Annotated in this window: 50 protein-coding genes and 1 tRNA gene (2 of these 51 running past the window's edge); 24 read left to right on the plus strand and 27 right to left on the minus strand. The window is 70.8% G+C overall.

Annotated features, from left to right (window positions below; translation table 11 throughout):
• A protein-coding gene (locus ID574_RS26535) for a sensor histidine kinase (protein ID WP_188191677.1) crosses the window boundary here: on the plus strand, positions 1-180 show its 3' portion. The gene continues 765 nt to the left of window position 1, outside the view; 180 of the gene's 945 nt are visible here — the last part of the coding sequence; its start codon lies beyond the left edge, outside the window; its stop codon occupies positions 178-180.
• Here the strand turns inward: ID574_RS26535 and ID574_RS26540 are convergent.
• Positions 177-761 (minus strand): sigma-70 family RNA polymerase sigma factor, encoded by a 585-nt coding sequence (locus tag ID574_RS26540; protein WP_188191678.1) that lies wholly within the window; start codon positions 759-761, stop codon positions 177-179. The genes ID574_RS26535 and ID574_RS26540 overlap by 4 nt on opposite strands.
• A 251-nt stretch (positions 762-1012) precedes the next feature.
• Between ID574_RS26540 and ID574_RS26545 the strand changes: the two genes are divergently transcribed.
• Positions 1013-2086, plus strand: coding sequence for a PLP-dependent cysteine synthase family protein (locus ID574_RS26545; protein ID WP_188191679.1), 1074 nt, complete (start codon positions 1013-1015; stop codon positions 2084-2086).
• 184 nt (positions 2087-2270) lie between these two features.
• Here the strand turns inward: ID574_RS26545 and ID574_RS26550 are convergent, their stop codons facing one another.
• Both ID574_RS26550 and typA read right to left on the minus strand, forming a co-directional pair.
• Positions 2271-4784, minus strand: coding sequence for a hypothetical protein (locus ID574_RS26550; RefSeq protein WP_188191680.1), 2514 nt, complete (start codon positions 4782-4784; stop codon positions 2271-2273).
• Positions 4785-4992: 208 nt separating this feature from the next.
• Positions 4993-6843 carry a translational GTPase TypA gene (gene typA / locus ID574_RS26555; RefSeq protein ID WP_188191681.1) on the minus strand — a complete coding sequence of 617 codons (1851 nt, stop codon included), beginning with the start codon at positions 6841-6843 and terminating at the stop codon, positions 4993-4995.
• 309 nt (positions 6844-7152) lie between these two features.
• Here typA and ID574_RS26560 point away from each other — a divergent pair, with 309 nt between their 5' ends.
• The 5 genes from ID574_RS26560 (at position 7153) to ID574_RS26580 (ending at position 13492) form a co-directional block, all read left to right on the plus strand.
• The gene (locus tag ID574_RS26560) at positions 7153-7896 is read left to right on the plus strand and encodes an AMP-binding protein (RefSeq protein ID WP_188191682.1); all 744 of its coding nucleotides are present in this window, start codon (positions 7153-7155) and stop codon (positions 7894-7896) included.
• An 83-nt stretch (positions 7897-7979) separates the two neighbouring features.
• Positions 7980-10400, plus strand: coding sequence for a LuxR C-terminal-related transcriptional regulator (locus ID574_RS26565; protein ID WP_188191683.1), 2421 nt, complete (start codon positions 7980-7982; stop codon positions 10398-10400).
• 56 nt (positions 10401-10456) lie between these two features.
• Complete coding sequence (locus ID574_RS26570) at positions 10457-10822, plus strand: AMP-binding protein (RefSeq protein WP_188191684.1); 366 nt, start codon at positions 10457-10459, stop codon at positions 10820-10822.
• A complete protein-coding gene (locus ID574_RS26575) occupies positions 10819-12621 on the plus strand; it encodes an ATP-binding protein (protein WP_188191685.1) in 1803 nt (600 codons plus the stop codon). The genes ID574_RS26570 and ID574_RS26575 overlap by 4 nt, the downstream gene beginning before the upstream one ends.
• Positions 12622-12631: 10 nt before the next feature.
• Positions 12632-13492: an alpha/beta hydrolase gene (locus ID574_RS26580; protein WP_223167079.1), complete on the plus strand. Its 861-nt coding sequence runs from the start codon at positions 12632-12634 to the stop codon at positions 13490-13492.
• Between the two features lie 180 nt (positions 13493-13672).
• On the opposite strand, the gene ID574_RS26585 is transcribed toward ID574_RS26580, so the two are convergent.
• Positions 13673-15106, minus strand: coding sequence for an aldehyde dehydrogenase (locus ID574_RS26585; RefSeq protein WP_188191686.1), 1434 nt, complete (start codon positions 15104-15106; stop codon positions 13673-13675).
• A gap of 120 nt (positions 15107-15226) precedes the next feature.
• Positions 15227-18253: a M14 family metallopeptidase gene (locus tag ID574_RS26590; RefSeq protein WP_223167080.1), complete on the minus strand. Its 3027-nt coding sequence runs from the start codon at positions 18251-18253 to the stop codon at positions 15227-15229.
• Between the two features lie 201 nt (positions 18254-18454).
• Here ID574_RS26590 and ID574_RS26595 point away from each other — a divergent pair, with 201 nt between their 5' ends.
• A complete protein-coding gene (locus ID574_RS26595) occupies positions 18455-19351 on the plus strand; it encodes a VldE C-terminal domain-containing protein (RefSeq protein WP_188191688.1) in 897 nt (298 codons plus the stop codon).
• On the opposite strand, the gene ID574_RS26600 is transcribed toward ID574_RS26595, so the two are convergent.
• Positions 19333-20634, minus strand: coding sequence for a GH1 family beta-glucosidase (locus tag ID574_RS26600; protein ID WP_188191689.1), 1302 nt, complete (start codon positions 20632-20634; stop codon positions 19333-19335). The genes ID574_RS26595 and ID574_RS26600 overlap by 19 nt on opposite strands.
• A gap of 91 nt (positions 20635-20725) precedes the next feature.
• On the opposite strand from ID574_RS26600, the gene ID574_RS26605 reads away from it, so the two are divergent.
• Positions 20726-21364 carry a TetR/AcrR family transcriptional regulator gene (locus ID574_RS26605; protein WP_188191690.1) on the plus strand — a complete coding sequence of 213 codons (639 nt, stop codon included), beginning with the start codon at positions 20726-20728 and terminating at the stop codon, positions 21362-21364.
• Between the two features lie 646 nt (positions 21365-22010).
• Here ID574_RS26605 and ID574_RS26610 read toward each other — a convergent pair.
• Complete coding sequence (locus ID574_RS26610; protein WP_188191691.1) at positions 22011-22934, minus strand: aldo/keto reductase; 924 nt, start codon at positions 22932-22934, stop codon at positions 22011-22013.
• Between the two features lie 79 nt (positions 22935-23013).
• Between ID574_RS26610 and ID574_RS26615 the strand changes: the two genes are divergently transcribed.
• From ID574_RS26615 to ID574_RS26635, 5 genes are all read left to right on the plus strand, one after another.
• Entirely contained in the window at positions 23014-23376 is a 363-nt protein-coding gene (locus ID574_RS26615; protein WP_188191692.1) for a MerR family transcriptional regulator, read from the plus strand.
• A 36-nt stretch (positions 23377-23412) separates the two neighbouring features.
• Positions 23413-24864, plus strand: a complete 1452-nt coding sequence (locus ID574_RS26620) for a penicillin-binding transpeptidase domain-containing protein (RefSeq protein WP_188191693.1) — start codon at positions 23413-23415, stop codon at positions 24862-24864.
• Between the two features lie 528 nt (positions 24865-25392).
• The gene (locus ID574_RS26625) at positions 25393-26655 is read left to right on the plus strand and encodes an ABC transporter substrate-binding protein (RefSeq protein WP_223167130.1); all 1263 of its coding nucleotides are present in this window, start codon (positions 25393-25395) and stop codon (positions 26653-26655) included.
• 51 nt (positions 26656-26706) lie between these two features.
• Positions 26707-27663, plus strand: a complete 957-nt coding sequence (locus ID574_RS26630; protein ID WP_223167081.1) for a carbohydrate ABC transporter permease — start codon at positions 26707-26709, stop codon at positions 27661-27663.
• Positions 27660-28520, plus strand: coding sequence for a carbohydrate ABC transporter permease (locus tag ID574_RS26635; RefSeq protein WP_188191696.1), 861 nt, complete (start codon positions 27660-27662; stop codon positions 28518-28520). Before ID574_RS26630 ends, ID574_RS26635 begins: the two co-directional genes overlap by 4 nt.
• A gap of 5 nt (positions 28521-28525) precedes the next feature.
• Here ID574_RS26635 and ID574_RS26640 read toward each other — a convergent pair whose 3' ends face one another.
• From ID574_RS26640 to ID574_RS26680, 9 genes are all read right to left on the minus strand, one after another.
• A complete protein-coding gene (locus ID574_RS26640; RefSeq protein WP_188191697.1) occupies positions 28526-29530 on the minus strand; it encodes a 2-hydroxyacid dehydrogenase in 1005 nt (334 codons plus the stop codon).
• On the minus strand, positions 29527-30144 hold the full coding sequence (locus ID574_RS26645; protein WP_188191698.1) for a histidine phosphatase family protein: 618 nt from the start codon (positions 30142-30144) through the stop codon (positions 29527-29529). The genes ID574_RS26640 and ID574_RS26645 overlap by 4 nt, the downstream gene beginning before the upstream one ends.
• Complete coding sequence (locus tag ID574_RS26650; protein WP_188191699.1) at positions 30141-31634, minus strand: FGGY-family carbohydrate kinase; 1494 nt, start codon at positions 31632-31634, stop codon at positions 30141-30143. Before ID574_RS26650 ends, ID574_RS26645 begins: the two co-directional genes overlap by 4 nt.
• The gene (locus tag ID574_RS26655; protein ID WP_188191700.1) at positions 31631-33106 is read right to left on the minus strand and encodes an FGGY-family carbohydrate kinase; all 1476 of its coding nucleotides are present in this window, start codon (positions 33104-33106) and stop codon (positions 31631-31633) included. The genes ID574_RS26650 and ID574_RS26655 overlap by 4 nt, the downstream gene beginning before the upstream one ends.
• The gene (locus ID574_RS26660; RefSeq protein WP_223167082.1) at positions 33106-34338 is read right to left on the minus strand and encodes a sugar ABC transporter permease; all 1233 of its coding nucleotides are present in this window, start codon (positions 34336-34338) and stop codon (positions 33106-33108) included. The genes ID574_RS26655 and ID574_RS26660 overlap by 1 nt, the downstream gene beginning before the upstream one ends.
• A gap of 34 nt (positions 34339-34372) precedes the next feature.
• Positions 34373-35134 (minus strand): ATP-binding cassette domain-containing protein, encoded by a 762-nt coding sequence (locus ID574_RS26665; protein WP_188191701.1) that lies wholly within the window; start codon positions 35132-35134, stop codon positions 34373-34375.
• 7 nt (positions 35135-35141) lie between these two features.
• Entirely contained in the window at positions 35142-36233 is a 1092-nt protein-coding gene (locus ID574_RS26670) for an ABC transporter substrate-binding protein (protein WP_223167083.1), read from the minus strand.
• 142 nt (positions 36234-36375) lie between these two features.
• Complete coding sequence (locus ID574_RS26675) at positions 36376-37344, minus strand: sugar-binding transcriptional regulator (RefSeq protein WP_188191702.1); 969 nt, start codon at positions 37342-37344, stop codon at positions 36376-36378.
• Positions 37345-37415: 71 nt separating this feature from the next.
• Positions 37416-38393 carry a winged helix-turn-helix domain-containing protein gene (locus tag ID574_RS26680; protein WP_223167084.1) on the minus strand — a complete coding sequence of 326 codons (978 nt, stop codon included), beginning with the start codon at positions 38391-38393 and terminating at the stop codon, positions 37416-37418.
• 59 nt (positions 38394-38452) lie between these two features.
• Between ID574_RS26680 and ID574_RS26685 the strand changes: the two genes are divergently transcribed.
• Complete coding sequence (locus ID574_RS26685) at positions 38453-39808, plus strand: MFS transporter (RefSeq protein ID WP_188191703.1); 1356 nt, start codon at positions 38453-38455, stop codon at positions 39806-39808.
• A gap of 86 nt (positions 39809-39894) precedes the next feature.
• Here ID574_RS26685 and ID574_RS26690 read toward each other — a convergent pair whose 3' ends face one another.
• Positions 39895-40887, minus strand: coding sequence for a LacI family DNA-binding transcriptional regulator (locus ID574_RS26690; RefSeq protein WP_442939326.1), 993 nt, complete (start codon positions 40885-40887; stop codon positions 39895-39897).
• A 68-nt stretch (positions 40888-40955) separates the two neighbouring features.
• Between ID574_RS26690 and ID574_RS26695 the strand changes: the two genes are divergently transcribed.
• Complete coding sequence (locus ID574_RS26695; protein WP_188191704.1) at positions 40956-42128, plus strand: CynX/NimT family MFS transporter; 1173 nt, start codon at positions 40956-40958, stop codon at positions 42126-42128.
• A 15-nt stretch (positions 42129-42143) separates the two neighbouring features.
• Entirely contained in the window at positions 42144-42800 is a 657-nt protein-coding gene (locus ID574_RS26700) for a hypothetical protein (protein ID WP_188191705.1), read from the plus strand.
• A gap of 16 nt (positions 42801-42816) precedes the next feature.
• On the opposite strand, the gene ID574_RS26705 is transcribed toward ID574_RS26700, so the two are convergent.
• Both ID574_RS26705 and ID574_RS26710 read right to left on the minus strand, forming a co-directional pair.
• A complete protein-coding gene (locus tag ID574_RS26705) occupies positions 42817-43350 on the minus strand; it encodes a cysteine dioxygenase (RefSeq protein ID WP_188191706.1) in 534 nt (177 codons plus the stop codon).
• Positions 43347-44213 (minus strand): amidohydrolase family protein, encoded by an 867-nt coding sequence (locus tag ID574_RS26710; protein WP_223167085.1) that lies wholly within the window; start codon positions 44211-44213, stop codon positions 43347-43349. The genes ID574_RS26705 and ID574_RS26710 overlap by 4 nt, the downstream gene beginning before the upstream one ends.
• 271 nt (positions 44214-44484) lie before the next feature.
• On the opposite strand from ID574_RS26710, the gene ID574_RS26715 reads away from it, so the two are divergent.
• Complete coding sequence (locus ID574_RS26715) at positions 44485-45474, plus strand: LacI family DNA-binding transcriptional regulator (RefSeq protein ID WP_188191707.1); 990 nt, start codon at positions 44485-44487, stop codon at positions 45472-45474.
• A gap of 421 nt (positions 45475-45895) precedes the next feature.
• On the opposite strand, the gene ID574_RS26720 is transcribed toward ID574_RS26715, so the two are convergent.
• A complete protein-coding gene (locus ID574_RS26720) occupies positions 45896-47380 on the minus strand; it encodes an aromatic amino acid ammonia-lyase (RefSeq protein ID WP_188191708.1) in 1485 nt (494 codons plus the stop codon).
• A gap of 6 nt (positions 47381-47386) precedes the next feature.
• Positions 47387-47767, minus strand: a complete 381-nt coding sequence (locus tag ID574_RS26725; RefSeq protein ID WP_188191709.1) for a phage holin family protein — start codon at positions 47765-47767, stop codon at positions 47387-47389.
• Positions 47768-47902: 135 nt separating this feature from the next.
• Here ID574_RS26725 and ID574_RS26730 point away from each other — a divergent pair, with 135 nt between their 5' ends.
• Entirely contained in the window at positions 47903-48172 is a 270-nt protein-coding gene (locus ID574_RS26730) for a hypothetical protein (RefSeq protein ID WP_188191710.1), read from the plus strand.
• Here ID574_RS26730 and ID574_RS26735 read toward each other — a convergent pair.
• Both ID574_RS26735 and ID574_RS26740 read right to left on the minus strand, forming a co-directional pair.
• Entirely contained in the window at positions 48169-48900 is a 732-nt protein-coding gene (locus ID574_RS26735; RefSeq protein WP_188191711.1) for an FAD:protein FMN transferase, read from the minus strand. The genes ID574_RS26730 and ID574_RS26735 overlap by 4 nt on opposite strands.
• Positions 48901-49013: 113 nt before the next feature.
• Entirely contained in the window at positions 49014-49715 is a 702-nt protein-coding gene (locus ID574_RS26740) for a ferredoxin reductase domain-containing protein (protein WP_188191712.1), read from the minus strand.
• 107 nt (positions 49716-49822) lie between these two features.
• On the opposite strand from ID574_RS26740, the gene ID574_RS26745 reads away from it, so the two are divergent.
• The 3 genes from ID574_RS26745 to ID574_RS26755 all read left to right on the plus strand — a co-directional run bounded on the left by ID574_RS26745 (position 49823) and on the right by ID574_RS26755 (position 51506).
• A complete protein-coding gene (locus tag ID574_RS26745; protein ID WP_188191713.1) occupies positions 49823-50212 on the plus strand; it encodes an OsmC family protein in 390 nt (129 codons plus the stop codon).
• 250 nt (positions 50213-50462) lie between these two features.
• Positions 50463-51389 (plus strand): nucleoside hydrolase, encoded by a 927-nt coding sequence (locus ID574_RS26750; protein WP_188191714.1) that lies wholly within the window; start codon positions 50463-50465, stop codon positions 51387-51389.
• A gap of 43 nt (positions 51390-51432) precedes the next feature.
• Positions 51433-51506 (plus strand) — tRNA-Lys (locus ID574_RS26755).
• Positions 51507-51556: 50 nt separating this feature from the next.
• Here the strand turns inward: ID574_RS26755 and ID574_RS26760 are convergent.
• Genes ID574_RS26760 through ID574_RS26770 form a run of 3 tightly spaced genes read right to left on the minus strand, consistent with a single transcriptional unit; the run spans position 51557 to position 54515 of the window.
• On the minus strand, positions 51557-52375 hold the full coding sequence (locus ID574_RS26760; protein WP_188191715.1) for a carbohydrate ABC transporter permease: 819 nt from the start codon (positions 52373-52375) through the stop codon (positions 51557-51559).
• On the minus strand, positions 52372-53268 hold the full coding sequence (locus tag ID574_RS26765; protein ID WP_223167086.1) for a carbohydrate ABC transporter permease: 897 nt from the start codon (positions 53266-53268) through the stop codon (positions 52372-52374). The genes ID574_RS26760 and ID574_RS26765 overlap by 4 nt, the downstream gene beginning before the upstream one ends.
• Complete coding sequence (locus ID574_RS26770) at positions 53265-54515, minus strand: extracellular solute-binding protein (RefSeq protein ID WP_223167087.1); 1251 nt, start codon at positions 54513-54515, stop codon at positions 53265-53267. The genes ID574_RS26765 and ID574_RS26770 overlap by 4 nt, the downstream gene beginning before the upstream one ends.
• A gap of 111 nt (positions 54516-54626) precedes the next feature.
• Here ID574_RS26770 and ID574_RS26775 point away from each other — a divergent pair, with 111 nt between their 5' ends.
• Both ID574_RS26775 and ID574_RS26780 read left to right on the plus strand, forming a co-directional pair.
• A complete protein-coding gene (locus tag ID574_RS26775) occupies positions 54627-55394 on the plus strand; it encodes an IclR family transcriptional regulator (protein ID WP_188191717.1) in 768 nt (255 codons plus the stop codon).
• Positions 55391-56335, plus strand: a complete 945-nt coding sequence (locus ID574_RS26780; protein ID WP_188191718.1) for a sugar kinase — start codon at positions 55391-55393, stop codon at positions 56333-56335. Before ID574_RS26775 ends, ID574_RS26780 begins: the two co-directional genes overlap by 4 nt.
• 77 nt (positions 56336-56412) lie before the next feature.
• Here ID574_RS26780 and ID574_RS26785 read toward each other — a convergent pair whose 3' ends face one another.
• Positions 56413-56465, minus strand: partial view of a hypothetical protein gene (locus ID574_RS26785; protein ID WP_188191719.1) — the 3' end only. 259 nt of this gene lie beyond the right edge of the window; the window shows 53 of its 312 coding nt (coding positions 260-312); its start codon lies off the right edge, out of view; the stop codon is at positions 56413-56415.

Here is a 56465-nt window from a genome sequence, read left to right on the forward strand (position 1 = left end):
TGCGAGGTCGCCGACCCCGGCGGCGCCCTGGACGACCCCTTACCCGGCTACATACCACCCGAGCCCGAATCCCCCCGGGGATACGGGCTCTGGATCAGTCGTCAGCTCTGCGACCTCGTGGAGCTGCGCGCGGAAGGCGGCGTGTTGCGCGTCCGCCTTCACGTCTCTATGGGGTCCTAAGCGGCGCGCTGGGTGGGGACCCGGAGCGCGCCCTCCTCGCGGGCGTACTCCTCCAGCATGACGCGGAGCTGCCGGCGGCCACGGTGCAACCGGGACATGACCGTGCCGATGGGCGTGCCCATGCGCTCGGCGATCTCCTTGTACGCGAAGCCCTCGACGTCGGCCAGGTAGACGGCCACGCGGAAGTCCTCGGGGAGGGAACGCAGGGCGTTCATCACGACGTTGTCGGGGAGCCGGTCGAGCGCCTCGGTCTCGGCCGACCGCAGGCCGGTCGAGCTGTGCGACTCGGCGGCGTGCAACTGCCAGTCCTCGATGTCCTCGGCGGCGGACAGCTTGGGCGAGCGCTGCTTCTTCCGGTAGTCGTTGATGAAGTTGTTCGTCAGGATCCGGTGCAGCCAGGCCTTGAGGTTGGTGCCCTCTCTGAACTGGTGGTACGACGTGTACGCCTTCGCCACTGTCTCCTGCACCAGATCCTCCGCGTCGGCGGCGTTACGGGTGAGGCGCATGGCGGAGGCGAACAGCTGCGACGTCACGGGCACGACATCGCGCTCGAACCAGTCCTGACGCTGCTCATCGGTCATGGTGATCAAAATTTCATTCCCCCTTGCGCTATCCCCCGTTTCGGCACAGGCCGCCTGCCGACGGTTCCATCATGGCAAGTCCCAGTTAAGGGACGCGTTAGCGAGGTTCCGCCTTGGTCAGAAGGGGTTTCCGTCCATCTGCTCGCGGCGTGCGTGGTCACGTCCACGGCCGGACAAGTCTCAGTATCATAACACTACCCATCCAAATGTGTAGTTCTAGTGGCCAAAGTCACATGGGATAGCGTAAGGACATGGATTTCGTGGACCGTCACGACACGGGGACACGTCGCTGGGTGGCGGAGGCCATACGTACCGTCGAGGCCGACGCCAACCGTAGCTGCGACACGCACCTGCACGTCTTTCCGCTGCCCCCGGACTGGGGTGTAAACCTCTACTTGAAAGACGAATCGGTGCACCCAACCGGTTCACTGAAACATCGACTTGCCCGTTCCCTATTCCTGTACGGCCTGGCCAACGGCTGGATCGGGCCCACGACCACGATCGTCGAGGCGTCCAGCGGGTCCACGGCCGTGAGCGAGGCCTACTTCGCCCGGTTGCTGGGGCTGCCGTTCATCGCCGTCATGCCCGCCTCCACGTCGCCGGAGAAGTGCCACCTCATCGAGTTCTACGGTGGGAAATGTCACCTCGTGGCGGACCCCGGCACGATCTATGACGAATCTCACCGTCTGGCCGCCGAGACCGGCGGCCACTTCATGGACCAGTTCACCTACGCGGAGCGGGCCACCGACTGGCGCGGCAACAACAACATCGCTGAATCGATCTATTCACAGATGTCGATGGAGCCGTACCCCGAGCCCTCCTGGATCGTGGTCGGGGCCGGCACCGGCGGCACGTCGTCGACCATCGGCCGCTACATCCGCTACCGCCGCCACGCCACCCGGCTGGCCGTCGTCGATCCTGAGGGCTCGGCCTTCTACCCGAGCTGGGTCTCCGGCGACGCCTCCGTCACCGCGCCGGGCTCGCGCATCGAGGGCATCGGCCGCCCGCGGGTGGAGCCCTCCTTCCAGCCGTCCGTCATCGACCGCATGATCGCCGTGCCGGACGCCCGCTCGATCGCCGCCATGCACTGGACTCGCGAGGTCACCGGCCTGGACGTGGGCGGCTCCACGGGCACGAACATGGCGGCCTGCGTGGAGCTCATCGACGAGATGCGCCGGACGGGGGAGCGGGGCAGCGTCGTCACGCTGGTCTGCGACAGCGGAGACCGCTACAAGGGCACGTACGGCAACCCGCGATGGCTGGCCGACCAGGGCCTGCACATCGAGCCCCACCTGGACGAGCTACGCGCCTGGCTCCCCACCTGAACGGCCCTCCGCTCCACCCTCCGCTCCACGGCCACCCGCCCCTCTTCCCCAAGGGACCTCCGCCTCTCTTCTCCGAGGGGACCTCCGCCTCTCTTCTCCGAGGGGACCTCCGCCTCTCTTCCCCAAAAGGACCTCCGCCGAAGTACGGTCGTGACGGAGGAGCGGAGGGGCACCCGTACCGGCCCTAGCGCGGGGCGGTGGTCGTCACCTGGTCGCCCTTGAGGATGCGGTCGACCGTCTGACCGGCCGCCGACGTGGCCACCGTCGTCCCGGCGGCCAGGACGAGGGCCAGGGTCGGCGCCGCCAGGCTCCGCACGCTGCGCAGATTGCGCACCCGGGCCCAGGGCTCGTCCGCGAGATGCATGATCCGCCACTCCCAGAAGAGCCCGAGCCCGATGCACACCACCATGACCTGCCCCACCACGATGCCCACCACCTGCGCCTTGTCCATAGCCCCGATGTCCGGCTCCGCCAGCGTCGAGAGGTAACCGGACAGCTCGGTCAGGAGGGCGGCGGCCGTGAGGTGCAGGGCCTTGGTCATCGGCTGGGTGCCGCGGACGCGCGGGTAGAAGTAGCCGAACAGGAAGCCGAAGGCGGGCAGTGTGATCAGGTAGCGCCCGTCGAAGACCAGGGTGGTCAGGTCCACCCCCTCCGGCAGCCCGAACACGACGGTGAACGGCAGGCTCAGCAGCAGGCTGACGATGAAGGCCTGCACGCCGTTGTGCCACGGCGTGCAGGCCGCGGCCGTGGCGAACGCGGTCTCGGGATGCCGCCCGTGCTGGTGCAGCGCCGCCTCCAGGGCGCTGCGTTGCTGGTCGAAGTCGGCCATCGACATGTCGCCGGCGCCGATCCTGCCCCGCCCGACGCGATACAGCTCCTGCTCGGCGACCAGCAGCAGGCGCTTGTGGATGGCCGCCCTGATCAGCTGCCGGTGCTCCTCCTGCGTGACGGGCTCCACGATCGCCGTCTGCGGCCCGCTGAGCAGCCAGCGGGCGGTCGCCCAGGCCACGATCGAGGTGATCGCCAGCAGCGGCAGCGGCACGTCGATGTCGGCCAGCGTCGTGCTGCCGCTCGGCGTGATGTAGAGCACCATCAGCACGGCGATCATCGTGGACTCGGCCACCGGATCGTCGATCGCGGACAGCTGCCCACCGAGCCGCCGCAGCCGCAGCACCAGCATCACGAACCCGAGCAGCATCAAGCCGAGCACGCCCCGCACGATCGGGTCGAGCGGCAGGGTGCCGATGGCGGGCACCGGGCGCGGCACCGCCAGGCTCCACGACCCGGCGTCCAGCCACTCGGTCGGCCACCCCTGCACCAGCAGGCTGACGAGCACGGCACCGACGACCGCGCCGCGGCTCCATCGCCTGGTCGCCACCGCGATGGCCGCGATCGGGATCATGGCCCAGCCGAGCGCCAGCACCAGTCGGGTGCTGTCGGGCGGGTAGACCCCGTCCAGGAGCGCCCGCAGCCACAGTGCCAGCGCCAGGAGCCCGATCGCGGCCTCGGCCGACAGCACGGCCAGCCGGACGATGACCGGCCGGACCCCGAGGTCCACGCTGAAGGCGATCGCCGCCCCGGCCGCCGCCAGCGCCGCCACCGCGCCACCGGCCAGCAGGGCCTGGCCGGACAGCTGTCCGTGCAGCCACGACCAGATGAGCATGCCGAGGCCGACCACCACGCCGAGCCCGGTCACGATCAGCAGGTCGCGGGTGTTCCACGGCGGGCTCGTGGGCAGCACCCGTCCGGCGTGCCGCAGCGCGAGCGCGGGCACGGCGACGAAGAGGACCACGTACGCGACCGCCGACCAGTCCTTAGCGAACAGTGGGATCAGCAGCGTGGGCGCGGCCAGCGCGAGCCCGACGACCAGCTCCCTGTTGGGCAGCCGCTGCCACCACCCCTGGCCGAGCGAGCGCAGCAGGAAGACGACCAGCGCGGCCGCGGTGAGCACGCCGAGCGCGGTGGCCCACGAGAAGTCCTCCGGCGTGACCACGTCCGGGAACCCGTAGGAGTCCGGTGCCAGCGTCATGTTCACCGGATAGGCGCCCACGGTGAACTCCAGCCGCTCCTCCTGCTCCCGCTGCGGCGTGATGCCCTCCTGCCGCAGCACGGTCCACTCGCCGGGCAGCACGGCGATCGATCGTGAGGTGACGATCAGCGGGAAGGCGTTGGGGGCGTTGAAGTCGAGCTTGAGCAGCGCCTCCTCCTCCAGCTGCCGCAGCAGGGTCACCGTGAAGGCGGCCGTGGTGCGCTCGGCGTCGGAGGTCAGGACCGGCGCCATGCGGGTCGTGGGCGCGAGGCCGGGGCCGTCCACCTTGACGGCGCCGAACGCGGCGTCCGTGACCTGCTGAAGCGTGCCGGGGAACCCGCTGCCCTGGCGTAACGCCTCGATGAGCGGGTCCTGGCGGGCCATCTGGAGCCGATGGACGACGGTCACCTTGATCTGGCGCTGCCGGGGGTCGAGCCGCCCCTCGGGCACGGACTTCAGGTCGTCCTCGTCCGCCCTGGTGAGCAGGACCTCGGTGGTGGCCCTGCGGGCCCAGCCCACCTCGGGGTCGGCGCGGGCGGCGGCCGCCACCCACGGGTTGGGCTCTGCGGTGCGCCTAGGAGCCGCAGAACCCGCTACTGGTCTGGCCGCAACGGTGCACCAAACGATCGCCCCCAAAGACACCAGCGCCAGCCCGAACGCGATTGCCATCCGGAGCTTTCCCACAATTTGGATGATTCTCCGGCATACGCGATTGTTCTATCTCGTGCGGTAACGGTGTGATTACAGCTGCTCCCATAACAGCTTTTCTTTACGGCATGACACGGGAGCCGCCGGTGCATCGCACGTGGCCGGATGCGGTCACTTACTGCCCGCACTTACCGAAGAACGGCGCTTGGCTCAGTAAAAAGGAAAAAGTTCACGCACGCTTGGCGCGGGCGGCCGCACGGCCGCGGGTGGCGGCGTCGAGCACCACCTTGCGGATGCGTACGGCGTCCGGAGTGACCTCCACGCACTCGTCCTCGCGGATGAATTCGAGCGCCTGCTCCAGCGACAACACACGCGGCGGGATCACCTTCTCCGTCTCCTCGGAGGTGGAGGAGCGCATGTTGGTGAGCTTCTTCTCCTTGGTGATGTTGACGTCCATGTCGTCGGACCGGGAGTTCTCGCCGATGATCATGCCTTCGTAGACCTCGGTGCCCGGGGAGACGAACAGGGTGCCGCGCTCCTGCAGGTTGAGCATGGCGAACGCGGTCACCGGACCGGAGCGGTCGGCCACCAGCGAGCCGCTCGCGCGGGTGCGCAGCTCGCCGAACCACGGCTCGTACGAGTCGAACACGTGGTGCACCAGGCCGGTGCCGCGCGTCTCGGTCAGGAACTCGGTGCGGAAGCCGATCAGGCCGCGCGCCGGCACCACGAACTCCATCCGGATCCAGCCGGTGCCGTGGTTGGTCATGTGCTCCATGCGGCCCTTGCGCACCGCCAGCAGCTGCGTGACCGCGCCGAGGTATTCCTCCGGGCAGTCGACCGTCAGGCGCTCGACCGGCTCGTGAACCTTGCCGTCGATCTCCTTGGTGACCACCTGCGGCTTGCCGACGGTCAGCTCGTAGCCCTCGCGGCGCATCTGCTCGACGAGGATGGCCAGCGCCAGCTCACCGCGGCCCTGGACCTCCCAGGCGTCGGGTCGCTCGGTCGGCAGCACGCGCAGCGACACGTTGCCGACCAGCTCCTTCTCGAGGCGGTCTTTGACCATGCGGGCGGTGACCTTGGCGCCCTTGGTCTTGCCCACCAGCGGCGAGGTGTTGGTGCCGATGGTCATCGAGATGGCCGGCTCGTCCACCGTGATCAGCGGCAGCGGGCGCGGGTCGTCGGGGTCGGCCAGCGTCTCGCCGATCATGATCTCGGGGATGCCGGCGATGGCGATGATGTCGCCGGGGCCCGCCTCCTCGGCCGGCTTGCGCTCCAGCGCCTCGGTCATCAGCAGCTCGGTGATCTTGACGCGCTGGATCGTGCCGTCGATGCGGCACCAGGCCACCTGCTGGCCCTTGCGCATGACGCCCTGGTGGATCCGGCACAGCGCGATGCGGCCGAGGTAGGAGGAGGCGTCGAGGTTGGTCACGTGGGCCTGCAGCGGCGCGTTCGGGTCGTACGTCGGCGCGGGGATGGTCGACTTGATGATGTCGAACAGCGGCTCGAGGTCCTCGGAGTCGGGCATGCCGCCGTCCTCCGGGCGGTTCATCGAGGCCCGGCCGGCCTTCGCCGAGGCGTACACGATCGGGAAGTCGATCTGCTCCTCGGTCGCGTCGAGGTCCATGAACAGCTCGTAGACCTCGTCGACGACCTCCTTGATGCGGGCGTCGGGGCGGTCGACCTTGTTGATGCAGAGAATGACCGGCATCTTGGCCGACAGCGCCTTGCGCAGCACGAAGCGGGTCTGCGGCAGCGGCCCCTCGGAGGCGTCCACCAGCAGCACCACGCCGTCGACCATGGACAGGCCGCGCTCGACCTCGCCGCCGAAGTCGGCGTGGCCGGGCGTGTCGATGATGTTGATGGTCATGCCGCCGTGCTTGACCGCGGTGTTCTTCGCGAGAATGGTGATGCCCTTCTCGCGCTCCAGGTCGTTGGAGTCCATCACGCGGTCGTCGACGTCCTGGTTGGCGCGGAAGGCCCCGGACTGCCACAGCATGGCGTCGACCAGTGTGGTCTTGCCATGGTCGACGTGCGCGATGATCGCGATGTTCCGCAGGTCGTCGCGGCTGTTCAAAGGCATGATGACGTCTCGCTCTGTGTGTCGTGGGGGCGGCCGCGCGAAGTCGCGACCTCATAAGTCTAGTTGATCCCTTCTGATGGCAAGAGCGACATCGGGTGACGGCGAGCGTAAGCGCGGGCGTCCATACAGATGCGGGCGAGTCCCCCGGATTACGGTGTGTCACGTTCGGCGAACTGCCGCGGTCGCGGGGTTCGCACCTACGGTGGGTCGCGTTCGGCGAGCCGCCGCAGGTCGCGGGGGTCGCACCTACATAGCGGGTTGCACAATTGTGCGCATGGCAATCGCGGGCGCGGTCCCTAGATTGTCGGCATGACGTGGACAGAGCTGGTTATGGCGTCGGCGCCGACGAAGGGTGACCAGCCGGCGGTGAGCGACGTCAGGACCGGCGAGGTGTTGTCGTACTCCGCGTTCGTGCGGCGTGTCACGCGGGCCGCGGCGGGCCTGCGCCGCCAGGGGCTGCGCCAGGGCGACCACGTGATCGTCGACGTTCCGCTCGGCGCGTCGCTGCCCGTGGCGGTCCACTGCGTGGCCTGGGCCGGCGGGATCGCGGTGCTCGGGTCCGCGGGCCGGGCCCGCATGATGATCACCCAGCGCTCCTACGACCCGGCCGCCGTGAAGGCCGATCAGGTCTTCTCCTTCCGGCCGGCGCCGGGCACCAGGCCCTTCGGCGAGCTGCTGGCCAACGGCTCCGTCGAGTTCGGCCCGCTGGCCGGGCCGGCGATCACGCTCGACGGCCTGCGCATGTTCGACCACATCGAGCTGGCCGGCGACCTGCGCAGGCTGGCGGCGCGCCTGGTGGTCGCCAAGGACGACGTCGTGATCAGTGCGGTGAGCGAGCCGTTCAGGGGCCTGCGGGTGATGGACCTGGCGATGATGTCCGGCGCCCACGTCGTGGTCGCGCACGGGCCGAGTCTGGTCGGCTGCCGGGTGCTGGCCAAGGAGCGCCGGGCAACCATGGTGGTGGCCCCCTACGACCTGGCCAGACGGCTGCTCGGCGATCCGATCCTGCGCGTCGTGGACGAGAGGGCGGTCGTGAGCTCGCTCGGGTTGTGAAGGTCTCTTCCTGACGGAATCAGGGCTCGGAAAAGTGCGACACTGTGGGAGAGTGTGATCCTTCCGCGACGCAGGGTGACCACATGCCAGAGCCCCCCAGGCACAACCTTCCAGCAGAGCCCAACCGGTTCGTGGGTCGCGAACGCGATCTCGACGATCTGCGCGGGCTGTTCGGCCAGACGCGCGTCGTGACCCTGTGCGGGGTCGGCGGCATCGGCAAGACGCGGCTGGCCCTGAGGTTGGCCGCGGGGCTGGTGCCCGCCTATCCCGACGGGGTCTGGCTGATCGAGCTGGCCAGGCTCAGCCGGGCGGAGCTGGTCGTGCCGGAGCTGGCCCGCGTGCTGCGCGTGGGCGAGGAGCCCAACCGGCCGCTGTTCGACACCGTGGCGGCCAGGCTGCGTGACCTGCGCTGCCTGCTGCTGCTCGACAACTGCGAGCATCTGGTCGACACCTGTGCCGAGGTGACGGCCGGGCTGGTGGCCGCCTGCCCGCGGCTGAGCGTCCTGGTCACCAGCAGGGAGCCGCTGCGCATCGCCAGCGAGCTGATCTGGCGGGTTCCGCCGCTCGACCTGCCGGATTCGGAGGGCGCCGACGCGGAGTCCGTGCAGCTGTTCTTGGACCGTGCCAAGGCCGTCGGCACCCGGCTGGGGCCCGGCAGCCTGCCCGACGTCGTACGCCTGTGCCGGGCGCTCGACGGGCTGCCGCTGGCGCTGGAGCTGGCGGCGGCGCGTACGAGCCTGCTCAGCCCCGGACAGATCGCCGACCGCATCGACGACCGTTTCTCGCTGCTCACCACGGGCGGCCGCACCGCCCCCGCGCGGCAGCGCACGCTGCTGGCGGCCGTCGACTGGAGCTACGACCTGCTCTCGGCCAAGGAGCAGGTGTTGCTGCGGCGGCTGTCGGTGTTCGCCGGCGGCTTCGACCTCGACCTGGCCGAGCAGGTGTGCGCCGAGCGGCCCATCTCGCGGGCGGAGATCCTCGACCTGCTGGGCGGCCTGGTCGACAAGTCGCTGGTGTCGTGCGACGAGAGCCGCACCCGCTACCGGCTGCTGGAGACCATCAGGCGCTACTCGGTCGAGCGCCTGGAGCAGGCCGGCGAGCGCGAGGTCCTGCGCGAGCGGCACCTCAAGGTGCTCTGCGAGCTGCAGGAGCGCCATTTCGCGACGGAGATGGTCGAGCCAGGCGTGCCGTGGCAGGAACGCCTGCGCGCCCTGACCGCGAGCAGGATCCTGCTCGACGACCAGCGGTTGGCGCTCGACTGGGCCGCCGAGTCCGGCAACGTGCCGCTGGGCCTGCGGCTCTGCACCACCAGCACGGGCCTGCTGCCGGTCGGCGGCAATCCGGCGGAGATCGTGGGCTGGATCGAGCGGCTGCTCGCGCTCGACGTGTCCGGCGTGACCGGCGAGCAGATCGCGCACGTCAAGTCCTTCCTCGCCTACGGCCTGGAGTCGCGGGACGAGCTGGGCCGTTCGCTGGAGGTGGCGCGGGAGAGCCTGGCGGGCATGTCGCCGGACAACGTGTTCGGGCGCTGCGTCACCCACAGTCTCCTCGTCGTGGTGCTGCTGCGCATGGGCCGCGCGGACGAGGCGCTGCACCACGCGGAGGAGGGCCTGGCCGTCGCCATCCGCTCCGGCGACACCTGGAACCAGGCGGCGGGCCTGGCCGGGCTGTCGGCGGTGGCGCTCATGCGCGGCCGGTTGCGCGAGGCGCAGCGGCACGGCGAGGAGGCGCTGGCCCGGGCCCGCGAGCACGGCCACCGCTGGATCATGGCGAGGACCGCGACCCAGCTCGGCGCCGTGGCCGAGGCCCGCGGCGACCTGGTCACGGCCAGGGGCCAGTACGACCTGGCCGTCCCGTGGCTGCGCGAGCTGGCCAACGACGCCGACCTGGCGCGCTGCCTGGCCAGGAGCGGCCGGGTCGCGGCCATGCTGCACGAGTTCGGCACCGCCAGGGAGCGGCTGGCCGCGAGCCTGGCGCTGAGCAGGGAGACCGGGCAGCGCCAGGGTGTGGCCCGCTGCCTGGTGGGGCTCTCGGTGCTGGCCGAGCACGAGGGCGACCTGGAGGGCGCCGTGCTGGCCGCCGCGGCGGCGGCCACGCTCCGCGAGTCGATCGGGCAACACTCCGCCACGACCAGGATGGAGGAGCTGCTCGCCAGGGCCCGCGCCAAGCTGGGCGACGGCCGCACCACGTCCCTGTGGTCGCGGGGCCGGGCGATGAGCCCCGACGACGCGGCCCGTCACGTGCTGGAGGGCGAGCGGGCGGCGCCGGGAGGGCCGCCCGCGGTCGCCGAGCCCGTCAGGCGCTCGCTCCTCACCGCCCGCGAGCAGGAGATCGCCCATCTGCTCACGCGGGGGTTGTCCAACCGGGCCATCGCGGAGGAACTGGTCATCAGCCCGGCCACGGTCGCGCGGCACATCGCCAACATCATGGAGAAACTGGGCTACACCTCCCGCGCGCAGATCGCGGTGTGGGCAGCCGAACACCCTTCGGACTCTTCTGCATAGGGATCTGCATATTCCGCCCCATGTACGTACGAGACGCCCTCCCTACGGTGGTCAGCATGGATGAGCGCATCGTCATCGTCGACTCGGGCACGGGCCTGAAGCTCACCGAGGAGCAGCTGGACGAGAGGTCCGCCATCGCGATCGTCCAGTTGCGGCGCCGTGGGGTGCGGTCGGGCGACACCGTGCTCATCTGCCTGCCCGTCGGTCCCGACCTGCTGGTGGCGACCGACGCGGTGATCGCCGCGGGCGGCGTGGCCTGGCCGGTGTCCGCCGACCTCGACGCGGACGCGCTCAGGGAACGCATCAGGGACAGCGGCGCCCGCGTGCTGATCTCCGACCTGCCGCGGGCGCTGGAGGCGGCGGAGGAGTCGCGGGTGCGGATCGTCATGAGCGTCGCGGACCTGTGCGCCCTCTCCACATGATCGCGCATGCCCCCCACAACCTCCCCGCCGAGCCCGACCGGTTCGTCGGACGCGCGCTCGACGTGGCCGCCTTGAGCGCGCTCCTCAGGCAAGAACGGGTGATCACGCTGATCGGGGCGGCCGGCATCGGCAAGACCCGCCTGGCGCTCCGCGTGGCGGCGCGGGCGGCGGCGTGGTTCCCCGACGGGGTGTGGCTGGTCGAGGCGGCCCGCGTCCGCGACCCCGGGCCGGCCGTCACCGAGCCGGCCGAGGCGCTCGGCGTCCGGGACGAGCGCGCCGGGCGGCTGTTCGACAGCCTGCGTGAGGCCAGGGCGCTGGTCGTGCTGGACGGCTGCGATCACGGCCGTGAGCGTTGCGCCTCGCTGGTCGCCGAGCTCGTCGCCGGCTGCCCCGGACCGCGGTTCCTGCTCACCTGCCGTGAGCCTCTGTGCGTCCCCGGCGAGCTGGTGTGGCGGGTTCCGCCGCTCGACCTGCCCGACGACGACCGCCCCGACGCGGAGTCCGTGCAGCTCTTCGCCGAGCGGGCGGCGGCGGCCGGCGCCCGTGGCGTGTCCTCGGGCATGGCCGACGTGGCGCGCGTGTGCCAGGTGCTCGACGGCCTGCCGCTGGCGCTGGAGCTGGCAGCCGCCCGCACCGCCCTGCTGAGCCCGGGCCGCATCGCCGACCGGCTCGGCCTGCTCGTCAGGCGCGACCGCCGCTCCCTCCCGCACCGGCAGCGCGTCCTCCTGCTCGCCGTCGAGTGGAGTCACGACCTGCTCCAGCCGAAAGAGCGGGTGCTGCTGCGCCGGTTGTCGGTGTTCGCGGGCGGCTTCGACCTCGGCCTGGCCGAGCGGGTCTGCGCCGACGGCGGCATCCTGCGCGAGGCCGAGGTGCCCGGCCTGCTCACCGGCCTGCTGGACGCGTCGCTGGTGCGCCGCCACGCCGCCGGCGGCCGCTACCGGCTGCCCGAGACCATCAGGTGCTACGCCGCAGAGCGGCTGGCCGAGGCCGGCGAGGACGCCTGCCTGCGCGACCGCCACCTGGAGGCGGTCTGCGAGGAGATGGAGCGCTGCCACGAGGCGGGCCGGCCGGGCCGCCGGACGCCGTGGAGCGAGCGCCTCCCGCACTTCGTCAGGGCCCGCGGGCTGCTCGACGACTGCCGGATCGCCGTCGACTGGGCCGTGGAGTCCGGCGCCCCGGCGCTCGGCCTGCGCCTGGCCCGCGCGGTCCTGGCCGTGCGCGGCCAGCCGGCCGAGAGCGTCGGCTGGCACGAGCGGCTGCTCGCGCTGGACCTGACCGGCGTGCCCGCGGACCTGGTCGCGGCGGGTGAGGTCGGGCTGGCGTACGGGCTGGTGCTCGGCGGCGAGCCGGCCGCCGCCGAAGAGCTCGTCGTGCGGGCCGTCGAGGAGCAGAAGCGGCACCCGTACACGCATTGGACGGGCGTCACGTACGGCGTCGCCCTGACGGTGCTCCTCCGCACCGGGCAGAGTGAGCGCGCGCTGCGCTGCATGGAGGAGCTGGAGGCGGCGGCGACCGCCCACGGCGACGTGGCCGGGCTGGCCACCGTCAGGATCGCGCAGCTCGAGCTGGCGCTCTCCAAGGGGCAGCTGCGGTACGCGCGGCGGCGCGGCGCGGAGGCGCTCGCCCTGGCCAGGGAGTCCGGTCACTGCCGGACGCTCGCCAGGGCGCTGACCCGCCTGGGCGCGGTGGCCGAGGCCGCAGGCGACCTGGACGGCGCGGCGCTGGCCGCCGCCGCGGGCACCGCCCTGCGCCGGTCGGAGGAGGCGGCCCTGCGGGTGCTCGACGGCGAGCGAGCTTAAGCTCGTATTCATGCCTCTCGCGCGCCATTTCCCCGTCATGCTCAGGACCGAGGACGGGGTTCGCCTCGACGCCGCCCACACCCCCTTCGCGCGCACGCGAGGGAGCGCCGACGCCTGGAGGAGGAGCGCCGGGAGCGCGACCAGAGCGACGGGGGAAGGCGGCGGCATCGAGGCGACCGAGCCCGCCTCACGGAGTGAGGCCATGGACGTCGGGATCGTGGTGGCGCACGGTTTCACCGGATCGTGGCGGGAACGCCCGGCACGCCGCATCGTGCACGTGCTGAGCCGATACGGCGGCGTGGTCGCCTTCGACTTCCGCGGCCACGGCCGCTCCGGCGGCGAGACGACCGTCGGCGACCTGGAGATCCTCGACGTGGAGGCGGCCGTCAGGCACGCCCGCGTGGTGGGCTACCGGAAGATCGCGGTGGTGGGGTTCTCCATGGGCGCGGCGGTGGCCGTACGGCACGCGGGGTTGCGCGGCGGGGTGGACGCGGTGGCGGCGGTGAGCGGTCCGGCCCGCTGGTACTACCGGGGCACCAAGCCTATGCGCCAGGTCCACTGGGCGATCGAGCAGCCGTTCGGCCGCTGGGCGGCCCGGGTGGCCAAGCGCACCAGGATCGCCCGCGGCCGGTGGGACCCGATCCCGATGCCGCCCCACGAGGCCGCCGCCCTCATCTCACCGACGCCGCTGCTGATCGTCCACGGGGATGCCGACACGTTCTTCCCGCTGGAGCACGCACACCAGCTGTACGCCGGCGCGCGCGAGCCCAAGGAGCTGTGGATCGAGCCCGGATACGGTCACGCCGAATCCGCCGCGACGCCCGAACTCATCCGGCGAATCGGTAAATGGATCTCGTCGAACCTTTCGTGAGTAAAACACGTCTACCTAGGACGGATGGAAGAAAACCGCCGGGAGAAAGCCCCTGAGGATGAAAACCGCCGATGCGGCGGGCGTGGGACATACTTCAGGTGTCAGGCGGTGTCTACCCCATGTAGCGAGGTGTGCACCTAGCGTCGCGGGGGCGCGCTGGGTGCACACTCGCATGTCGGCTCAGCCCAGCCGGGCGATCGACTTGTATTCGAGGTAGCCCTGCAGGCCTTCGGGGCCGAGCTCGCGGCCGATGCCGCTGGCCTTGAAGCCGCCGAAGGGCGAGTTCGTCTCCAGCATGAAGCAGTTGACGCCGTACGTGCCGGCGCGCACCTGGCGGGCCACCTCCATGCCGTGCTCGGTGTCGCTCGTCCACACCGTGCCGGCCAGGCCGTAGTCGCTGTCGTTGGCGATCCTGACGGCGTCCGCCTCGTCCTCGTACGGGATCACGACCAGGACGGGGCCGAAGATCTCCTCGCGGGCGATGCGCATGTCGTTGGAGACGCCGGCGAAGACGGTGGGGGAGACGTACCAGCCCCGGTCGTACGGCCGGTTGAGTCCGCCCACCACGACCTTGGCGCCCTCGTCCATGCCGATCTTGATGTAGCCCTCGACGCGGTCCTGCTGCCGCTTGGCCACGAGCGGGCCGATGCCGGTCGCCGGGTCGGCCGGGTCGCCGACGGGCTGGGAGCCCACCATGTCGGCCACGGCCTCGACGACCTCGTCGTAGCGGTTGCGGGAGGCCAGGATGCGGGTCTGCGCCACGCACGCCTGCCCGTTGTTCATGAGGGAGGCCATCGACAGGAAGCCCATGGTGCCGGCGAGGTCGGCGTCGTCGAGGATGATCGCCGCGGACTTGCCGCCCAGCTCCAGGCTGACCCGCTTGAGCTGCTCGCCGCAGATGGCCCCGATGCGCCGGCCGGCGGCGGTGGAGCCGGTGAAGGCCACCTTGTCCACGCCGGCGTGCGAGATCAGGTGCTCGCCGACCTCGCGGCCCGCGGGCACGACGTTGAACACCCCGGCGGGCACGCCCGCCTCGGCCGCCCACTCGGCCAGCAGGAACGCGTCCAGCGGCGTCTCCGGCGCCGGCTTGAGCACGATCGTGCAGCCGGCCAGCAGCGCGGGCGCCACCTTCGTCATGGTGACGAACTGCGGGACGTTCCACGGCACCACGGCCGCGACCACGCCCACGGGCTCACGCCGCACCGTGACCGGGCCGAACAGGCCGGGCCGCTGCTCCTCCTGCTCGTACGTCTTGCCGAGCTCGGCGTAGTACTGCAGCATGCCGAGCGGCTGCGGCGCCTGGGCCAGGTTCGAGAACGTGATCGGCGAGCCCATCTCCTCCGTGATGAGCTGGGCCATCTCGCCCTGCCGCTCGTTGTAGATCGCGGCCAGCCTGCCGATCACCTCGGCCCGCTCGGCGAACGTCATCCGCGGCCAGGGCCCGTGGTCGAACGCCTCGCGGGCGGCCGCCACCGCGCGCTCCATGTCCGCGGCCGTGCCGTCGGGCACCCGGCCGACGAGCTCCTCGGTGTGCGGCGAGATGACGTCGATGGTGGCCGTGTCCGCTGGGGCCACCCATTCGCCCCCGATGAACAGCGTGTCGTGCTGGCGCATGTCGTGACCTCCCGGCCGAACGCTTGCTTGCTAACGGTACGCCTCAAGGCGACCGAACCATGTTCTGTCCAGACACGCAAGAGGGGCGCGACGCCACGGCGCCGCGCCCCTCCGAAGGCCTCAGCGAGAATCGCCGAGCAGGTGCTGCATGGACCGCTTGACGAGGTCCGTACGCGTGGTCTGGTCGGCTACGCTCTCGACCCCGAACCCGAGGTAGACGGTGTCCTCGGTGACGATGCCGCCGCCCTCCTCGAAGATCTGGTCCGTCCTGAACCAGTTGTTGACCGACGAGGAGCTCCCCTCGGGCGGCGCCCCGACGGTCCAGCCGCCGAGATCGGACTCGAACGAGGTCTCCTCGGCCGTCGCGCCGTCCAGCGTGACCTTGAAGTCGTCGAGGAAGACGCCCGCGCCCTGGGTGCCCCAGTCGCTGATGTAGGAGATGGACAGCTCGACCTGCTTGCCCGCGTACGGGGTGAGGTCGATCTTCCACTGCTGCCAGCCGGCCGAGTTGCCCGAGGCGGCGTTCCATGAGCCGGAGGTGCCGGTCGGCTCGCAGTTCGGGCCCTGGTAGCGCTGCGTGAACGGATGGATGGTCCGCCAGCCGTCGCCGCCGCTCGGCGGGTCACAGCTGCTGCCCGTGACCTGCGAGGTGTGGCCGTTGGCGTCGGGCAGCGTCGTCCAGTCGTCCCCGCCCGCCGTGCGGGCCTCCACGGTCAGGAAGTCCCATTCGGCCTCGGTGTCGTACGACGTCCAGAACGACAGGTCGCCGCTCGTCTTGCCGGTCAGGTCGATGGTCTTGGTCAGCCGCTTCCACGAGACGTCGGCGATGCCGCTGTAGACGTCCCAGGCGCCGGTGTGCGGGTCGAAGGGGCCGCCCGGGCGTACCCACTTGACCTGGGCGGAGCTCGCGAACAGCGGGAACTTGTCCGCGGGCAGGATGGCCGAGGTCGCCACGAAGGAGTTGGTGTGGCTCGGCTCCAGCGTGGCGTTGAAGCCGTCGAACCGGCCGCCGTTGCCCTTCAGCGGGAACGGCTGCCCGGTGTCGTGGTCGGTGCCCGCGTCGTCGAAGAAGACGTAGGCGCCCAGCCAGTACTGCTGGAAGTCGTTGAACACCGGGATGCACGGCGGGTCGTCGTCGACCGTGCACTCGGGCTGCGCGGGGTAGTCGGGCTCGTAGTAGTACGCCCCGTTGTTGTTGGCCGCGAACGACGGGTACTTGCCCGCGTGCAGCAGCTTGCCGCCCTCGTTGAGGTAGTCGCGCACGGCCAGCTCGGTCTCCACGCCGCCCTTGGACGTGGTGCCCGGCACCTGGCCGACCGACCTCGGGATGATGTCGTCGCCGGTCTCCCACACCACGGCGTCGTAGTGGCTGAGCACGCCGAGCGGGTGCGGGGCCTTGCGGCCCATCTTGTCCATGTCGTAGACGTCCGAGGTGTAGCCGGCCGCCTGGAGCGCGGCGGCGTAGTCGTCGGCGTACTTGGCCTCGGTCACGCCCTGCGCCGGGCTGATGCCGGTGACGTCCTCGGTGGCCAGGACCAGCACCTTCCCGCCGATGTCGGCGGCCACGGTGTAGGTGAAGTCGGCGCTCTTCCTGCCGATCGAGGAGAACCAGACCTTCACCTTGTCACCGGGCTTCGTGCCGGTGATCTTGCCGCGCATCCAGTGGTAGTAGCGGTTGTAGCCCTTGCCGTAGCGCTCGCCGCCCTTCCACTCGCCGGTCAGGACGGTCTTGGTGCGGCCGCCGTTGACCTGGTAGTTCAGGAAGACCGGGCCGAGCTTGCGTTTGGCGTTGACCTGGACGACCTGGTCCTTGCCATGGCTGACCTCGAACGGGTCGAGCACGAAGTCGGGGGTCTTGTTGCCCAGGTGGCTCACCGGCTCGACCGGGTTGACCGCGGACTTGGCGACGTCCAGGGCGAACGGCAGGTTCTTCTCGAACTCCGCCTGCACCAGGGCCTCGTCGTCGGGGAAGACGAACCCGCAGCCGTCGCAGCCCTCGTTGAGCTCAGGTGTCCAGGACAGCGTGCCGTACCGGAAGTGCGCCTGGTCGTTGGTGTCGCCGTTCGTCGTGTACAGCTCGGCGCCGAGGTCCGGGTCGAATCCGGGCACGGCCGGCTTCTCGTCGGTCCCGGTGAGAGCCTCGTAGATCGGGTTGTCGGCCGTCTCCGTGGCGATCTGCACGCCGATCGGGTAGAGCAGCAGCGGGCCGTAGGAGTGGTAGTTCAGCTGCATCTCGAAGCCGACGCGCTTGAGCAGACCGTCCATGGCCTTGGTCTCCGGCTCGCTGGCCGGGCCCGCGCCGCGGTAGGTGTCGCTGCTGGGGACGCTCGAGGAGCCTTCTTCGTCGTAGTGGAAGTTCGTGGGGAAGTTCCGGTTCGGGTCGACGCCGTCGCCGACCGTGATCTTCCCGTCGCCGTTGACGTCACGCAGGTTCTTGCGCCACAGGCGATTGCCCTCGGTGAACGTGAAGTCGTAGCCGTCGGGGTTGGCCACCGGCACGAACCACAGCTCGGTCTTGTTGAGCAGATCCTTCAGCTGGGTCTTGTTCGCGATCACGTACTTCAGCAGCCGCATGTCGACCTCGGTGGTGATCCACTCGCGGGCGTGCTGCGTGGCGGAGAACAGCGTGGACGGCTTGAGGCCGTCGGGCAGCAGCCGGGCGCCGGTGGTCACCTTGGCGGCCAGGATGTCCTTGCCGTTCAGGGACTTGCCGATGGACTGCAGCTTGACGATGTCCTTGTTGGCGTTCGCGATGGCCTTGAGCTGGTCGGCGATGCCGCCGGGCTCGGAGTACGACTTCCAGACGGTGTATCCGCCGGTCGCCTGAGCCTTGGCGGCCTCCAGCTGGGTCTGGCCCTGGGGGTTGCGTACGGGTTCGGGCTTGTAGCCGAGCTTCTTGAGCCCGGCGAGGTCCGCCTGGGCCGCGGTCAGTTCGACGTGCTCCTTGTCGCCCTCGGCCTCCTGCTGGACGACGTCGAAGCCCTTCTCTCGAAGCGTCTGTCCGGTGCCCGGCGCGCCGTCGAGCTGGTAGAGCTCGATCTGGTCGCCGGGCGGCAGCGGGGCCGCGGACACTTGGGCGGGGATGGCCACGAGGGACGTGCCTAAGCCGAGGATCACGGCCGTGGCGAGGGTGATTGATCGAGACACGGTCTGCCCCTTCGCAGAGACGAAGTCGATCGCCATCTCAGACGGTTGGAGCGATCTCCGCAAGACCCAATCTTTAGACTTGTCTTAATTCGGACAAACTTCGTCAAATATCACCAAGGGTGCAGCAGTTCCGTCGTTCGGATGACAGGCAACAAGATCATCTTCTATAGTTTCGGTCCGTCTATGAGGGGAGGGACGGGTGTGAGAATCTGGCGGATCGCCGTTCTTGTCGCCGTTCTCGCCGGGCTGGTCACCCTCCCCGCCCCGGAGCCCGCAGCGGCCGCTCCCAGCCCCGCTGAACTGCGCAAACTCACCAAACAGGCGGCCAAGCTCAACGAGCTCTACCGCGGGCAGATCCAGAGCCTGGAGGAGATCAGGATCCAGGCCAAGCGGGCGACCGACACGTCGAGCGACCTGGAGGCCCAGCTCAAGGCCGCCCAGGCGGATGTGGCGCGCATCGCCCAGACCGCCTACATCCTGGGCCCGCTCGACACCGTCCAGATGTTCGGCATGCAGGCCGAGCCGCACCAGGTCCTGGGCCAGGCGGCCAACATGACCTACATGGCCAACGAGCGGACCCAGCGCGTCAAGAGCATCCAGAAGCTGATCGAGAAGTCCAAGAACGCCAAGGTCGAGGCCAACGACAAGATCCAGAAGATGAAGAAGGAGATCAAGGCCCTGGAGAACAAGCGCGACGAGATCCAGCGCCTGCTCAACAAGTACGGCTTCCAGCGGCCCGGCGGCTCCGACAACCTGACCCCCCGCATGATCTCGGTACGTGCGGCGATCATGGCGAACTTCCCCACGAGATACGGCGTAGGCTGCTTCCGCGCCGGCGACCCCGGCGAGCACGGCAAGGGCCGGGCCTGCGACTTCATGATGTCCCCCGGCGGCACCATGGCCACAGGCGCCGACGCCGCCAACGGCGACGCCCTGGCCGACTATCTCATCAAGAACGGCGCCAGGCTCGGTGTGATGTACATCATCTGGAAGCAGCGCTACTACGACATCCGGTCGGGCGGCGGCTGGGATCCGATGTCAGATCGCGGCGGGATCACGGCCAACCACTACGACCACGTTCACGTGTCGGTCTTCTGAGCCTCCAGGAAGCTCCGCAGCCAGGCGTACGACGCCTTCGGAGTGCGGCGCTGGGTCTCGAAGTCCACGTGGACCAGGCCGAAGCGCTGGTGGTAGCCCTCGGCCCACTCGAAGTTGTCCAGCAGGGACCAGACGAAGTAGCCGCGCACGTCCACACCCTCGGCCATGGCCTGCCGCATCGCGGCGATGTGGCCCTCGAGGAACGCGATGCGGGGCCCGTCGTCGAGCGTGGCCGTGTCGTCGGTGGAGCAGCCGTTCTCCGTGATGAGGACGGGCGGGAGGGCGGCGCCGTACCTGGTCTCGAGTCCGGTGAGCAGCTCGCGCAGGCCGTCGGGGACGACCGGCCAGCCGAACGCCGTCGTGGGGTAGCCGGTGATGCCCGCATCCGTGAACGGCAGCCCTTCGGAGGTGGGGGCGGCTATGCGGGTGGGGTTGTAGTAGTTGACGCCCAGGAAGTCCAGGGGGGCGGCGATGACGTCGAGGTCGCCGTCGTGGACGAAGTCGAGCGTGGGGGTGTAGGCCGACAGGTCCGGATATTTCCCGAGAAGTACGGGGTCGTTGAACAGGCGGTTGTGCAGGACGTCGTACGCGTGCGCCGCGCTGAGGTCCGGCTCCTGCTGGGACGCCGGCCAGACCGGGGTGCAGTTGTTCGTGATCGCCACCTGGCGGGCGCCCGCGGCTCTCAGGGCCCGCACGGCCATGCCATGGGCCAGGAGCTGGTGGTGGCCGGCTGGGAGGGCGCCGGTCAGGAGGGCCTGGCCGGGGGCGTGGATTCCCATGGCGTAGCCGTACGCCATGTGGACGAAGGGCTCGTTCAGGGTGATCCAGAGGGGGATGCGGTCGGCGAGGCGGCTGGCCACGATGGCGGCGTAGTCGGCGAAGATCTCGGATATTTCGCGATTCATCCACCCGCCACGATCCTGCAGCGCCTGCGGCAGATCCCAGTGGAACAGCGTCGGCACCGGCTGGATGCCCGCCTCCAGCAGGGCGTCCACGAGGCGTTCGTAGAAGTCGAGGCCCTTGGGGTTGGCCGTGCCGGTGCCGAGCGGCTGGACGCGCGGCCAGGCGATCGAGAACCGGTAGGCGTTCACGCCGAGACCGGACATGAGGGCGACGTCCTCGCGCCAGCGGTGGTAGTGGTCGCACGCCAGGTCACCGGTGTGGCCATCCCTGGTGCGGCCGGGCTCGTGGGAGAACGTGTCCCAGATGGAGACGCCTCTGCCGTCCGCGGCGACGGCGCCCTCGATCTGGTAAGCGGCGGTGGCCGTACCCCATAGGAACATCGCAGGCTCCTTGCTGTGATGCGAGTATGGCTCATGTTAACTGGAGCCCGTGTGACTCCCTTTACCTGGTGGTATACGACAGGATGGGGGCATGACGAGTATCTTGCGCCGCCGTCCCGCCCAACGCCGCAGCGTGGAGCGGGTGGAGCGGATGCTCGACGAGTGCGCGTTGCTGCTCGACGAGGTCGGATATGAGGCGTTGACCACCAAGGAGGTCGCGCGACGGGCTGAGGTGCCGATCGGCACGTTCTACCAGTTCTTCCATGACAAACAGGGATTGGTGCGTGCGCTGGCGCTGCGCAACCTGGACGCGTTCCTGGAGCGGATCACCGAGCGCCTCGCCACGGCCGATCTCGGGCACTGGACCGACCTCGTCGATCTGGCCATCGACGAGTTCGTGGACATGAAACGCACCACGCCGGGGTTCGCGGTGATGGACTTCGGCGAGGTGCTGCTGGCGCCGGGCGGACCGGCGCTCCCGGGGACACACCGGGCGCTCGACGGGTCTAAGGACAACAACGCGATCGTGGCCGACCGGCTGCGGGCGCTCACATTGGAGCTGCTGGACGCGCCCGCGGGGCCGGGGCTGGACCGGGCGCTGCAGGTGGCCGTGGAGGCCACGGACGCGGTGCTCAAGCTCGCGTTTCGTGCCGACCCCCGAGGCGACGCGATGCTGATCGCCGAGTGCAAGCAACTCGTCCGCCGCTACCTCGCCGACCACCTCCCCTGACCCCGTCCCCGGCCCACCACTCGAACCGGCCCCCCGCACCCTTCTCGCCATCCGCCGACGGGCCATCCGCCGACGGGCCATCCGCCGATGGGCTGTGCGCCGACGGGCCGTGCGCCGACGGGCCGTGCGCCGACGGGCCGTGCGCCGACGGGCCGTGCGCGCGCCCGTGGGCCTGCGACGGCGGGTCCGGCTCGCCCGCCCCGCCGTCCCGGCGCCGTGCGACTGCGGAGGGTGGGCCCGCCGGTCGTGTGGTGAGGCACCGTGTCCACGTCGCCCGTGTGGCTGTCGGGCGTGTGGTCGCGGGCCGCCTGTCGCCGTGCCCGCTTCGCCGTCTCCTCCGCCACGGCAGATTGCGCCGTCCCCCCGGTGCGGTCGAGCGACCGAGGGGACGGCCGACTGCGGGTGGGCTGGTGCGCGGTGAGGGTCGCGAGATCGCGCCGGCTTGTCGCTGCCGCGCCGCAACCCGGGCGGGCCGGCCCGACTGCCCCGCGCCCTGCCGCCGTGCGGCTGCTGGCAGTAGGACCGCCGCCCGTGCGGTGGCGGGCCGTGTCCACGTCGGCGTGTGGTGGCGGCGCCCTGGTGCGGTGGGGGATGGCGGGTCTGGGGTCGGGCGGACCGGTCTCCAAAGGGCGCCGCCGGGCCGGGGTCAGGCAGGGGTGTCGAGGCGGGTGCGGAGTTCCGGGTCGAGCTTCAGGTCGGCGGCGCCGATGGCCTCCTCCAACTGGGCCATCGTCGAGACGCCCACGATCGGGACGATGCCGTCGGCCATCAGCCAGGCCAGCACCACCTGGTTGGGGGTGGCGCCCAGTTCCCGGGCGACCTCGTGCAGGGTGGCGAGGCGGCGGGTGGTGCCCGGGTGGTCGTAGATCTCGGCGATCGGCCGGTCCGGACGCGTGTACGCGCCGAACATCAGCGTGTTGTACGCCCACAACGTCATGTCCGGCTCGGCGGCCAGGTAGTCGAGCAGTTCGTCGGTCACCAGCGTGTGCCCCGCCTCCGCGAGCTTGGTGAGGGGCCGCGGCCGCAGGTACGTGTGCCGCAGCTGCACGTACCTGTAAGGCAACCACCCGCGCGTCGCCGAGATGTTCCTGGCCCGCTCAAGCCGCCACGTCGCCATGTTGCTGGCCCCGATGTCGCGGACCTTCCCCTGCCGGGCGAGCTCGTCGTACGCCCCCAGAGTCTCCTCCAGCGGTACGGACCGGTCCTCGATGTGCGACCAGTACAGGTCGATGCGGTCGGTCCCCAGCCGCCGCAGGCTGCCTTCGATCGCTTGCGCGATGGCACGCGCCGACAGGCCCTCGGCGGAGTGCAGGGTGGTGTCGCCGGGCACCGTGGGGCGGGCGCCCGACTTCGTGCTGATGAAGATCTCGTCCCGGTTGCCGCGGGCCTTCAGCCAGGCGCCGATGGCCTCCTCGCTCTCGTCGCCCGTGCGGCCTTCATTCCAGAACGGGTAGTTGTTGGCGGTGTCGAGCATCGTGCCGCCCGCCTCGTGGAACCGGTCCAGGATGGCGAAGGTTTCCTGCAGATCGACGTTGGTGCCGAAGGGAATCGTGCCGAGTGCGATGTTCATGGCCCCGAGCCTCGGAGCTGGAGTGCGCTCCATGTCAACCGGTTGACCTGGAGTCCACTCCAGGTGGGATGCTGGGGGCGTGACGACCGTGTATACGCCGGCGGAAGCCGTCGAGGAGACCGGCTTCAGTCTCGACACCCTCCGTTACTACGAGAAGATCGGCCTGCTGGAGCGCGTCGCGAGGAATGCGGCCGGCCAGCGCAGGTTCACCGAGGATGACATCGGCTGGCTCGGCACGCTGCGGTGCCTGCGTGACACCGGCATGCCGATCGCCACGATGCTGCGCTTCGCCGAGCTCGTCCGCGCGGGCGACCACACGATCCCCGATCGGATCAAGCTGCTGGAGGAGCACGACAAGCAGGTCCAGGAGCAGATCGCGAACCTGGCCGAGCGCCAGCGCTACATCCGGACGAAGATCTCCTACTACCGCAGGGTCCTCTAGCTCCGCCTTTGCGCTCCGGTCGGTAAACCAAGATCCATGACGGGATCGAGGAACGGCCGGATCGACGTGTCGCTGCGCCGCGTCGCCGTGCTCTGCGCGTGGATGCTGTTCGTCCTGCTGATCCACGTCACGATCGTGCAGGCGTTCTGCTCCCACACGCTCAACGCCGACCCCAGGAACGAGCGGCCGCTGATCGCGAGGTTCGGCCAGCCGCGCGGCGACATCCTCACCTACGACGGCACGGCCATCGCCATGAGCCGCCCGACCGGCGGCGGCCCGTACCGCTACCGGCGCGTCTACCGGCACGGCGAGCTCTACGCGCCGGTCACCGGCCACCTGTCGCTGCACCGCGCCACCGGCATCGAGCAGGCTCAGGACGCGGTGTTGTCCGGGGACGACGCCAAGGTGAAGGTCAGGTCGCTGGTCCGGGACGGGGCCGCCGAGGGGGCCGACGTCCGGCTGACGATCAGCGACCGGGCGCAGTGGGCGGCGTACCAGGGCCTCAAGGAGACGGGGGTGCCGGGGGCGGTGGTGGCCATCGATCCGGCGAGGGGCGCGATCCTGGCGCTGGCCTCCTACCCGTCCTATGACCCTAACACCCTCACCTCCTTCGACCGCGCCCGGCTCGCCGAGACCGCCCGGCGGCTCCGGCAGGCGCCGGGGCAGCCCCTGTTGAACCGGGCGCTGCATCGCGCCTATCCGCCCGGGTCCACGTTCAAGCTGGTCACCACCGCCGCGGCGCTGGCGTCGGGCGAGTACGCGCCGGCCAGCTTGCTGGACGCCCCCGCTCGGCTGGTCCTGCCTGGAAGCTCCGCGTACGTCCGCAACCATCCGGGCTGCCGCGACAGGCACCCCACGCTCATGTACGCCTTCCAGGTCTCGTGCGAGACGGCGTTCGCCAACCTCGGGATGCAGCTCGGCCAGGACCTGCTGCGAGACCAGGCGGAGGCGTTCGGGTTCAACGCGGAGAACCTCAGGATCCCGCTGCCCACGACGCCCAGCAGGTATCCGACGGCGGCGGACCGCGCCCAGACGGCCCTGGCCGCCATCGGGCACCACGGCAACCGGGCAACGCCGCTGATGATCGCCATGATGTCGGCGGCGGTGGCCAACGACGGGTTGCTGATGCGGCCGTACCTGGTGGAGGAGGTGCGTTTGCCGGACGGCTCGGTCATCAACCGCGCCGGTCCCACGCCGTACCGGAGGGCGGTGCCGCCCACGCTGGCCAAGCACCTGGCGGCGCTGATGACCACGGTGACGCACGCCGGCGGCACTGGGACGGGGGCGGCCGTGCAGGGCGTGGAGGTGGCCGCCGAGACCGCCATCTCGAGGACCGTCCCGGGAGCGGAGGACCACGCGCTGGTCACGGCCTTCGCTCCGGCGGACAAGCCGGAGGTGGCGGTGGGGGTCGTGCTGGAGCGGCCGGGCGCGCGGGCCGACGCCGTGGCGCGGATCGCGCGGGCCGTGATCCAGGCCGTCTTGTCCTAGCCGCCCCTGGCCTGGCGTACACAAATTGCCGCATGGGCGATCGAGGGCCGCAGTCCGCGTCTACACATTGCCGGGCCGTCGGCCTACACCGTGGAATGGACAGGTCGGCGCATGTGCCGTACCCCTTCGGCCCTCTACGGTTTCTTTTTGTGCGCGTCCCGCATGGGGCCGGACCTTTTCGGAGGGGTGGGGGTGCGGCTCCGGACGCGTGGCAGCGGGCTCGAGCCGCGCAGGGCTCGGGCCCGCCCCACCCGAGAGGCCCCACGTCCGGGAATGCGCACTCCTCCTACATAGGGAATGCGCATCGGCCTACATACATCGGTGGATGCTCCGCTCCCCGCGGTGGTCGCCGGCGCGCGGCCGCCGGCCGTGCACGCGTCGCTGAGTATGCGGAGCTGTTACCCGTCACCTCTTGACGATCAAGAGCGGCAGGTGAATCGTTGACAACGTTGTCAAATCACCTACTTCGGGGGGACTTCGAAGGGATGGTGTGCGATGCGACGGTGGTTAACGGCCGTTTCGATCACGATGGTGAGCGTATTGGGCCTGGCGGCCTGCGGCGGTGGTGGCGGCGGGCAGGCGACCCAGTCACCCGCGGCGGGCGGAGGCGGTAAACAGCAGGTCGAGGTCTTCTCCTGGTGGACGGGCCCCGGTGAGGCCGACGGCCTCGCGGAGATGCGGAAGATCTTCGAGCAGCAGAATCCGAACTACACGTTCTTCGACGCGGCGGTGGCGGGCGGCTCCGGTGACAAGGCCAAGGCGCTGCTGCAGTCGAAGCTCCAGGCCAGTCAGCCGCCCGACACGTTCCAGGGACACGCGGGCGCGGAGCTGCAGGGCTACATCAAGGCAGGCAACCTGGAAGACCTGACCTTCCTCTATGACGAGCTCAAGCTCAAGGACGTCTTCCCCGCGCAGCTCGTCGAGCAGATCAGCGTCGAGGGCAAGATCTATTCGGTGCCGGTGAACATCCACCGGTCCAACGTGCTGTGGTTCAACCCGTCCGTGCTCAAGGAAGCAGGCGTGGCGGCCGCTCCCAAGACGATCGACGAGTTCGTCGCGGCGCTGGAGAAGGTCAAGGCCAAGGGCAAGATCCCGCTGTCCATCGGGTCGGAGTGGACCGTCACCCACCTGCTGGAGAGCGTGCTGCTCGGCTCGCTCGGCACCGACGCCTACAACGCGCTGTTCAAGCCGGGCGCGAACTGGAACAGCCCGGAGGTGACCAAGGCGCTGGAGAGCTTCGCCAAGATCATGTCGTACGCGGGCGACCCGCAGGACGACTGGCAGCCCGCGGCCAAGCAGGTGGCCGACGGCCAGGCGGCGTTCAACGTCATGGGCGACTGGGCCTACGGCTACTTCCACAACCCGCCCGAGGGCGGCCTGGGCAAGAAGTCGAAGACGGACTTCGACTGGGCGCCGGCCCCCGGCACCGAGGGCACGTACCTCTGGCTGTCCGACAGCTTCACCCTCCCCAAGGGCGCCAAGAACCGGGAGGGGGCCATCGCCTGGCTGAAGGTCGCGGCCAGCAAGGAGGGCCAGGACGCCTTCAACCCGAAGAAGGGCTCCATCCCCGCCCGCAAGGACGCCGACCAGGCGCTCTACACCGACTACCTGGCCGACGCGCTGAAGGACTGGTCGAGCGACAAGCTGGCCGGGTCGATCCAGCACGGCGTCGCGGTGAACCAGCCGTGGCTGGCCGCGATCAACGAGCAGGTGGGCCTGTTCATCGGCAGCAAGGACGTCAAGGCCCTGCAGCAGGGGCTGGCCGACGCGGCCACGGCCAACGCACAATAACTCATCGGGGTGCGGCGGGCGTGCCCGCCGCATCCATGGGAGGACATGGTTGTGAGGCGGGCACGCACGTGGCTGCCCGGGCTCCTCCTCGTCACCCCGTCGATCGTCGCGATCGGCGTCTTCGTGTACGGCATGCTGGGCTGGAACTTCCAGCTGGCCATGACCGACAAGCACGATCAGGTGTCCGAGGGGCAGTTCGTGGGGCTGCAGAACTTCATCGACATCTGGGACCAGCCCCGATGGCATCTCTCGGTCAACCACACGATCGTGTTCACGGTCGTGTTCGTGCTGGGGGCGCTGCTGCTCGGGTGGCTGCTGGCGTTCCTCATGGAGAAGGGGATCAAGGGCGAGGGGACGTTCCGGGCGATCTACCTGTTCCCGATGGCGATCTCGTTCGTCGCCACCGGGATCGTGTGGCGGTGGCTGATGAACTCGGGGACGGGGGAGCGGGCGGTCGGGCTCAACCGGCTGTTCGACTGGCTCGGGCTGCCGCAGTGGCAGTGGTTCAGGGATCAGGACTGGGGCATGGCGGCGATGGCGCTCCCCGCCATCTGGCAGATGTCCGGATATGTCATGGCGCTGTTCCTGGCCGGCTTCCGGGGTGTGCCGGAGGAGCTGCGTGAGGCGGCGCGGGTGGACGGCTGCACCGAGTGGGGCGTCTACCGGCACGTGGTGCTGCCCATGCTGCGGCCGGTGACCCTGTCGGCGCTGATCATCCTGGGGCACATCTCGCTCAAGGTGTTCGACCTGATCGTGGCGGTGTCGGGCAAGCAGATCATCACCGACGTGCCGGCCGTGTTCATGTGGGTGGCGGTGTTCGACTCCAACGACCCGGCCAAGGGTGCCACGATCGCGTCCTACATCGTGGTGAGCGTGGCGATCTTCGTGATCCCGTACCTCATCTGGTCCGTTCGTGCGGAGCGGCGAACGGTCAGGCCCGAGAGCGGTAGCTTGCGTGGCCAGCGAGGGCCGAGTGAGCGCGACCATGAGCAGGAGCGGCGGTCATGACGGCCGTGGGCGGGCGCCGGGCGAAGCCGCTGCTCTGGACGCGGTTCGGGGTGCTGCTGCTCTTCGGGGTGATCTTCCTCATCCCGATCTACGTGCTGCTGGTCACCAGCTTCAAGCCGCTCACCGAGGCGGATCCCGGCCAGGCCTGGAACCTGCCGCAGACGTGGACGGCCGAGGCGTGGCGGGTGGCCTGGGAGAAGCTCGCCCCCGGGCTGTGGAACAGCGTGCTGCTGGCCGTGCCGGGGTCGCTGCTGTCGTGCGCGCTCGGGTCCATGAACGGCTACGTGCTGTCGAAGTGGCGCTTCCCCGGGGCGGACGTGCTCTTCACGTTGTTCCTGTTTGGCATGTTCATCCCGTACCAGGGGGTGATGATCCCGCTGGTGCAGCTGCTGGTGTGGCTGAACGAGGCGACCGGGCTGCAGGGCGTCTTCTACGGCGGCATCCCCGGGCTGGTGCTGGCCCACGTCGTGTACGGCATCCCGATCTGCACGCTGATCTTCCGCAACTACTACGTCACGATCCCCGACGAGCTGATCGAGGCGTCGCGGGTGGACGGGGCCGGGCTGCTGCGGACGTACTGGTCGATCGTGCTGCCGGTGTCCGGGCCCGCGTTCGCGGTGGTCATCATCTGGCAGTTCACCTCGCTGTGGAACGACTTCCTGTTCGCCGTCTTCCTGACCGGGCCGCAGAGCTGGCCGACGACCGTGATGCTCAACAACATCGCGGGCGCGCAGGCCACCCCGTACAGCCAGCAGATGGCGGCGGCGATCCTCGCGTCGATCCCGACGATGGTGATCTATGTCCTGCTGGGCCGGTTCTTCATGCGCGGCCTCATGGCCGGCGCGCTCAAGGGGTAGCCCCTTCAAGGAGTGGCAAGGTGGACCAGTGGCTCGCCGCGCACGTAGCGGGCCACGTCCGCGGCCACGATGGCGGCCGCCTTCATGGCCGTCTCCTTGCTCGCCCCGGCCAGGTGCGGGGTCATCACCAGGTTCGGCGTCGTGAGCAGGCGTGAGCCCGGCGGGATCGGCTCCTCGGGGAAGACGTCCATCGCGGCGCCGAACAGGTGGCCCGAGTCCAGCGCGTCGCACAGGGCGTCGTAGTCGAGCAGCGCGCCGCGGGCGCAGTTGACCAGGACCGAGCCGCGGGGCATGGCGGCGATCTCGGCCGCGCCGATCATGCCGGCGGTCTCGGGGGTGGCGCGGGCGTGCAGGGAGACGAAGCGGGAGCGGCGCAGCAGCTCGTCCAGGTCCACGTTCTCGGGCGCGTCCACGTACGGGTCGTGGACGATCACCTGCGCGCCGAAGCCGTCCAGCATGCGGGCCACGCGGCGGCCGATCGCGCCGTACCCGACCAGGCCGACCGTGCTGCCCTCCAGCTCGGGGCCGACGTTGTCGTACATGTAGTAGTCGCCCCGCCACACGCCCCCGGCCAGGTCGGCGTGGGTCTGCGGGAGGCGGCGGGTGGCGGCCAGCAGCATGGCCAGGGTGTGCTCGGCGGTGGCCACCGCGTTGCGGCCCGGCGCGTACGTCACCGCGACGCCCGCCTGCGCGGCCGCCTCCAGGTTCGCGTTGACCGGGCCGCCCCGGCTCACGCAGAACAGCCGCAGATCGGGGGAGGCGTCCAGGACGCGCTTGGTCAGCGGCGCCATCTGGGTCACGCAGACCTCGACGCCACGCAGCGCCTCGATCAGCTCGTCCTCCACGTCGGACGCCTCGTCCACCTCGCCCACCCGGCCGAACGGCTCCACCGGCCACGGCAGCGTCAGCTCGCGGATGTCGACCTCGCCGGGCACCGCGCGCCTGAGCGCGTCGACGAGCAGGCGGTTCTGGACGAAGTGGTCGCCTGCGGCAAGGACTCGGATGGTCAACGAACGGCTCCAATCGGGGAGTTGTACTGCAGCAACGCCGCCCGCCCGGTGTCGCGAAGGCGGACCTCGGTCAGCGCGCAGTTGTCCAGGCGCGGGAGGAGCCGCCGGTACTCGCCGAGCGGCACCCCCATCAGCCGGCACAGAGTCAGCCTGATGGCCGTCGTGTGCGCGACCACCAGCACCCGGCCGCCGGCGTGTGCGGCGGCGATGTCGGCCAGGGCCTCGGCGAACCGGGCGGCGGCGGCGTGCGGGTCCTCGCCGCCCGGCAGGGGATGAGCCGCGGGGTCGGCCTCGAAGGCGGCGCGGGCCTCGGGGAAGCGGGCCTTCATCTCGGCCGCGGTCAGGCCCTCGCCCTCGCCGAAGTCCAGCTCGAGGAGGCGGGGGTCGGTGTGGAGTTCGAGGCCCGCCTTCGTGGCGGCGGCCTCGGCGGTGATCACGGCCCGGCTGAGCGTGGAGGCCCAGACCGCCGCCAGGCCCGCCGTCGCGGCCCATTCGGCGAGCTGGGCGGCCTGGGCGTGGCCGCGAGGGGTCAGCTCGACGTCGCTGACGCCGGCGTAGCGGTTCTCGGCGTGCCAGACGGTCTCGCCGTGGCGGACGAGCACGAGGTCGGTCATCGGGCGATCCTCTCGCGGGCGTGGTGTGCGACCTTCCCTGGAAGCCAGCCGCGCTGCTCCAGCTCTCCGACGAAGCGCAGGTACGGCTCGCGCAGGTCGGCGCCGGACGGGTCGATCACGGCGCGGGTCCTGATCATTTGGGCCGGGTCGCCGCCCGCGAGCACCGCCATGCCGAGCGCGGGCTCGGCGTTCTCCCGCAGCGTCACGGGACGTCCCAGGACGTCTGCCCGGAGCCGGGTCCAGTACGCGCTCCTCGTGGCGCCACCGGTCAGGATGATCTCGCCGTCCACGGGCGCGCCGAGCAGGTCCAGGTAGTCGAAGCAGAGGCGCTCCACGAAGGCCGCGCCCAGCAGGATCGCCACGTAACGCTCGACGTCGCCGGCCGGTTGCCCGAGCGTGAACGTCTCGGCGTCCGGGGCGTCGAAGGGGAAGCGCTCGCCGCGTGAGACGAGCGGGTATGTCACGGGCGCGGAGGGGGCCCATTCGGCCGAGCCGCGGCCCACGGTGACGGGGCGAGCGGGCTCGGGGTGGGCGTGTGCTCGTCGTCGGCTGCCGAAGCGGGCGGCGGCCTCGGAGCTGAGGGCGTCCAGGTCGCGGCCCGGGAGGTCGCGGGTCAGTGCGCCGGCGCCCGTGCTGGAGGCGCCGCCCGGCAGCCAGGAGCCGTCGGGGGCGCGGTGAGAGTAGACGACGCCGAGCGGGTCGTGGAGCAGCTCCTTCGTCACGCCCTTCAGCACCAGCGTCGTGCCCAGCACCGAGTTCCAGCTCCCGATCCGCGTGGCGCCCGCGCCGAGCTGGGCCGCGCAGCCGTCCGTGGTTCCGGCGATCACCGGTGTGCCCGCGGGGATGCCGGTCTGCTCGGAGGCGGCCGCGGACACCATGCCCAGCTTGCTCCCCGGCCGTACCACGCCGGGAAGGACCCCCGGGGGCAACAGGTTCAGCACTTCGAAGGGCCAGCGCTCCTCGATCAGGTCCACGCCCGTCTTGAGCGCGTTGCTCAGATCGGTGGCGACCTCGTGCCCGACCAGCCGCCGGTTCACGAAATCGCTCTGATGTGCCAGTCGCGCCCCGGCGGGGGCGTCGCGGAGCAGCCACAGCAGCTTCGGCAGCGCCCAGTTGGGCTGCATGCGCCGGTAGCCGAGCCGTTCCCACACGGCCGCGCCCACCTCGTTGACCCGTTCGGCGTCGGCCCGGCGGTCGTCGTACATGAGCGCCGGGGTCAGCGGACGGCCGGCCGCGTCGGTGAGGAGGATCGTTCCAGAGGTCGCGGCCACGGCCACGCCCGCGATCCGCGAGGCCGGCACGTCCCGCAGCGCCTCCCGGGTGGCTGCGGCCAGCGCGCGCCACCACTCCTCGGGGTCCTGCTCGTGGCGCGGCCCGTCGCGGCGGCTGGTCAGCGGCCGGCCGGCCGCGCCGAGCACCTCCCCGGTCTCGGCGACGGCCATCGCCCGCACGCTCTGCGTCCCGAGGTCGACGCCGATCCAGACACTCATGCGCGTCCCCGCATCTCGCCCAGCAAGGGCCAGGAAACCGCGCTGGTCGCGCGGAGGGTCAGGAAGTCGTCGAACAGCCGCGCGTAGAACGCCTGCCGGGCGGCGTCGGGCGCCACGGCGTCCCGCAGGCGCACGTGCTCGGCGGCCGCGGTGGCGATGGACGGCGCGGCGCCCGTGGCGGCCAGCCCCACCAGGTACGCGCCCCGCGCCCCCACCTCGGCGTCGGCCGGCCGCCGCACCGGCAGCCCGGTCACGTCGGCGATGAGCCTGAGCCAGGCGGCGCTGGCCGAGCCGCCGCCGCACACCCGCAACTCCGTCGGCGCCGCGCCGGTGGCCGCCAGGCAGTCCTTGATCACCATCGTGAGCCCTTCGAGCACCGCCCGCGCGACGTGCTCACGCCCGTGTTCGACCGACATGCCCAGCATCGCCCCCCGCGCCAGGGGGTCGGAGAACGGCGCCCGTTCCCCGGCCGGCGACAGGTAGGGCAGGAACGCCAGCCCGCCCGCCCCCGGCGCGCACCGCGCGGCCAGCTCGCTCAGCTCGGCCGGGTCGCGCAGCCCCAGCAGGCGGCACGTCCACTGCACCACCTCCGTGCCCGCGAACGTGGGAAAGGCCCGCAGGTAGCCGCCGGGCAGCGCGATCGTGATGCCGACCGGCTCGCCGTCGAGGCCGGGGGAGTCCACGACGACCTCGGTGCAGAGCGTGGTCCCGAGAATGCCGCACGCCTGCCCGGTCGTCACCGCGCCCGCCCCCAGGGCCGTGGCGGCGATGTCGTACGGGGCCATCACGACGGGCGTCCCGGCCGGCAGGCCGAGCGCTTCGGCGGCGTCCGGCAGCAGCTCGGCGACGTGGCCGGAGCGCACCGGGGGAAGGAGCCGCTCGGCCCACTCCAGGCCGAACATGGTCAGCAGCTCAGGGGAGTAGGCCCGCGCCCCCAGGTCCATGAACGGCGCGGAGGCGTCGGACTCGTCGGCCACCCGCTCCCCGGTCATCCTCGCGAAGATCCAGCCGCCGCAGGTCAGCAGGGCGGCCGACCGGTCGAGCCGATCGGGGTCGTGCTCCCGCAGCCAGGTCAGGATCGCGTGCGGCAGCCCGGACGCCGCCGTGGACCCGTTGACGCGGAAGGCCGCCGCGGCCAGCCCCTCCCGGGTCCAGGCGTCCACGGTCGCCGCCGCGCGGGCGTCGTTCCAGAGGACGGCGGGCCCGGTCGGCGCGCCGTCCGGGCCGACCAGCCAGCAGCCGTCGCCCTGGGCCGTCACCGCCACGAAGTCGACCGGGCCGGCCAGGGTCGCGACCTCGCGCACGGTGGCCGCGACCGCGTCCCAGACCGCGTTCATGTCCTGCTCGGCGTGGCCGGGCGCGGGCCTGGACACCGCGGTCTCCCGCCGGGCGACGGCCGACTCGGCGCCCGCGGCGTCGTACGCGACCGCCTTGATGACCGTGGTCCCCGCGTCCACGCAGATGATCGCCATCACGCCCTGCCGTGGGAGGTCCTCGACCGCCGCGACACGGAGTCGACGATGACCGCGAGCAGCAGCACGGCGCCGGTGACCACGAACCTGATCGAGGAGTCCAGGTTGAGCAGCGTCAGCCCGCTGGAGATGGACTGGATCACGATGATGCCGAGCAGCGCGCCGAACGCCGTGCCGCGCCCGCCGAACAGGCTCGTCCCGCCGATCACGGCCGCCGCGATGGCGTTGAGGTTGACGTCGCCGCCGCCGCTGCTCTGGTTGGCCGCCGCCAGCCGGGCCGCGGCCAAAATGCCGCCGACCGCCGCGAACGTCGAGCACAGCACGAACACCGAGGTGTAGATCGCCTTGACGTTGATGCCCGCCCGGCGCGCGGCCTCGACGTTGCCGCCCACGGCGTAGACCGCCCGGCCCCACTTCGTCCGCGACAGCAGGTAGTGCATGATGAGCACCAGCGCCACGAAGAAGACGAACATCCAGCCCACGCCGCGCGTCTGTCCGAGGTACCAGACCACGAACGCCAGCACGGCCAGCAGCGCCGCGCTCCGCACGGCCAGCGCGGACACGCTCCTGGCCGACAGCCCGGCCCGCCGCCGCTCCCGGGCGTGCAGGTAGCCGCTGGCGAACAGCCAGACCGCGGCGATCACCGCGAACGTGTACGACAGCCAGGCCGGCACGAAGTCCAGCTGCGCGAAGTTCACCAGACCCGAGTCGAACGGCAGGTTGATCGAGCCCTTGGTGCCCAGCACGTACAGCTGGAGCCCGAGGAAGGCCAGCAGGCCGGCCAGCGTGATCACGAAGCTGGGCACGCCGAACCTGTTGAACAGCTGCCCGTACACCCACCCGATCACGGCACCCATGATCACCGCGGCCGCGACGGCCAGCCACGCCGGCAGTCCCTCGCTCACGAACAGCACCGCCAGCACCGCGCCCGACAGCCCGCTGACCGAGCCGACGGACAGGTCGATCTGGCCGACGAGCAGCACGCACACGATGCCGAGCGCGATCACGCCGACGGCGGCGGACTCCAGCGTGAGGTTCACCAGGTTGGCGCTGGACAGGAAGATCGGGTTGAGGATCTGCAGGACCGTCCAGATGACCACGAGGCCGACCACGACGGGGATGACGCCGAGGTCGCCGCCGCGGGCCCGCTCGACCACGTCGGCGAGCGCGCCGCGCAGCCCGTCGCGCTCCTGGAGCCGCTCGTCCTGGCGGTCGGTCGTCACAGCGGTCACGACGACGCTCCTTCCTGTGCTCGTGCCGTCACGCTCACGAGGGCGTTCCTCTCTGCGCACGGCGGGACACCACGTTGTCGGTGGCGCCGGTGATGGCGGCGATGATGTCCTCCGTCGAGACGGCGTCCACGTCGAACACCCCGTTGTTGCGGCCGAGCCGCAGCACCGCCACCTTGTCGGCGACGGCCTTCACGTCCGCCATGTTGTGGCTGATCATGATGACGCCCAGACCGTTCTCGCGGAGCCGCTCGACCAGGTTGAGCACCTCGGCCGTCTGCGCCACGCCCAGCGCGGCGGTGGGCTCGTCGAGGATGATGACCTTCGGGTCGCCGAGCAGCGACCGGGCGATGGCGACCGTCTGCCGCTGGCCGCCGGACAGCGCCGCGACCGGCACCCGTACGCTCGGGATCTTGGCCGAGAGTTGGCGGAGCAGCTCCCACGAGCGGGTCTCCATGGCCACGTCGTTCAGCCGCAGCGGGCGGATCTCCTGGCCGAGGAACAGGTTCTGGATGACGTTGAGGTTCTCGCACAGCGCCAGGTCCTGGAAGACCGTGGCGATGCCGAGCTTGTGCGCGGCGGCCGGGGTCGGGATCTCGACCTCGCGGCCCTCGAACGTGATCGTGCCGGAGTCCTGCGGGTGCACGCCCGAGAGGATCTTGACCAGCGTCGACTTGCCCGCGCCGTTGTCCCCGACGACGGCCACGACCTGACCGGCGGCCACGTCGAGGTCGACGTCGGTGAGCGCGGCCACCGCGCCGAAGGTCTTGCTGATCCCGCGAAGGGAGAGGACGTCCATCAGGCCATCACTTGATTCCGAGCTCGGCGCAGCCCTTGGCGTACTCGCCGGTGCAGACGTCGGCGGCCTTCATGATGCCGCTGTCGAACAGCACTTCCTTGATGTTCTCCTTGGTCACGACCGTGGGGACGAACAGCTCGGACGGCGTGTTGTACAGCGTGGTCTTGCCGGCGGGCTTCTTGCCCTGCATGAACTCCCACGCCACGTTCGCGGTGGCCTCGGCCACGATCTTGATGGGCTTGGAGATCGTGTTGTACTGGTCGCCGGCGATGATGCGCTGCGCGGCGGCCACCTCGGCGTCGTTGCCGGTGACCGGCGGCACCTTCACGCCCGCGGCCTTGAAGGCGGCGATCGCGCCGCCGCCGGTGCCGTCGTTGGCCGCGACCACGCCGACGATCTGGTCCTTGAACTGGGTGATCTGGCCGCTCACCCAGGTCTGCGCCTTCTCCGGCTGCCAGTCGGGGGTGTCGTACTCGGCCAGCAGCTTGAAGCCGCTCGGGTCGATCGCGCTGTGGATGCCCTTCTTGATCAGCCCGGCGGCCGCGTCCGTCGGCGAGCCGTTGACCTCGAGGATCCCGCCCTCGGCCTTCTCCGCCTTCAGGTGGTCGACGAGGGACTGGGCGATCAGCTGGCCGATCTTCTCGTTGTCGAACGAGATGTAGTAGTCGGCGGGCGTGGCCGGGATCGGCCGGTCGTAGGCGATGACCGGCACCTGCTGCGACTGCGCCGTCTTGACGATGGTGGCCGCGGCGGCGGAGTCGACGGGGTCGATCACCAGGGCCTTGACGCCCTGGGCGAGTGCGGAGTTGGCCTGTTGCTGCTGCTTGGCGGCGTCGGAGTCGGCGTTCTGGTAGATGACCACGCAGGTCGGGCAGAGCTGCTTCATCCTGGCCTCGAACAGCGGCTTGTCCTGCAGCTCGTACCGGGTGGAGGCGAGGTCGGGCATGAGGAAGGCGACCTTGGCGTTCTCGACGCTTCCGCCGCCGCTGCCGGTGGTCCCGCCGCTGGAGCCGGAGCTTGAGCCGCACGCGGCCAGCGCCGAGCCTGCGAGCACTGCCACTGCGGCGAACGCGGCGGTCCGCATCTGAGCTCTGTTCACGGGTTCGTTCCTCACTTGCTATGTCCTCGCGGACGGGTTCATGACGCTCGCTGCCCCCGAGAGCAGGACGTGACCTCACAGGAGGTACGTCCCTTTTGGTGAACGTTACCCTGCGTTCAGAAAGATTGTCCAGAAAAATTGTTCAAAGCTGGTGAGCTGCGGCGACCAGGCCCTCCGCGGTCGGCGTGTCCGTGACGAGCTGGTTGAAGTAGCCGCCCCTGGCGCCCGCGACGATCGAGAGCACCTTCTCGGCGCCCACCGCGACCGCGATCACGGCGGGGATGCGGCGCAGCTCCTCAGGCTTGGCGGCCACCAGCCGCTCGCTGCCCGGGTAGGTCACCGGGGCGCCGTCGCGGTCGTAGACGCGCATGCACACGTCGCCCACGGCGTGGCGCAGGCTCTCGGCGTCGCGTGGCATGAGGGCGGGCACCATCTGCCGCATCAGCGGCGGCGAGCCGACGCCGACGATCGCGCACTTGGCGTGTGCCCACAGGTCCATGACCTTGCGCACGGACGGCTCGTGCTGCAGCGAGTAGAACAGCTCGGGCCCGGGCAGGGCGGGCGCGTAGAGGTAGGCGGGCACGCCGCCGACGCGTTCGGCCAGGATGCGGGTGGTCTCGTTGGTCTGGAACCAGGGCTGCGGCTCCTCCTGCCCGCCCACCGCCGGCGCGATCGTGACGCCGGGGAACTGGCCGAGCCCCTCGCGGGCGCACTCGTAGACCGTGGTGCCCGACGAGACGAGCACGACGTCGCCCGACTCCAGGCCCACGGCGGCCAGCGCGCGGGAGACGCCGGGCGCCAGCCAGGGGCCCAGGGCCGGACCGCTGACCTTGGGGACCAGGTAGACGCGCCGCAGGCCGAGCGCCTGGGCCACCTCGTCGGCCAGCGGGCCCTCCGTCAGCTCGGCCGGCCGGTGCACCTTGATCTCGACGATGCCCTGTCTGCGGGCCTCGGTGAGCAGCCGGCTCACGGTGGCCCTGGAGACGCCGAGCCGCTTGGCGATGTCGCCCTGCGTGGCGTCCTCCATGTAATACTGCTGCGCCGCCGCGTACATCAGCTCATGCGGGAACCTGGCCTGCTGCCCGTCGGGGGCGACGTCGGCGGCATTCATGCGCGCGCTCCTGGGATGTGAACATCTTTGCTGAACTGATGTGCGACCCACTATAGCTTCCGGGGGCAAGGCTAGCCGGTGATCAAGGCGTCGCCGAGGGGCGTGCGGGCGTACATGACGCTGCGGCCGATGCGGGTGCCGGCGATCAGGCCCGTCCGGCGCAGCGCGGCCACGTGTTCGCCCGTGGTGCCCACGCTCTGCCCGAGCAGGGCCGCGAGCTGGGTGGTCGTGGCGGGCTCGCCCAGCTCGGCGAGGATGCGGGCACGGCTGCGGCCGATCAGCAGCGACAGGTCGGCGTCGGGCGCGGGCGGCGCGGCCGCGATGCCCCGGGCAGGGTAGATCATCGCGTACGGCCAGGCGTCCTCCAGGTAGGCGGCGATGCTGGTCATGAACGCGGACGGCACGAAGAGCAGCCCCTTTCCGCCGAGCCGGTAGGGTCCGCTGATCGAGCGCAACTCGATCTCGATGTGCCCGCCGCGCCGCCAGTGCACCCGAGGGCTGAGGTCCTCCAGCGCCGCCGCCCAGCCGTAGGCGGCCAGCCGGCCGGCCCGCTGCGCCACGTCCCGCTGGAGGATCGCGCGGAAGCGCGGCCACTCGTGAGAGATGATCTCCGTCCACAGCGCCTGGTACGCGTCCGCGAGCCGCCGGACCACCTCCGGCCCCAGGAGGAATTCGCGGACCGTCATAGGCGCGGGCGGGCGCACGGCCAGCACCTTGACGATCTCCGCTCGCGCCTGCTCCAGCGGTGTCTCCCGCATGGCGGCCAGCTCTTCCTCGAACGACACGTCCACCGCGGTCGGCGGAGGGGCGACGAAGGAGACGTTCGCGCTGCCCGCGTTGCCGCTGATCGCCGCGGCCGCCTGGAGGGCCGGGTGCTCCCGTACGAGTTCCCGGTACGTCTTCCGCCACCGTCCCGCCCACGTCCCGTGCACACCCGCCCCGGTGCGGCCGGCGAGCACCCATTGCGCGTGCATGGTCTCGATCAGCGGTGAGATGGCGAACCGGCTGGCCACCAGGTCTTGCGGAGTAACCTCGATGCTCACAGGCACGTTTCGGTTATATCCGAAAAAATCGCCCCGTCGAGGGTTCGCTCGCAGCATCGTGACCCATGAAGGGCGCGACGTTCGGCGAGGTGTTCGCCGTCAGGGAGTTCCGGGTGCTGTTCGGCAGCTTCGTGTTGCTGATCGCCGGGGACGTGATCAAGATGCTCTCCCTGTCCGTGCTGGTCTACGCGCGGACCGGGTCTCCCGGGCTGTCGGCCGCGGCGTACATGGCGGGGTGGCTGCCGTTCATCCTGGGTGGGCTCTTCCTGCTCTCGATGGCCGACCGGGTGCCGCCGCGGGCCCTGATGATCGCCGGGGAGCTGGTCAGGGCGGTGACGTGCCTGCTGCTGGCCTACGCGGGGCTGCCGGTCTGGGTGCTGCTGGCGCTGGTGCTGGTCACCGGGTTGTTCTCGCCGGTGTTCTTCGCCGCGCGGGCGGCCATGCTGCCCGAGGTGCTGCCCGGGGACGCGTTCGTGCTGGGGCGGTCGGTGCTGAACGTGGCCTCCGCGAGCGCGCAGATTCTCGGGCTGGCCGTCGGCGGCGCGTTCCTGGGCGTCACCGGCCCCTCGTCGGCGCTGGCCGTCACCGCGGGGCTGTCGATCGTGGCCGCGGTGGTGCTGCGGGTGGGGCTGCCGTATCGGCCCGCCCGGGGCGCCGCGGCGCGGGTGGAGCGGGACGACGCGGACCGGGCCGGGCGGGATGGCGTGGATGGGGCCGGGCGGGATGGCGTGGATCGGCTGGAGCGGAGCGACGCGGACCGGGCCGGGCGGCGTGGTGCGGTGAGGGAGACGCTGCGCGTGAACCGGCGGTTGCTGGCCGATGGGCGGGTGCGCGGGTTGCTGCTGGCCGGGTGGTTGCCGTGCGTGTGCCTGGCGGGGGCCGAGGCCATGGTCGTGCCCTACCTCGGCGGGCAGGGGCAGGCGGGGGTGGTGCTGGCGGCGGCGGCGGGCGGGATGGCGGTCGGCGAGTTCGCGGTCGGCCGGTTCGCGGCGCCCGAGCTGCGGGAGCGGCTGTCGTTGCCGCTGGCCGTGCTGCTCGGGGTGCCCTGGATCGGGTTCGCGCTCGCGCCGGGGATCGTGTGGGCCTGCGTGCTGGCGGCGGTGGCGACGGCGGGGCTGGCGTACCAGCTGGGGTTGCAGCGGCGGTTCGTGGACGCGGTGCCGGAGGAGGTGCGCGGGCAGGCGTTCGGGCTGCAGTCGGCGGGGTTGATGACCGGGCAGGCGGCCGGCGCGGCACTGGTCGGCTTGCTCGGTGAGGCCATGGGGCCGGGGCCCGCGATCGCGGTCGCGGGCGTCGGCGGCATCCTCGTGGCACTGGCCCTCGCCGGCGTCCTGCGCCCGTCGCCCACGCCCCGCCCACGGCCCGCTGACCAGCTCCTTCCGCCGTCCACGCCGGCTCCCACCCCGCACCTGGACGCGTGACATGGACGCCCGCGAGGGGCAGCGGGGGGCACGGTCCTCAAGACCGTCGGGGGCGGCGATGAGAGGCGTGGGGTTGTCCCGGGTGGTCAGGGCGGGGGAGGGGGCGGGAGTTCGCCGGATCCGCGAGGAATGAGGCGGACCGGGAGCTGGATGTGCTCGGGCGGACCCACGTCACCTCGCAACCGGCGGAACAGCAGCTCGGCCGCCACCTTCCCCATCCACGCCGGATCCTGCGCCACCACGGTCACCCCCGGCCGCAGCAGGTCGGCCAGCTCGAAGTCGTCGAATCCCACCACCGCGACCCGCCGCCCCGCCAGTGCCCGCAGCACGGTCACGGTGTACCGGCCGTTGCCGGTGAACAGCGCCGTCGGCGGCTGCTCCATGGCGAACATCCGGGACAGATCAGCCCGCACCGCCTCCAGAGAGGGCGTCCGCATCGACACCAGCCGCTGGTCGTACAGTCCGCCGAGGGCTTTCCGGTAGCCGCGGAGCCGCTCGGCGGCCGTGTAGATCCCGGGGTCGTCGCCCAGAAAGGCGATCCGATGGTGACCGTGGCCGAGCAGGTGGCGTACGGCGTGCTCGGCCCCGCCCGCGTTGTCGGCGAGCACGGTGTCCACGTCGAGCCCCGCCCCCGGCGGCCGGTCCGCGAACACCACCTTCGTCCCCGCCTCCAGCTCCGGCCGCAGGTACGTGTGATCGTCCCCGGCCGGCACGACGATCAGCCCGTCCACCCGGCGCGTGCAGAACGTCTCGACCAGCTCCCGCTCCCTGCCGGGCTCCTCCCCGGACGAGCCGCTCAGCAGCAAGCAGTCGTGCTCGATGACCACGTCCTCCACGGCCCGGCTCAGCCCGGAGTAGAACGGGTCGGCGACGTCCTCGATGACCAGCCCGATCGTGGCCGTCCTGCCCCTGCGGAGCACCCGCGCGCTCTCGTTGCGGCTGTAGCCCAGCCGGTCGATCGCCTCGCGCACCCGCTCGGCGGTGGCCGGGTGGACGCCCGGCTCGCCGTTGACGACACGCGAGACGGTCTTGAGAGCCACGCCGGCGGCGGTGGCGACGTCCTTCATCGTCGGTCTCACGCCAGGATCATGTCTTACCCGGACGGGCTAGACAACGTTGTCAGGTAGCTATGCGAGAGTGGTCCCCTATGTCGTTGAGATCTGCCGTGCTCGTGGCCGGGTTCGTCCTGGCCGCGCTCAACCTGCGCCCGGCCATCGCGGGCGTCTCCCCGCTCCTCGACGAGATCATGAACGACGTCGGACTCTCACCCGCGGGCGGCGGCGCGATCACCACGGTCATGGTGATCTGCCTGGGCGTGTTCGGCCCGGTGGCGCCGCTGCTCGCCCGGCAAATCGGGCTCGACCGCACGCTGCTGGCCGGTCTGCTCGTCATCGCCGCCGGCGTGGTGCTGCGCGGCCTCGACGGCGCGCCGATGCTCTACCTCGGCTCCGCCCTGGCCGCCACCGCGATCGCGGTCATGAACGTCGCCATGCCCGGCGTCGTCAAACAGCACTTCCCGTCCCGGGTCAACCTGCTGACGGGCGTCTACGTCTCCGCGGCCGTGGCCGGCGCCGCCACCGCCTCCGCGGTGATGATCCCCATCGAGCGCGCCACCGGGTACGGCTGGCGCGGCGTCTCCGCGCTGCTGGCCGTGCCCGCCCTGCTCGCGGCCCTGCTCTGGCTGCCGCAGGCGCTGGCCAAGCAGGCCGGGCCGCAGAACGGGCCCAGGCCGTTCGGCGCCGTCCTCCGCAGCCGCGTCACCTGGTACATCACGGCCCTGATGGGCCTGCAGTCACTCACCTTCTACGTCGTCCTGGCCTGGCTGCCGACGATCTTCCTGGATCACGGTCTCCCCGCCGACCAGGCGGGCTACCTGCTCAGCCTCACCAACCTGGTGCAGGTCGGGACCTCGCTCGCGGTCCCCGTGCTGGCCGGTCGGCGTGACTCGCAGGTGCCGTACGTGGTCGGCGCGGGCGCGCTGACCGTGCTCGGTTACCTCGGCGTGCTGCTGGCCCCGACGACCGTCCCGTGGCTGTGGATGATCGTGCTCGGCGTCGGCCAGGGCGCGTCGTTCGCGCTCGCGCTGCTGATCATCGCGCTGCGCCCCGCCGACCCCGCGACGGTGACCGCGCTGTCGGCCGTGGCCCAGTCCGTCGGGTACGTGATCGCCGCTCTGGGGCCGCTGCTCTTCGGGCTCCTGCGGGAGGTCTCGGGCGGTTGGACGGTGCCCCTGATCGCGGTGCTGGGGGTGCTGGCGGTGCAGATCTTGGCTGGCTGGTTCGCTGGACGCCCTGCTACTTTAGGTAAGGCTAACCTTTAGGGGAGGGTTTTCAGCGTGCTGACCGAGGCGCTCCGGCGCATGGCCGACGGGCGCGGCGGGGTGATCGGGGTGGAGCCCGGCCTCGTCATCGAGCCGGACGCGAGCTGGACTCCCGTGCCGGAGCTGACGCGGGAGCCGTACACGCTGCTGAACGGGCTGATCGCCGAGACGGCCGGGCGCTGGAACGCCCCGCACCACGTCGGCGCGGCGCTGTTCTGGAAGACCTTCGCGTACTGGCACACGCTGCCGATGGCTCTGGGCTGGGCGCTGGACGGGCGGGTGCCGGTCATGCGCCCGGCCGAGACGTACTTTAAGCCCTCCGACGCCGGGGTGACGATCGCCGCCACGCGCGTGAGCTGGGGCTCCGGCGCGGGGGCGATCCGCGAGGTGCTGGCCGAGACGCAGGAGCCGCTGGTCAAGGCGATCAACACGCTGGCCAAGGTGGGCGAGCGGACGCTGTGGGGGTCCACGGCGGAGGCGTTCGCCCACCCGTTGACGGCCATCGTGCCCGGCGACTACATGGCGCTGCTGAAAGAGATCGGCCCGCCGGTCGACGGGCTGGTGGAGCCCGCGGACGACGGCTACTTCCGCAGGACCTGCTGCCTGTGGATCACGCTGCCCGACGTCGAGCCCTGCGGAAGCTGCTGCGTGCTCAGGCCGGCCCGCCGATAGCGCGCAACGAAGCGCGCTACGCCACGACGGCGTCGTCCAGTGGCCTGAGCTCGTCGGCGTAGCTCACCGAGACGCGGCGCATGACGCCGGTGTCGTCGATCGAGTACTGACCCAGCCGCCACAGCGGCGGCGAGTAGGCGTGGATGGAGACGCTCCGGTCGACCGCGCCGGTCAGCCGGTGGATGTGGTCGGGACCGAACGAGAACGACTGCCCCTCCGACACCACGGTCTCCAGGTGCTCGCCGCCGATGCGCGGGTTGCACTCCAGGAGCGCGCCCTGGACCACGTGCACCGCGCCGGAGGAGATGTCGTGGTCGTGCCAGCCCGTGTCGTCCTGGGGACGCCAGCACAGCACCCAGACGTCGACGTACGCGTCGCGGTGCAGCGAGGCGTAGTGCCGCCCGCCGTCCTCGGGGAAGTCCACGAGGTCGCGCCACTCCTCGGGGCGGGCGGCCAGCTGATCCACCAGGTCGCGCAGCTCGCGCCGGTCGAGCGTGCGTTCGGGGAGCCGGGCACACGTGTCCCCGCCCTGGGTCTGCTTGGTGCTCATGTACGAGGCTCCTCTCTTGCTAGTAGGCGACGGGGATTGGTGACGCGGATCGCGTGGGCGGCCGCCGCGCCGAGCCCCGGGTCCGGCGCGGTGGCGTAGGGGGCGTCCGAGCCGTTGACGACGACGTCGATGCCCAGCTCGCGGACGACGGCGTCGATCGCGCGCGGGCCGTAGGAGGAGGTCTCCACGAAGACGTTCCTGTCGACCAGGCCGCGGCCGGGGCCGCCCCGGGCGATCAGGCGCTCGGAGTGCAGCGGTGCCAGGCCCGCCAGCAGTGCGAAGCACACGCGCAGCCGCGGGTGCTTGGGCCGGACGACGGCGTGGAAGTGGTGCCACGCGGCGTGCATCTGCTGCACGTACGGCACCAGCGCCGGCCACCACGGCGGCATGCCCGGCGCGGCCGCGGCCGGACCCGGGTGCACGAACAGCGGCAGATCGCGCTCGGTGAGCACGTCGAGCAGCCGGTCGTCGGGCACGGCGTTCGCCGGGACCTGCAAACCGATGAACCCGCGATCAAGGTCCTTGGCCAGGCGCTCGGGGTCGGGCTCGCTGTGGCAGGTGGCCGCCCAGGCGCCGAACGGCTCGCCCAGCGCCAGAGCGCCCTCGTGGTAGGCGTCGAGCAGCGGCCAGCACTCCTCGGGCGGCAGGAACTCGATGCCCAGCGGGCTCGACAGCGACACCAGCGCCAGCTCCAGCCCCGTGGTGTCTCTGTGCTCGTGGTCGGCCGGATTGACCTCGTACGGCGGCTCGCCCTCGAGGATCAGCGTCCACCCGTCGAGGCGCGGCGGGGAGGTGCGGGCCCGCAGCGCGTCGACGAACGAGCCGGTCCACAGATGCTGATGCACGTCGATGGCCACGGTCACCCTCCCCTCATTTCCGACTAGTATTGCAGGTAAACCCCTCACCCAGCGAACCTGTGGTCGTGAACCGCTTCAGTGATGCGGTTCAGTGAACCGCTTCACTCAGGATATGTCAACGGCTCGCCCGGAGCTCCCCGATCAGCCGGTGCTGCCGTTCGACACGGGGAACGACGGGATGCAAGCTGATGAACATGCCTTCACCGTAAGGAGACAAAAGCGACAAGCCCATGACGGGAAATCCGATTCTGTCGGTGCCACGCAATAGGCTGGCGGAATGCCTCGTAAGCGAGCCACGATCCGTGAGGTGGCCCAGGCCACCGGCTTGTCACCGGCGGCTGTCTCCTACGCCCTGCGCGGCCTGCAGGTGTCCGAGGAGACGATGGAGCGGGTGCGCGCCGCGGCGGCCGAGCTCGGCTACGAGGCCGACCCCATCGCCAGAGCCCTGGCCAGCGGGCGCACCGGCATGATCGGGCTGCTCTGCGGCTCGCTCGAAGACCTGTGGCAGCAGTCGCTGGCGGTCGGCATCAGCAGGGGCCTGCGGGAGAAAGACCGCTACGCCCTCATCCTCGACGCGGTCGGCGACCCGGCCAGGGAGCGGGCCTTGGCCCAGCAGCTGCGCGACCAGCGCGTCGACGGCATGATCGTCCAGCCGCTCGACCCGTCGGCCGCGTTCTGGAAAGAGCTGTGCGAGTCGCTGCCGGTGGTCGCCATCGGCGACTCGCTGGCGGGGACGGCCGGCGAGGTGGTCTTCGACAACCGGCGCGGGGTGACGCTGGCGCTGGAGCACCTGCAGGCCCTGGGGCACCGCAGGGTGGCCGTGCTCACCTCGACCCGGGCCAGCACGCCTGACCGGCCCGCCGACGTGCACGTCACGGCCGAGGCCGAGCGCCTGGGGCTCGACATCGACGTCGTCACCGCGCCGCACGGCCTGGCCGGGGCCGCCTCGGCCGCCCGTGACATACTCGCCGCCGACAAGCCGAGCGCCGTCTTCTGCTTCGCCGACTCCATCGCGTACGGCGTCTACGCGGCGGCCCAGGAGCTGGGGCTGTCGATCCCCGGGGACGTGTCCGTGATGGGCTACGACGATCACCCGATGTCGGGCCTGCTCACGCCGGGCCTCACGACGGTCGACTGGGACATCGACGGGATCGTGCGTGCGGCGGTGCGTCTCATCTCGGCCGCCGCCGACGGCGCCACCCGCCGCCGCCGCATCATCCAGGCCCCCACCCTCAGAGAACGCGGCTCGGTCGCCCGCATCTCCTGACCCGCCCGGCCCGCTTCCGGCCTCGGGTCCGGCCCGCTTCCGGCCTCGGGCCCGGCCGGCGCTCCGCCCGGTACGGCGGGCGGAGCACTGGGCACCAGCTGTCCGGCCCGGACCCTCGCGCCCAGATCCCTGTCCGACTCGGGTCGGCTTCCCGGCGGGTTCCGTGGGCGAATGGCGGCGCTGCTGCCCGGGGTGGTGTGAGCGTCGTCTGGGCGGGCGGCGTGAGTCGATGGGCGGCCCAGGCCGAGCGCGGACAAGGGCGGCTGCTGCTGGGGTCGTGTGGCGCGTCGCCCGGGGTGGGCGGCGCGGGACGTGCGGTGATGCGGGTCGAGGCAGACCGTGCCGTCGTCGAGCGCGGGCGCGTCGTCTGGGTTGGGTGGTGCGGGTCGTCCTGTGGCGTGGAGCGTGAGGGCGGAGGTAGTCAGGGGGTGTGGTTGGTGGGGTGGGTCACGGTGTGGTGGGCGGCTGCCAGGTCGTCGGTCAAGGGGCGGTCGGGAGGCGGCGGGTGGAGGGCGCGGGTCGCAGCCGCCAGCTCACAGGACAGGATGATTTCCAGCGGCTCCAGGCACCTCAGGGCGTGGCGGGCGGCCTGGGTCGCGAAGGAGGCGTGGTCCTCGACGCCCAAAGAGATCACCGCCGTCCCGGACGTCACCGGGTTCGCGAGGTGGCGCAGCTCGGCAAGGGCGTCCTGGGCGACGTACTCGAGGATCAGAACCCCCGAGGCGCCGGGCCGGTTGGCGAGGAACGGGTGGCGGCCGGTGTAGGCCGGGTCCATGAGGGACGCCAGGCGGGCCGTGCTCAGCTGGGCCGTCTGGGCGACGGCGGCGCGCAGGGCGTCCAGCGCCAGCGCCACGGGGGCGGCGTGGAAGTTGCCGTTGTGCCAGGCCAGGGAGCCGGCGATGAGGGGGTTCTCGGTGGCGGCGTTGAGGTCGGTCTCGACGGTGGCGCTGGCGCGGTCGAGGGCGTCCACGGCCGCGCCGTGCACCTGGGCGAAGGCGCGGAAGCCGTACGGGTCCTGGATCCTGGTGGCCTGTTCCCTGGCGAGCAGGCCGCGCAGGCGTGCGGCGACGGCGGCCTGGCCGGGATGAGGGCGGGCTTCCTGCACGGTGGCGGCCAGCGGCTCGGCCGAGGCCCCGACGGCGGTGAACGACCGGGCGGCGACGTCGATGGCGGTCTCGAAGAGCAGGCGGAGGCGGTGGCAGGCGATCGCGGCGTCTGCCAGCGTGGCCGCCCCCGAGCTGATGAACGGCAACGCGTCGCCTGAGGAGAGGGGAAAGCGCGGCCCGGGGGCGGGCTCACCCCGAGGGGAGCGGGCGTCTGGCGCGGCGCCTTCTCCATGGGCCGGGGGTTTCTCAGCGAATCCTTCCCCACGGGCCGGAGGTTCCTCAGGGAACACGGGTGGTGGGGGCGCGGGATCGTTCTGCTCGTCCGGGACGGCCAGGGAGGGGTCGTGGTGCCAGGGGAGTTCGCCGAGGAGGCACAGGGCGGTGGTGGCCAGGGCCGTGAGGTCGCCGGTGCCGATGGCGCCGTAGGTGCGGACCGGCGGGGTGAAGCCGTCGTTGATCGCGTCGGCCAGCACCGGCAGCAGGGCCGGGTCGAGGCCGGAGCCGCCCACGAGGAGCTGGTTGAGCCGGACCACGAGCATGGCCCGGGCGCGGGCGGGCTCGATCGGCGGCCCGGCGCCGATCGCGTGGCTGCGGAGCACGTCGAGACCCGGGGCCTCGACCAGGACGTTCCTGTTGGCGCCCAGGCCGGTGGTGCGCCCGTACACCGGACCCGTCAGCTCCTGGGCGGTGATCCACGCGGCCCGGGCCCGATCCAGCGAGGCGATCGTGACCCGGGCCCCGTCGTACGCGGCCGCGTGGACCTCCGCGCAGGTCAGTCCGGCGCCGTCGAGCAGCACCATGGAAGGTCAGTCTTTGTCGGGGATGAACAGCCCCAGCAGCCAGCTCACCACGCTGACGACGATGGCGCCCCAGAACGCGGCCGGGTAGAAGTTGTCGACGTGGAAGGGGATGTCGAGCTCTCCCGCGATCCAGCTGGTCAGCAGCAGCATGGCCGCGTTGATCACGAGTAGGAACAGGCCCAGGGTCAAGGCGATGATCGCGCACCCGAGCGCCTTCACGATGGGCTTGACGATCGCGTTCACGAGGCCGAAGATCAGCGCCACGAGGAGCAGGATGCCCCAGTATCTGGCCGAGTTGGTGGGGGCGTTGACCTCGATGCCATCGATGAACTGCACGGCGACCCAGAGGGCCGCCGCCGCCGCGATGGTTCTGATGATGAATCTCACGCTGCTTGATCCTCCCACTTGGGCGCGGCGCTGCGATAGGGGCGCAGTCAGTACGATGCCCGGCCGTCACCGTTCGTAGTCACCGGTTATCGGCCCCCATACGCGGGGAAGAGGCGTGCAAGGGGAGGGAGTGAGATGGATGCGAACGGGCTCGAGGAGTTGCCGGCGCACGAGTTGCACGATCGGGCGGTGCGATACGCCGTGCGTCACGGCGATCTGGGGTTCCTGTGGGACCTGTTGAAGGTGATCCCGGCCGCCGAGGCCGCCACCGGTCACGAGACCGACGCCGACCTCACCAGGGTGTCCGCTCTGCTGAGCGACGCCATCGCGGCCGGGGAAGGCGATCTGGGGGAGGCGCTGCGCCCGGTCTATATCGAGTACCTGCGCAAACACCCCGACGCCTAGCCGGCGAGCCGGGCCTCGGCGCCGCTGTACTCGATGAAGCCGGGCGTGCTCACCTCCTGGCCGTCGCGCCCGACGATCATGGTCTGGTACGGGCCGGACTCGGCCAGGTCGGCGGCGAAGCGGCGGGCCAGGATCGGGCCCATGGCGTAGATGGCGGTGGCGTACGCGTCGGCCAGGCCGAGGTCGGGGCCGATCACCGTGACGAAGCTGAGGCCGTCCTGCACCCGGCCCGTGCGCGGGTTGACGATGGGGGCGGCGCCCGAGGTGGCGATGCCGAGGTCGTTGGCGAAGACGACCTTGCGGACCACGTCCTTGCGCGGGTCCCTGATACCGATGCGCCAGCGCTTTCCGGGGGCGGCCGAGCCGCGTACCCGGATGTCGTTGCCCGCGGTGATCCGGTGGTCGACCGCGCCTGCCTGGGACAGGGCACGTGACAGGCGCTCCAGCGCCCATCCCTTGATGTAGCCGGACGGGTCGATGACGCCGTCGCGGCGGGCCTCGAACCAGCCGCCCGTGGCCTCACTGAGCTCGTCGCAGCGGTGCAGGACCTCGATGAGCTCCGGGATCTGCCTGATCGTCTGGCCGCGGTTGAGCCGGCCGATCTGGCTGTCCTCTTTGGCGGGGCTGAAGGTGTCGGCCACCCATCTCAGCCACGAGAACGCGTCTTCCAGCAGGGGCGTCAGCTCACGGACGGGGAGAGCCGTCCGGATGTCAACAGTAACCGGCATGCCCGAGATCATTTCGAGTCGACGCGTTCCAGGGAAAAGAGCGGTTCTGGGGAAACTCGTCACCTTGCCTCCTTGTCCGCGACCCACCGTCCCAGATGTCGCGTAATGTCAGGCTAAACTTTTGGTATGGATTTGAAATGAATCTGTGACTTTGGGATGGCGAGTCGTGACAGAGCGCCGCCGACGTACCTCTTGAACTGCCGCGGACCGGCCACCACCACGTCGCGCTCGGCGATGTCGGGAATCTCACGTCTCAGGCCGGACGCGCTCACCCGCTCCTTGACCCTCGGGTCGTGCTCCTCGCCCAGGACGAGGATGAGCCCGTATCTGGCCTCCAGGTCGCGGAGCTCGTCGGTGGCCCGCTCGGCACGGTAGATCGCGACCGTGTCCGCGGCGCCGGCCAGGCGGGCCCGCAGGGCGGCCGGGTCCAGGCCGGTGGCGATCAGCAGCGAACCCTTGGTCGGGTGGGGGATCTTGTGGCTCCACACCGCCATCACGGCCGCCGTCGCGTAGGTGACGAGCGCGCCGGCCTGCCAGAGGTTCGTCACGTAAGCGGTCGAGGTGAACTGGTGTGCCACCAGCAGCGCCCCGGCCAGGTAGCCGCCGAGCCGAAGCTTTTGCCTGGCTTCTTCGGTGCGCAGGTATTCGGCGGCCTTGACGCTGATGAAGCCCAGCGCCACGAGCAGACCCGCGGCCGCGTACGCGGTCGGCGTCCACGGGTGGCCGAGACCTGGCTGGATGGCGCCGAACTCGGCAACCGCGACACCGCACCAGAAGAGGATGGGACCGTGATTCGCATTCGCCTCGCTAGCCATGTCGTCCACGATCCTGAGCGAACATTAAAGCTTCCTGAGTACTTCCGAGGAATCTGCTAAGACAGGCCGCCCGCACCGGGAGACGGGCGGGTGGATAGGGTCCTGACATGGCTGATGTGCGGGTTGAGCGGACTGATGACGGCGGATTCCGGGCGGTGAACGCCCGTGGGGCCGAGGTGCGGATGGGCGGTCAGGAGGACGGCGTGTTCACGCCGGTGGAGTTGCTGCTGGCCGCGCTGGGCGGGTGCAACATCGTGACCGTCGAGCCGCTGACCGCCAAGCGGGGGCACCGGCTGGTCAGGCTGGCCATGACGGTCGAGGCGGAGAAGGTCGAGCCGAACAAGCTGGGCCCGGTGACGATCACCTACGACGTGGAGCTGCCGTCGGAGGAGGCCGGCGAGGTGTTCCGCGCGGTGGCCGGGCGGGTGCACGAGAAGTACTGCACGGTGGGGCGGTCCCTGGAGGAGGGAACTGAGGTTCGGTTGAAGCTTCCGTAGTCGGATTAAACAGATATTCGACCCCGTTATGACGCGACCGTTGCATTCGTCTCGGTAGCGTTGTACCAGGTCAGGAGCTCAGGCGACTGACCGAGGGCCTTCACCGAAGCGGACGCGGAGGGGGACCGCGAGCCGCTAGTGCGGGACCGCCGACGTTTTTGGGGGAAAGCGTCGGCCTGGACCGCCAACGATCGGGCCGGGCAGCTTTGGGGGAACTGCCCGGCCCGATCCATGCGTAAGCTCCGTTTCTGTGAAAAAGGTTCTCATCGATTGCGACCCCGGCATCGACGACGCGCTCGCCCTGGCCCTCGCCGCCGGGTCACAGGACGCCCTGGACGTGGTGGGCGTCACCACGGTGGGCGGCAACGTCGACCTCCCCCTGACCACGGCGAACGCACTGGCGCTCAGGGAGTTCCTCGACCTCGGGGACGTGCCTGTCACCCCGGGGAGCGCGGGCGCCCTGCTCCGGCACACGGTACGGGCCGATCACGTGCACGGGGCCACCGGGCTCGGCGGCGTGGTGCTGCCCGCGCCGGAGCGCGGCGTCTCCGAGGGGCACGCGGTCGACTTCATCGTGGATTCGCTGCGGGCCGCGCCGGGTGAGATCACCCTGGTGGCCGTGGGGCCGCTGACGAACCTCGCCCTCGCCGTACGCAAGGAGCCCCGCGTCGTCGAGTGGGCCCGCGACCTGGTCATCATGGGCGGCTCCTACACGCGCGGCAACCACAACCCGGCCGCCGAGTTCAACATGCTGGCCGACCCGGAGGCGGCCGCGATCGTCTTCGAGGCCGGGTGGACGGTCAAGATGATGGGCCTCGACGTGACGTTGTCCGCCGTTGTGACGTCGAGCGTGCTGGACCGGATGTGGCCGCTCGGCAGGCTCGCGGACCTGCTGGTGCCGGCCGCGCAGTCGTACAAGCCGGTGACGGCCGACGACGGGCCGGCCATCCACGACGCGTGCGCGGTGGCGTACGTGCTGGATCCATCCCTCTTCACCTGCGTCCCCGCCGTGGTGAACGTGGAGACGGCGGGCCTCTACACGCGGGGGATGACCGTGACGGACTTCGAGGTCGGCGACCGGCGGGCGAACGCGCTGGTGGCGACCTCCCTGGACGTGAAGCGGTTCTGGGATCTGGTGATGGCGGCGTACGAGCGGCTGGCCGCCCGGCTCGGCTGATGTGTGCGGGCACTGCTCGGCGACTGATACAGTTACACCTGTTGCGCCGCTAGCTCAGTTGGTCAGAGCAGCTGACTCTTAATCAGCGGGTCCGGGGTTCGAGTCCCTGGCGGCGCACCCACCGGAAACCGCCTGGTCCGCCAGGCGGTTTCGCTGTTTCCCGGAGGTCAATCCTTCACGGCGCCGCCCAGTCCTGAGACCAGCCGCCGCTGCACCGCCACGAAGAAGATCAGCACCGGGATCGTCATGAGTGTGGAGGCGGCCATGATGCCGCCCCAGTCGTTCTCGTCCGGCTTGAAGAAGACGAGCAGCGCCGCGGGCAGGGTCTGGTTGTCCTTGGCGGAGATGATGAAGGTCCTGGCGAAGACGAAGTCGTTCCACGCCGTGATGAAGGAGAAGACGCTGGTGGCCACGAGGCCGGGTGCCACCAGCGGGAACAGGATGCGCCACAGCACGGTCGCGCGCCCGGCGCCGTCGATCATGGCCGCCTCCTCCAGCGCCTCCGGCACGGCGGCGACGAAACCGCGCATCATCCAGATCGCGAACGGCAGCGTGAACGCCAGCTGCACCACCACCAGCGAGCCCAGCGTGTTGAGCAGCCCGAGGTCCCTGACGACGAAGAACAGCGGGATGGTCAGCGCCTCCACGGGCACCATCTGCGCGATCAGGAACATGATCAGCACGGTCGTCCTGAGCCGGAAGGCGAACCTGGTCACGGCCACGGCGGCGAGGAAGGCGACCCCGGCCGAGAGCACGACCACGGTCAGCGCCACGCCCGCGCTGTTGAGCAGGTAACGGCCGAAGCCCTCCCCGGTCAGCACCCGGACGAAGTTGTCCAGCGTGGGGTGCAGGGTCCACGGCCTGACGTCGAGCGACTGGATCTCGCCGTTCGGCTTGAGCGCCGACAGGACCATCCAGTAGAGCGGGAACGCGGTCAGGAAGGCGACGACCAGCGCCACGGTGTTGGGCAGGAGGCGTCTTCTCATAGTTTCTCCCCGCTGCGGTAGAGCGCGCGGATGTACAGCAGCGTGATCGCCAGCAGGATGAGCGTCATGACGACGGCGATGGCCGAGCCGAGGCCGTATTCCGAGGAGCCGAAGGCGGTCTGGTAGGCGTACACGTTGAGCACGGTGTTCTGCCCGGCGACGCCGCCGCCGTTGGTCATCACGTAGATCTGCGTGAACACCTTGAAGTCCCAGATCACCGACTGGATGACGACGATGGTGATCAGCGGCCGCAGCATCGGCACGATGATCTTCCAGAACGAGCCCCAGGCCGAGGCCCCGTCGAGCGCCGCCGCCTCCAGCACCGACGCCGGGATGGCCTGGATGCCGGCGTAGAGCGTCACCATGACCAGCGGGAACGAGTGCCACACGATGGTGGCGCCGACCACTCCGAACGTGACCCAGCGGTCGTAGAACCAGTTGAACCCGTCCAGCCCGAGCACCTGGTTGACCAGCCCGAGATCCGCGTCGAACAGGAACATCCACACGGTCGAGCCTGTCATCGCCGGCGCTGCCCACGCCCCCAGCGCGGCCAGCGACAACGTCGTCCTCGGCACCGGGCTCACTCTGGTCATCAGCACGGCCAGCGCCGCGCCCACGGCCAGGGTGGCGGCCACGAGCGCGGCCGCGAATCCCACGGTCTGCGCCAGCACCTCCCAGAACCGGGCGTCCCCGAGCAGCGTCGCGTAGTTGCCGAACCCGACGAACGTGCTCGGCTGCCCGCCGCTGACCTGGGCCTGCCGGTAGTCGAAGACCGACAGCAGGCCCAGCATGTACACCGGGTAGCCGAACATGGGCACGAGCACGGCCGCCGCGGGCAGCAGGTAGAGCCAGGGCCGCGCCTTCGTACGGCGCCTGACGAGGACAGCGGTCACGAGCGTCCGAAGGCCGCCTTGACGGCCGCGGCCGCCTCGGTCGTGGCCTCCTCCACGGTGGCCTGGCCGGTGGCGATCTTCTGCAGCATCGTCGGGATGACCTTGCCGTTGTCGATCTTCACCCAGGCGGGGTCGATCGGCACGAACTTCGTCCCCTTGGGGACCGTGTCCAGAAACGGCTTGAGGAACGGATCCTTGGCCGCGACCTCCTCGCGCGCCGAGGTCAGCGTCGGCAGGTTGCCCATGGCCTCGTACATCTTCATCTGGTACGCCTTGCCGCCCAGCAGCTTCACGAAGTCCACGGCGAGCGTGCGGTGCCTGGCGTTCTTCATGACGCCGAGGTTGTTGCCCCCGGCGAAGGCCGGAGCGATGGAGCCCTCGGCCGAGCCGGGCAGCGGCACCACCGCGTACTTGCCGGCCGCCGCGCCCGCGTCCATCGCGGAGCGGTTGAAGTTGCCCCCGATGCCCATCGCCGCCTTGCCGCTGGCGAACAGCTCGACCGTCTTGCCGCCGGTGAGCGACACGCACGCCTGCGGCGGGCAGATCTCCTCGGTCAGCAGGTCGGTGTACGCCTTGACGCCCTTGCGCGACTCGGGCGAGTCCAGCGAGGTGATGTCACCGCCGGCGTCCCAGACGAAGGGCAGGGCGCCGAAGGTGTTCTCACCGCCGACGGCCATGCCGTAAAGGTCGGGCTTCTTCTTGCGGATCGTGCGGGCGGTCTCCGTCAGCTCGCCGATCGAGGCCGGCGGTTTGAGTCCGAGCTCGTCGAAGACGTCGGTGCGGTAGTAGAGGGCGCGGACGCCGATGAACCACGGCAGGCCGTACTGCTTGCCGTCCACCGCGGCCGACTTGAGGAGGTCGGGCGTCATGTCCTGACCCTGCAGGTCGGCGGTGAGATCGGCGAAGCCGCCCGCGGCCGCGTACTCGGCGAGGTCGGTGTTGCCGTACTCGGCGACGTCGGGCGAGCTCGCCGGGTCGTTGAAGGCGCCCTTGAACTTCTCGTGCCGGGCCGGCGTGGTCGGGATGTAGGTCACCTCGACCGTCACGTCGGCGTGCGCGGCGGTGAACTCCTTGATCGCCTCGTTGACGACCTTCTCCTTCGGGGCGCGGTTGGGCTCGTCGAAGAGCCACACGCGCAGCGTTCCGGTCTTCTCGTCGGCGCCTCCTCCCGCTGGGGCGGTCGAGGGAGCGCAGGCGGCCAGCGCGAGCAATGCTGTCCCGGCCGCAGTCAAGTAAAGAAACTTCACTGTAAACCTCCTGGCCGCAGACATTAGGAAGCCGTCCAAGCGGGCGGGAAGGTTCGTAAATGGTTGTTCTGCACAGCAAAATGCCGTGTTGCATACGCGTTTCGTCACGGTATGTTGGCCCTCGTGCCCGATCGCAACCAGTCCACCTCGCTCAGGCGGGCGCTGGCCGTGCTCGACCACGTACGCGAGCGCCCCGGCCTGTCGCTCACCCAGCTGGCCGAGGCGGCAGGGCTGCCCAAGAGCACCGTGCTGCGGCTGACGGCGCCGCTCCTCGAGACCAAGCTGCTCGAACGCGACCGCAGGACGGGGGCGTACCGGCTGGGTCACGGCACGCTGCGGCTCGGCCAGGCGTACCTCGCCACACTCGACCTGCGCGCGGTGGCGGCCGAGGAGTCGCACCGGCTGATGAGCGAGGTGCGCGAGACCGTCCACCTGGTCGTGTACGACCCGCCGCACGTCGTCTACATCGACAAGGTGGAGAACGACGCCAACGTCCGCATGGCCTCGCGCATCGGCAGCCGCGGCCCCGTCCACTCCACCGCGGTCGGCAAGGCCATCCTGGCCTGGCAGCCCGACGACGCCGTGGCGGAGCTGACGCTCGAACCCAGGACCAAGCACACGATCATCGACCACGACCGGCTCCGCGCCGAGCTGGCGCACATCAGGCGCCGCGGCTACGCCGTGGACGACCGCGAGAACGAACCGGAAGTGCGCTGCGTGGCAGCGCCGATCTTCAACCACAACGACGCGGTCGCCGCCGCCATCTCCGTCTCCGGCCTCACCTCGCGGATCACCGCCGCGCGGGTGCGCGAGCTGGGGCCGCTGGTGGCCGGGGCGGCGGCGCGGATCTCGAGAAAGCTGGGTAGCCCCAACCGATGACCGATCTCGTCACCTTCGGTGAGACCATGGCGCTGTTCGCGGCCCGCCGCACCGGGCCGCTGCGCTTCGCCCGCGACTTCGACCTGGGCCTCGGCGGCGCCGAGTCGAACGTCGCGATCGGCGTGGCCAGGCTCGGGCACGGCGCGACCTGGATCGGCAGGGTGGGGGCCGACGAGTTCGGCGACCTGATCCGGGCGACCCTCGCCGGCGAGGGCGTGGACGTGCGTGCCATCCCCGACCCCGACGCGCCCACCGGGCTGATGATCAAGGGCAGGCGTACCGCCGACCTCATCGACGTGCGGTACTACCGCAAGGACAGCGCGGGCTCCCGGCTGTCGGCCGCCGACCTCGCCCCCGAGCTCATCAGGTCGGCCCGCGTCCTGCACGTCTCCGCGATCACGCCCGCGCTGTCCGCCTCCGCGCGCGAGGCCGTGCGGCACGCGATCGCCGAGGCGCGGGCCGCGGGCGTGACCGTCTCGCTCGACGTCAACTACCGCAGGGCGCTGTGGACTCCCGAGGAGGCGGGCGCGTGGCTGCGAGAGACGGTCGGGCTGGTGGACGTGCTGTTCGCGACCGAGGCCGAGGGCCGGCTCATCGCCGACGCCGAGGGGCCGGTCGAGCTGGCCAAGGCGCTGGCCGCGCGGGGGCCGCGGCACGTGCTCGTCAAGTTCGGCGCGAAGGGCGCCATGGAGCTGTCGGACGGCGTCGTACGGAGGGCGGAGCCGTACGACGTGACCGAGGTGGACTCGGTGGGGGCCGGGGACGCGTTCGCGGCCGGGTGGCTGGCGGACTGGCTGGCCGGGGCGGAGCCCGCGCAGCGGCTCAGCACGGCGTGCGCGGCGGGGGCGTTCGCGGTGACCTCCCAGGGCGACTGGGAGAGCCTGCCGCGGCGAGCCGACCTGAGCCTCCTGCAGCGGCCCGCCGACGGGGTGAGCCGCTGATCAGAGCAGGCGATGCGTTGGGCGCCAGAACGACGATGGTGAGGGTGTCATGGATCTGATGGAGCGGGCCGGGGACCTCAGGGGCGAGCTGATGGATTTCGCCATGTCGCCGAGCTGACGTATCGGATCC

This window comes from Nonomuraea sp. SYSU D8015 (genome assembly GCF_008065375.1).
In the GTDB taxonomy this organism is placed as follows: domain Bacteria; phylum Actinomycetota; class Actinomycetes; order Streptosporangiales; family Streptosporangiaceae; genus Nonomuraea.

What these genes read in the sequence shown, in the direction of transcription:
- ID574_RS26540 (WP_188191678.1), bottom strand. Translation starts at nt 761, where the DNA reads ATGACCGATGAGCAGCGTCAGGACTGGTTCGAGCGCGATGTCGTGCCC.
- ID574_RS26545 (WP_188191679.1), top strand. Translation starts at nt 1,013, where the DNA reads ATGGATTTCGTGGACCGTCACGACACGGGGACACGTCGCTGGGTGGCG.
- ID574_RS26550 (WP_188191680.1), bottom strand. Translation starts at nt 4,784, where the DNA reads ATGGCAATCGCGTTCGGGCTGGCGCTGGTGTCTTTGGGGGCGATCGTT.
- typA (WP_188191681.1), bottom strand. Translation starts at nt 6,843, where the DNA reads ATGCCTTTGAACAGCCGCGACGACCTGCGGAACATCGCGATCATCGCG.
- ID574_RS26560 (WP_188191682.1), top strand. Translation starts at nt 7,153, where the DNA reads ATGACGTGGACAGAGCTGGTTATGGCGTCGGCGCCGACGAAGGGTGAC.
- ID574_RS26565 (WP_188191683.1), top strand. Translation starts at nt 7,980, where the DNA reads ATGCCAGAGCCCCCCAGGCACAACCTTCCAGCAGAGCCCAACCGGTTC.
- ID574_RS26570 (WP_188191684.1), top strand. Translation starts at nt 10,457, where the DNA reads ATGGATGAGCGCATCGTCATCGTCGACTCGGGCACGGGCCTGAAGCTC.
- ID574_RS26575 (WP_188191685.1), top strand. Translation starts at nt 10,819, where the DNA reads ATGATCGCGCATGCCCCCCACAACCTCCCCGCCGAGCCCGACCGGTTC.
- ID574_RS26580 (WP_223167079.1), top strand. Translation starts at nt 12,632, where the DNA reads ATGCCTCTCGCGCGCCATTTCCCCGTCATGCTCAGGACCGAGGACGGG.
- ID574_RS26585 (WP_188191686.1), bottom strand. Translation starts at nt 15,106, where the DNA reads ATGCGCCAGCACGACACGCTGTTCATCGGGGGCGAATGGGTGGCCCCA.
- ID574_RS26600 (WP_188191689.1), bottom strand. Translation starts at nt 20,634, where the DNA reads ATGTTCCTATGGGGTACGGCCACCGCCGCTTACCAGATCGAGGGCGCC.
- ID574_RS26605 (WP_188191690.1), top strand. Translation starts at nt 20,726, where the DNA reads ATGACGAGTATCTTGCGCCGCCGTCCCGCCCAACGCCGCAGCGTGGAG.
- ID574_RS26610 (WP_188191691.1), bottom strand. Translation starts at nt 22,934, where the DNA reads ATGAACATCGCACTCGGCACGATTCCCTTCGGCACCAACGTCGATCTG.
- ID574_RS26620 (WP_188191693.1), top strand. Translation starts at nt 23,413, where the DNA reads ATGACGGGATCGAGGAACGGCCGGATCGACGTGTCGCTGCGCCGCGTC.
- ID574_RS26625 (WP_223167130.1), top strand. Translation starts at nt 25,393, where the DNA reads ATGGTGAGCGTATTGGGCCTGGCGGCCTGCGGCGGTGGTGGCGGCGGG.
- ID574_RS26635 (WP_188191696.1), top strand. Translation starts at nt 27,660, where the DNA reads ATGACGGCCGTGGGCGGGCGCCGGGCGAAGCCGCTGCTCTGGACGCGG.
- ID574_RS26645 (WP_188191698.1), bottom strand. Translation starts at nt 30,144, where the DNA reads ATGACCGACCTCGTGCTCGTCCGCCACGGCGAGACCGTCTGGCACGCC.
- ID574_RS26650 (WP_188191699.1), bottom strand. Translation starts at nt 31,634, where the DNA reads ATGAGTGTCTGGATCGGCGTCGACCTCGGGACGCAGAGCGTGCGGGCG.
- ID574_RS26655 (WP_188191700.1), bottom strand. Translation starts at nt 33,106, where the DNA reads ATGGCGATCATCTGCGTGGACGCGGGGACCACGGTCATCAAGGCGGTC.
- ID574_RS26665 (WP_188191701.1), bottom strand. Translation starts at nt 35,134, where the DNA reads ATGGACGTCCTCTCCCTTCGCGGGATCAGCAAGACCTTCGGCGCGGTG.
- ID574_RS26675 (WP_188191702.1), bottom strand. Translation starts at nt 37,344, where the DNA reads ATGAATGCCGCCGACGTCGCCCCCGACGGGCAGCAGGCCAGGTTCCCG.
- ID574_RS26685 (WP_188191703.1), top strand. Translation starts at nt 38,453, where the DNA reads ATGAAGGGCGCGACGTTCGGCGAGGTGTTCGCCGTCAGGGAGTTCCGG.
- ID574_RS26695 (WP_188191704.1), top strand. Translation starts at nt 40,956, where the DNA reads ATGTCGTTGAGATCTGCCGTGCTCGTGGCCGGGTTCGTCCTGGCCGCG.
- ID574_RS26705 (WP_188191706.1), bottom strand. Translation starts at nt 43,350, where the DNA reads ATGAGCACCAAGCAGACCCAGGGCGGGGACACGTGTGCCCGGCTCCCC.
- ID574_RS26715 (WP_188191707.1), top strand. Translation starts at nt 44,485, where the DNA reads ATGCCTCGTAAGCGAGCCACGATCCGTGAGGTGGCCCAGGCCACCGGC.
- ID574_RS26720 (WP_188191708.1), bottom strand. Translation starts at nt 47,380, where the DNA reads ATGGTGCTGCTCGACGGCGCCGGACTGACCTGCGCGGAGGTCCACGCG.
- ID574_RS26730 (WP_188191710.1), top strand. Translation starts at nt 47,903, where the DNA reads ATGGATGCGAACGGGCTCGAGGAGTTGCCGGCGCACGAGTTGCACGAT.
- ID574_RS26735 (WP_188191711.1), bottom strand. Translation starts at nt 48,900, where the DNA reads ATGCCGGTTACTGTTGACATCCGGACGGCTCTCCCCGTCCGTGAGCTG.
- ID574_RS26740 (WP_188191712.1), bottom strand. Translation starts at nt 49,715, where the DNA reads ATGGCTAGCGAGGCGAATGCGAATCACGGTCCCATCCTCTTCTGGTGC.
- ID574_RS26745 (WP_188191713.1), top strand. Translation starts at nt 49,823, where the DNA reads ATGGCTGATGTGCGGGTTGAGCGGACTGATGACGGCGGATTCCGGGCG.
- ID574_RS26760 (WP_188191715.1), bottom strand. Translation starts at nt 52,375, where the DNA reads ATGAGAAGACGCCTCCTGCCCAACACCGTGGCGCTGGTCGTCGCCTTC.
- ID574_RS26775 (WP_188191717.1), top strand. Translation starts at nt 54,627, where the DNA reads ATGTTGGCCCTCGTGCCCGATCGCAACCAGTCCACCTCGCTCAGGCGG.
- ID574_RS26780 (WP_188191718.1), top strand. Translation starts at nt 55,391, where the DNA reads ATGACCGATCTCGTCACCTTCGGTGAGACCATGGCGCTGTTCGCGGCC.